The organism is Gluconobacter vitians, from assembly GCF_015244565.1.
In the GTDB taxonomy this organism is placed as follows: domain Bacteria; phylum Pseudomonadota; class Alphaproteobacteria; order Acetobacterales; family Acetobacteraceae; genus Gluconobacter; species Gluconobacter vitians.
The window spans coordinates 1-52,384 of record NZ_JABCQG010000003.1; the positions used below are offsets into that span (position 1 = coordinate 1).

A 52,384-nucleotide genomic window follows, 5' to 3' on the forward strand; every position below is an offset into this window, starting at 1 on the left:
CGCTACGCCAAGATCGGCTTTCCAAATGGCGCTGTTCGCATTGGGATAGAGACAGGTATGCGCCTCGCCACCGGACTGCCAGACGTCTCCTGTCGCATACAGTTCGGCTGCGTCATCCAGGCATCCCGGCTGCCGTTTGGTGACAGGGGCAGGCGATGCATCAGCTGGGGCTGACAGCGGATCCAGTCGCAGCGGAAAGCCTGCTTTGTCCAGCAGCTTCACCGTGGCATCCTGACTTTGCAGGAGCTGGAGACCGTTAGCGAAAATGCCGGCATCCGTCAGGCCGAAAGCTGGCTGGCTGCTCTGATCAGATGCGTAGGATCCATCAGCCCCGATCTGCGCGACAAGAAAACCATAGCTGTCTGTCAGCATGAAAGCATGGCCGGCCTGTCCGGGCAGGAGACGCGCTGTCCCGGCGCGGACTTCCCCCAGGGATGTAATCGTCTGGGCCACGGCTGCCCATCCGGCGCGGGCATAATACTGCCAGGCACCATTATGGAACCAGGCGGCATCTCCGACAGCCCAGACGGCATGTCCGTCGAGGGACGTCATGCCGGCCACGGAGACAACCCATAGATCCCCTTCTGCGCCTTGGCCGTTTGCAAGCTGTGGCGTGTTGGTCGAGGCATTCCAGTAGCCCCGATAGGTCAGGGGGACGGTACCGGACAAAGCAGCCGTGAGCAGGACTTTTGCAGCACCCGCATCTGCCGCGACACCAGCGACAGCATTCTGGGCGGACGCAGAAGTGGCCTCGACCTCCGTCTGTGTCTGCTTGACGCCTGTCAGGATCGTGGCAGCATCAGACGCCGACTGCGCGGCTGCCTGAGAGTGAACGGCCGCCGCCGCCTGAGATGCCTGCGACTGGTTGGCGCTTGTCTGGGACTGCTGCGCGCTGGCCTGTGCCTGCGCAGTGTACTGACCGAGAGCCGCACCACTCAGGGCATCATCGAGGTCTTTGGTTTGAACGACGCTTTCCGGCAGCCCCGCCGCGACGAGATCAGCCACTGTCCCGTTCTGCACAGCGCCAGAGAAAACCCCGGTAACCTTGTCAGTCGGCTGAATTTCGCTTGCCACGCTAAGAGTCGTAAGAGACTGGCCACCCGAGGCGCCCGTTGTTGTTGTTTCGCTCATGTGTGATCCAGTCTATTGCGCCAGCAGGTCGTTACCAGCAGCCGTGGTGATGCGCGTGCCATCCGGCAGCGTAAGAACATTCGGAGCCACGGCCTGATCCTGCCCCGCGAGAAGTGCATTCGAAGACAAGACAGTGATTTGAATGATTGCGGAGAGCGTACGGCCGCCGCTGGTTACTGCGGTGACTTCCACGGATTGTGGCCCCGCAGCGACCCAAGTGATCCATGCGGTCGCGATCGCTTCCGTAAAGGTGGGCTTTCCTGACCACCCGATGACCCCGCCCGATACGGCAAAGGCTGCGTTCGTTAGTGTCTCTTCGCAGCAGAGTTGCCCCGAAAAATCGACGCTGTAGTCTGCGGCGCTATTGAGGAAAGCCCCTGGCCAACAAAGCAGAACGGGGGCGGAAATACCCCGAACCCTGAAGGACGGTGGGACGTCAGCTTTCACGACCCGCTGGCATGGCGCCCAGGTCATGATGCGCTGACCGCGTAAGTGCTTCCGATCGGATACTTCCGCTCCGCGTCTGCAACAGCAGCTTGCCCACCTGTAATGGTCGGCGCCGTGCCTGCAGGGCAGACGATATTGTTCACTACATATCCGACCGGCATGCCGCCCTGTGCGGAGGTCAGATAAATGGCATATATTTCAGAAGTCATAGATCACTTCTCCTGCCGTGCCAGCGCCACCATTACTGGTACCTGTGCCGCCCGAGCCACCGCCGCCAGATTGACCGGTTATGCCCGTCGTGTTCTGGCCTGTGACCTGAACGAAGGATTTACCAAACGATGGACCGCCTGTTCCGCCCCATCCCTGACTGACGCCGGCATAGATGCCGTAACCACCGCCGGCGCCATCCTCAGCGGCATATCCAACCGCAGTTGTCACCTTGGACGTTCCGCCGACACCGCCCGCACCAACGCTGCCTTCGGTCGCATTTGCTCCACCGCTACCGCCAGTGACGCGAGCCACTTCAACGCCGGAGACATACAGGATCGTGTCGCCGCCAGATGTGCCAGATGTTCCGTTGTTGACGCCAGCAGAGCCGCCTGCGCCGACTACCCATGAAACGTTGTTGCCGGGCTGGACTGCAATGATGACTTCGATCCAGCCACCACCGCCGCCACCGCCGCCTGCCGAGACAGCGGAAGTAGAGTTTCCACCGCCAGCCCCGCCACCACCGCCCCCTGCACGCAGACGGAAACGCATCAGATAGACGCCGGCAGGAACAATCATATTCCCTGTATTTGACGTCTGGATCAGCGTGCTAGACGTCGCTTTATAAAAGCCTGCCCTGACCCACGATGATCCAGATGCGCCTGGCGTTGTGGTGTTTGCGTCTGCTGTGGATTGCCAATAGATGCCAGCCGTCGTTGCGTCCTGCACAATGCATCCGTTTGGATAGCCACCAACAGCAGTCTGATAGGCTGCATCAAACTGAGGCACGTATCCGAGGCAATACTGCCGGAGAAGGCCCGTGACGATGCGCAGGATCGCAGGATGCCGTTGAAATCTTTTCCGTCAGGAGGCGTGCCGCCTGCGACCGTTGCTGTGAAGGTATCAGCCGGAAAGCCCTGATCAAAAGACGCAGCGGTCTGGTCTGTCGTTGTCTGGGGAATGTCCCTGACAAAGGAATTAGAGGCATTACCCGCGAAGGGAATGACAATTTTGGAAGGAAAATCAGATTGTTTCATAGGATATCCCCACCGAAATCAGTGTCGACGTCGAGGTAAGGCGTGAAAATGTAACTTGTGCTCACACCGCAAGGTCGAGGAAGAATACCTGAACCAATGATCGAACGATCCACAGGTGTTGGCGTAAATCCAAATACATACGTGATCGTCATGTCTTGATTATCGGTGACGTAGCATTGGCCTTTGTCTCCGAAGAGTATCATCAGGATGGCATTCAGCCCTGTGATGGACCCGTTCCAAATATTGGCCGCAGCTTTGGCGAAGATCAGGCGCCGGAAGGCGTCATCTGTTAGGCTGAAATTTGAGCTTGCCCCGAACCCGCTATAAAAAACGCCTTCACCGAAGGTGAGGGAGTCAGGCACAGCCTCGGAGAAGCCAAAAAATCCGGTATTTGCGACTTGAAGAACGCGGCTGACACCGACAATACGGCCCCAGACGTCCAATCCCCAGCCCACTGCGGTCTGCGGATTCCAGACGCTGTCGTACCACGCATCTGTCAGCGCCCGCGGGTCTACGGCCTGGTTAAAGCCTTCGATAATCGTCCTGAGAGACGGGCTATTTGCGAATTGCGCAAGGATCGTCTCTGATACATTGAGCATGTCACACCAGTGTCAGAGTGATATTCGCAGCGGAGATCGAAGGTGCCTGATTGAGGTTCAGGTCGATCCGCTGCTCGCCAGCCGCAGATGTTGTGCCGATCGTGATGCCTTCGAGCTGAACCCAACTCGCGATATTCCCGACTGCGCAATAATACCGTGCGGCAAGGATGGTGGAGCCCTGCCGGGGCTGCGTTACCGTTCCGTCGGTGAAGGCGGCAATGAGCGCGTCCTGAATTTGCCCCAAAGCCGTTGACGGAACGGCGTTTGAATTGACGATCTGCACGTTGAAATAAATCGGCGTATCAATGGCAGTGTCGTACTTCACCGTATATTTTGGGCCATTGCCGTTATAGACGGCGGCCGGATCCTGAATGGTGATGCTATTGGAGCCGGTGTAGCCGCAGCCAGGCGATTTCCGCTGGATGATCGCGAGAGCCACGGCAGCGGGATCGACGTTGTTCCCAGTGTAGCAGACATAGAGACTGTGTGGGTCCAGCGTTATGCCGCCAGTAAGAAGCGAGGTTCCGTTCGGATTGTCCGTGACGTAGGCGTCCGTCACACCTTCGATGCTGAGGATGGCGCCAAGAACTGAGGCATTGGCACCAACACTATACTGCGCCACGCTGTTCTGGCGGCGATATTCAAAAGCTGCCCGTGTCTCGCCCTCATTGCGCGTGAGGAAAGCGATATATCCGATCGCATCCTGCATCCGGCCTGAAGCCGTTCGCGGATCAATTCCGTTGAAGACGGCAAGGATCTGGTCAAGACAATCGCCGATGATGGCCGTTTCGCTCATGGCGAGCTGGCCTTGCGGCGTCGTCAGCGCCTGATTGACGTTTCCGCCGAGAGCCGCAGTGATGTCAGCTTGGACACCCGCGAGAATGTCTGTCTCCGCAGGGGCGCTGAAACCAGCATCGGTCAGTGAGGCAGACGGGACAGACGTGGTGGCGTCAGAACTGGACACTCTGCGTCTCTCCTGTCGTGAGCGTTACGGCAATGACGCCGCCTATGGATCGGTCAGCCCGGGGGCCAATAAGTGCGCACTGCGCTGCAGACACGCCCGGCACGCCCATAGCGGCCTGTTCTGCCTGCGCCCGCAGGAGGGGGACGGAGGACAAACCGTTGAAAATGCCGCTGTCATAAGGAAGGCCAAGGCTGGTGTCGTACCAGCACTCACCGATCCATGTTCTGATTGCCGTGGCCACGTCCTGAAGAACGGAATATGGCTCCGTACAGACGGCAAGATTTCTGTTCGCATCGACGGAGAGATCCCACGTCGTGCGGTCGAGAAGTAGCGATTTCATGGAATATCCCGAGCAAAACGTTCGTCTGGGGATTTATCTGGACAGTAGTTTGTTCTGGGCCCAGGTACAAGGCTATTTTGGCGGGGTGGTATTGCTCGATCCGGACTGAACACCGCCGTGGACATGGCTTTCCAGCGAGACGGAGCCAGCCTGCACATCGCCGGTTGCCTTGATCGTGCCCGACACATTCAGATTGCAGTTCACGTCCATTTCGGACGCCTGCACCGTGACCTTGCCAGTCGTGACAATTCGGACGCCATCCGTGGTGATCTGGACGTAGTGCGCAGGGGCCTCGTTCAGGAACCCGCCCACATAGACGCAGTCCGCCATGGAGTGCTGACGGAAGCTGCCGGGAAGGGCCGGGGCGCGGGTCGCCACGACGTTCGACTGATCGCGGCCGGAAATGATGATGTAGCCGATGTCGCCCGCCACCGGGTCAACGATGACAGCGCATGTCCCGCCCTGAATGCGAAGATACGGCACACCATAGATTGTGCCATGAGGAACGGCAGTCCCATCGCTGGTCTGCTGATGGACCATCGGCGTGACATCCACCGTTCCGACGATACCGTTACCGGCGTGCACGGCAGACACCTGAACGAGGACGTTTGTTCCAAGATCAGACAGGTTGCGTCGTACGGCCGCGTCGATCGCGCTACTGTCCGTGTTCCCCTGCGTGATTCCAACGAAGGAGGATGCTGTTCCCGACATCAGTATGCCTTTGCCTGAGGGACATCTGCCCGGATGGCCGCCATCTGCGTGAACCAGGGGCCGTTCGGTAACTCGGCGGCGATGTCATGGGTGATGAGTGTTGGTTTCCAGAGGCCAGATGATGGCATCTGCGGGATACTCTGCCCCATCTGATTGTTGACCCAGCCTTCCGGGAGATACTCGCTCACAAGCTGAAACGGGACCATGTATTGCAGAGCCGGATTGAAAAAGGCCGTCACACCAATGCCGTTCTGGTTGTAAGCGGCATATCCGACGAGACCGGTTGCCTTGCTGAGCTTGACCGTAGTCTTGCTCTGCGTGCCATCATCCGATCGGCCCCAGACATGAAGCATGCCCGTGACCGTATCGATCCGATAGACGGCGTGAATGCTGTGGGCAAGCTTGTCGATCTGCTTCATGAGGTCGCCCGCCTCATAGAACGAGTTGATCGTCTGCTTCACGCCATGGTTTGCGAAAGTCAGGCCGGCCTTGGTCGCCAGTTCGCTGAAGATCGTCGCGGCTGGCGTTGGCTGGCTGTAGGACGTCGGGATCGCCGTTGTCACCTTGAGGCTCAGCGTGTCGTAAGCCAACACCTGAAAAGCCACGGATGGCGCTCCGGAAAAATCCACGAAGGCTTCCGCAATATCGCCGATGAACACGGTTGAGAGCGTCCCGCCAGCATCCCCCGCCTGCACCTGAACAGTTGCGCCAGAAAAACGCGTGTTCGTCTGGTTGTTGGCGTTCGTCATGGCCATGACCACCGAAAGCCGGTTCATCATGGCGAGCGTCATGCCCTCAACGCGGAGGGAGAGTTGTGACCCCGTGAACATCCCCGCGTTCGTTACGGTGGCCCGAACCCGCAATCCTGAAAGCGTCACCTTGTCCGCCGAGCTACCCGGTCCGATGGCCCCGGTTGGGACGGTGAAAGACACGTCAATCTGCTTCTTGGTGAAGCTCGGCTTGCGGCGCGAGGCCGTGACCGTGGTTGTTCCGCTCATTCGGCGATCCTTTCAGGCAATAAAAAAGCCGCCCCGAAGGGCGGCTCCGTAGTCAGGCGGGTTCCAGCGCCCGTTGTGTTTCTTCTGACTGCCCGTATGCCTCATACAAGGCGACGAGCGCTTTCTGCGCGGCGGCTGATAAGTGCCGTTCCGGGTTGGGTGTCCCGCAGAGCTTGTCACCCCAGAAGTTGCGGATATCGTTCTCAAGCCGCTGCGACCAACGGGCCTGTCCTGTGACGAGCAGGCACATCTTGCGCTCGAAGTCTTGTCCGTCTGCTGTGGCCAGCGCGCTCATGACATCGGCTCCGGCTTCTTGGCGAAAGGGGGCTTACCGACCTTTTCAGCCAGATTGCGAAGGCCGGTCTTGGCTTCGTTCTTGGCTTTCGTGGCCGCGATGATCTCCGCCAGTCTCCGCAGGCCTTTCTGTGTGATGCGAAATTCGTGCTTCACCATCTCTTCACCCGTGTACGGATGCTTGTAGGTCTCCGGCACGAGGCGAACGTAGCCCATCTTGAGCCCATAGTGAGCCGGGACGCGCTTCTTCCCCTGAAAGCATGACCAGCCGTGGCCATCGATATAGTCCGTCACCCATTTCTGGCCGACCTTCAGCTCCCTGCCTGCATCACGCACACCCTGCTCACCCGGAAGGCTGGCAAGGTAGTCGTGAGCTTCTGCCTTGGGGACGGCCTCACCGAGTGCCAGCTTGTGCCGCTCGACTTCCGACAGCGCTTCATCACGCTCCATCGCCATCTTCCCGGCCTCGATCAGTGCCTCGGCATAGGTCTGGGGGATGGAAGGTTTGGGGGCAGGGATCTCGCCACGCTCATAGGCGTCGAACTTCTCGATGATCTCAATTGTGATCTCCGTTGCCTCAGCCGTCTCGGACTTTGCTGTGATGAAGATCGCCTGCTTTTTGTTGAGGTAGGTTTCCGTTGCGGTTCCGCCATTAATGACCCGCTCCACTGTGAAGCGGGGTCCCATTTTGTCCAAATCTGCGCCGTAACGCTTGATCAGATTGCGGATGTTACGCGGACGGTCAAAACCCAACCGCGTCGCAAGATCTGTATCGAGGATACGCAGTTCGCCGTCGTGCATGGCGGGAGCGATTACGTTTGAGCCTTCAACGGCTTTCGTGATAACATCTGTCATTGCAGTGTTCCTTCGATCTCACTGTTGAGAGGCATCGGGGGTGGTCGCCAAACTGGCCCCTGATGCCTTTTCTGTTTTCAGAACTTCCTTCAAAATTGCCGAAAGCTCTTTGTTTGCAGAGCGATCATTCATTATCGCTCTAATTTTGAGCGCTCGAAGCAGATCGCTATCCAATCTCAGAGTTAGGGATGATGTTCGTTTCATAAAGACTCCTTTTGCACTCATGGGTGCATATAATGCTTATTATGAGTGCATATTTGAGTGCAAGACTTTTTTCTGCACTCATTCTATTTTTCTCGCATGTCCGATTCATCCACGCGCTCAATCACCATTCGGCTCGACGCAGATCTGTTCCAAGCGATCAAAGAGGTTGCCGCAGGGAACTCGCGATCAATGAACGCGGAGATTTCCGCCCGTCTTGCGACGAGCCTCAATCAAGATGCCTGGTGGATAAAAGACTCTGCGTGGCCGACGCAGGATAAGTCGGAGCAATCGCGCCCGTCTCACGCAGAACGCGTTGAACAATTGCATCAGCGGATGAGTATCATCATGAAGGAGTGGCGCGCTCTTTCGGATGGCCTTGCTGGACTGCCAGACGTGATGAAAGGAACGATCATCCGCCGTTTGAGTGAGTTGGAGCAAGAGAGAGCCAAGCTAGACAGTGAGTTGCGGCTTATTGATCCAGACTACCAGGACAATCATTGACACGACTCTTTCTGAACCCTCACGCTCATAAAATTGAGAGGGTGAAAGAGATGAAGTGGCCGAGGTTTTTTAGAAAAGAAAATAAGGGGGTTTTCCAAGTAACTATATCTCAGTCAGATATAAAAAATTCCCCTGATTATCTCGCTATATCACCGGATGGTCGGTGGAAGTTAGATGCAGTCCACGCAAAAACTTCATCTAAGTATGTCTTATCTCACAACAGTAAGTGCATTTTTTCTTACCCTCAAGATTCTTTCGGGCTGCTTTTTGAGGGGGTCTGTCTATCAAATTCTGGCGAATTTTGTTTTTTCTATACTGATTTGGCCAAAAGAAATAAGGCGACTGACACATCTACGTTGTATCTTGTCTCTGGCGACCAGGTGCGCTGCCTAACTCTTTCGGGTTTTTTTAGAACCTGCGTTATTTCAGATGATGGAAAATTATGCGCCATCACGGGCACGAATGTTGACCATAAGCGTGAAACCGCTTTGTTCTCTATAGAGAATGGGAAACAGATAGCATCCTTCATGACTGACGAATACAAGTTGCAGGATATTAAAAAAATACTCCCTGACCGAAAGAAAATAATTCTATCAGACAAGGATTTAGGCGAGTTCTGCTTTTCGTTTTCTGGTGAGATCGACGACGAAAAATTTTATATTGATGCTGAACTTCACAGAGGAAATCTCGACATTGTTTGCGCTCGTGTCGATAAGATTCTTAAATTCAAGCCGGTCATCACCGATACTGACCTCCTAGAAGAACTGCTCGTCTGCATCGACAGCGCTCATCCGACACAATTCTCTGAAGAGAAATGGAACAAAAGAACTGCCTTAGGTGCAAAGATTGCAATATTCGAGAGATTGAAGCGCCCAAACGAAGCGTATCAATGCGCGGCTGAACTGGCGAACCTTTTCCCGACTGCTGCGAATAAAAAAAAAGTGGTCTCGCTTAAAAAACGCCTCAGTTCCTCACCTCCCCAAACTTGACCCGACTCCGCTCTGCCGTGGGGTGGTGAAACGCCACCCCCTTTAAATCGTACATACAATCTGATTGACTTCTTCAGTCTATCCGTATATACAATAAGACATGAGATACGACTGGGACGAAACCAAGCGCCTGAGCAACATTGAGAAGCATGGCGTTGATTTCGTGAGCGCCGAAGGCTTCGAATGGGACGCGGCGTTCATCAGGGCCAGCCAGTCTTCGAACGAGCCGCGCCTTGTTGCGCTCGGCCCAATTGGCAACCGCCTTCATGTTCTGGTGTACAGCATCGAAACGCGGATCGTTCGGATCATCAGCCTGCGAAAGGCCAACAAACGGGAGGTATCGCTCTATGTCTCGCAAGACTAACATCATCATGCCGACTGACGAGGAAGACGCCCGGATCAATCAGGGCATTGCACTCGATAGCGATAACCCGGAACTGACCGAGGCGGACTTTCAGGCTATGAGACCGGCCGCAGAGGTCGCGCCCGCATTGGCGAAGGCGAGGCGCGTTCGTGGTCCTCAGAAGGCTGCCACGAAGCGCTCCGTCTCTCTGCGTCTAGATCAGGACGTGCTTGAGAAGTTCAAGAGCACCGGGCCCGGCTGGCAGACCCGCATCAATGAGGCTCTGCGTCGAGCCTGAGGCCGTTTGACCGGACTCCGGGGCGGCTGCTGAGGTGATCTGTCAGCAGGGGAACAAGAGATGAGCAAAGAGCCGCCGAAGCCAAAGCCTACCCAGGCATCTCGCATGAGTGCTGTCGCCGCTGCGAGGCCGCAGAAGATCGCGCATGATAGCGCGTCTGGGTCGCGCAAACAGCCTTTACCGGCCAGCGCGCCAAAGCGCCCAAAATAGCAGGACTGAAAAAGGCGTAGCGCATGCGACGATCCACGCGGCGCGAAGGTATTTCTGCACGCGGCTGATCACGGTCTCATTGTGTACGATCACGTCTTCTGCATACTCGCTGAAGGCTTTCAAATAGCCTTCCTGTGACCGTTCATCGTCGTCATGCATGACCGCATCGAACTGCGTGGGCGAGAGCATGAGTGGATGCAGGCGCGTTGAATAGAGGACGCGCGCGCAGAGGATGGCGGCCCCTATGAATCCGCACGCACCCAGAACAGAGGCTTCCTTCCGGAAACCTTTCTGAGAAAGCGCCCCAGCCACGCTGGCGGACGCGAGCGTCACCATAAAGCCAATCAGGGTGGTGGCGCGGCCTTTGGTGCGGTCGAGGCTGGCGCGCGCTTCTTTGTCTGAGGCTTCGGAGTGTCGTGCTTTTTCTTTGGCCAGCCAGAGTTCGAAATTCTCATCAGCCATTTCCAGTCTCCACAAAAGTCAGCACATATCGTGCCCCCAGTCCGTCATAGGCCGGATCGTCGCTCCCCTGCGTATCCACAAACATGAAGTCACCACCCAAGCCGAGATAGTCCGCATGCACCACCGGGTTCAGGTTCTGGCAGATGGCCCCCGCCACGACCTGCGCGTCGTTTATCCAGACATTCATGTAGAGCCCGGTTGACCGCTGATAGACGTCGAGCCGGACAAGCTGCTGGTTCAGGATGACATTCAGGGTTTGACTGGCTGTCGCCGCTAAGGGGATCTGAACGGCAGTCACAAGGCCACTCCCAGAAGAGAAGTCTGCACGGGCAGGGAAGGGGTTGTCGTCTGAACCGTTCCGTTCTGGACGGCTTCTTCGCCCTGAGGCTGGGCCGTGTTGGTATAGGCCGCCGTGCCGGTATTCCGGATCTGCTGGATCATGATCTCCGCCATGAGCATGGTCACGCCACTTCGGCTTTCGCGGCGCCAGCGGTACCCGAGGATATTGGCGTTCGTCGCCGTGAACTCAGGCGTCACCACGGAATAGAGGTTCGTGTCCGCGCAAAGACTTTCGAGCGTCGAGATGAAAGATGCCCGGACGTGCTGTCCGGTCTTGCCCGATAGATTGGGGATCAGCTTTGTGATGGCGGATAGGATCCCGTCCGATCCGGTCTCTGTTCCATCGCAGACCATGATGACCCGTGCCGAGTAGGGCATCTTCACCTTGTTGTAGGACGCGAAACCGCCTCCTACCTGATCGCTGGCCGCGATCGGAGCATCCGAGACCATGTAGCTGTTCTTGTACTCGATCCCCATCACGCGCCCAGATGTGAGAAGCTGCGTGTTCGTGGAATCGAATATCCCCCACTGCTTTGCAGCCTGATTGGTGATGTAGCTCTCCACCACGCCAGCAAGAGCGGCCGAGGCGGAAGCATCTACCCCTGCGCCGATAGACTGCCCCAGAAGGGCGGGGACACCAACGGCGACCGGAATGTCCCAGACGGATGGGAGAGCAACGTCGGCGAACGCCATCAGGCCTGTCCTTGCGCGTTGATAAGGGGAAGCGTACGCCGGAGTTCCTGGTGGAAGTCTTGCGCAAGCTGCTGAGGGTTGTCCGTGTTCGCGTGGATGTGGACGTCCCCGACATGGACCTCAGTCGTGTGTGTGACACTCCCTGAAGCACCCTGCGCCGCGATGGCCGCAGTCGCCGCGTCCGAATAGCGCGTCCCGGCCGTGCCGAACGCATCATGCCCGACTTGCCCGGTCCGCATCCAGTTCAACGCGCCGCCCGCACCCTGATTGTGAGCATAGGCGAGGATGGCATACTGACGAGACAGGGAGGCGTTCCGGAAGTCCTCGCTCTTAGAACTAAGGGTGGCCGCATTCTGTTCTGTGTAAGCCTTGAAGAACCGTTCCTGCATCGCGGGATCATGAAGGAACTGATCCTGTGTCGGAACTGCCTCATGCAGGCGTCGGGCCGCGTCCTGAATGGCACCGGCACCCATCTGATACTTCCCGGCGTACTTTCCACCCGCGCCGCCCATCTGGTCGTAGCGTGCGCCCTCAATCCCGGCCACGCTTTTGGCAAAGGCGCCGAAAGGATCAGGACCGAACGCGCCCCGCGCTCGCAGGCGATCAACAGCTGCGCTTTCGCCCTTGTTCAGACCTTCAGCATGGAGGGCAGCATAGCCGACCGCACCCCATCCGGTCAGGCGCGTGGCGAACGCCGCAAGGCGCCCAAGCGTCAAGCCGGTACCGGCCGCATCCGTCCCTTCTGCCAGATAGGGCGATAACTTGCCGCCGCCCATCCTCTCGGCTTCCGATGCCACGCCCGGCCGTTTGGCCGCGCCTTCTGATGCCGCGCCCGCACCGCCCTTGCACTCACAGCCACAAGCCGCGCTGTGAAGGGCTTCGATAGCTGCTCCGCCCATCAGCAGGGCCTTGATGCCGCGGATTGCCATAATGCCAGTTATCGCGGTCCCGACCGCACCGAGCGCCGTTCCAAGCCCGACCACGCCCAGCGTGATTTCGCCAATATGGCGAGCAAGATCCGGGTTTTCCTTTTCCCATGCCGTCAGGCGCGTCACTATGCCGTCAATGGCCGGAGTCAGATCGCCAAGGATCGCTCTGCCGAGACCTTCCGTCGTCGTGGTCAGGTCCGTCCAGTCTTTCAAAAGCTGCTGGCTGTCACGGATCTGGTCGGCAGTTGGGCCAGTATTGCGGAACTGGTCCTGCAGCTTATCAAAGGCGGCCGTCGTCTGGTCGATCAGATTGATCTCGCCTGGGCCAATGCCGAGTTGAGAGAGGAGCGTGTTTTTGACGCCCTGATCCATCCCCTGTGTGGCGCGGTTGAGCTGCTGGAGAATGTCCTGCCGGATGTGTCCATGCTGGTCTGTATAGTTCTGGACGCCGAGCTGGCCCATGATGCGCTGGAGGTTCCCGGCCTGCGACGGATCAACCAACATGCCCTGCATCGCCTGGAAGGACGCGCCGACTTCCTGAGCCGAACCGCCCACGGCCATGACAGCACGCTGCATCTGATACAGTCGGCGCGGATCCAGATTGAGGCGCTGCGCCATATAGCCGAGTTCGGCATTGGACCGGGTGATCTCGGACGTGAATGCCTTGAGCGTCCGACCTCCGGTAAAGACAGCCAACAAGGCGAGGGCTTCCGTGCGGGCACGAGAAAACCCGTCCGCCGCAGCTTTTCCGCTGTCCGCCAATGCGCTTTGCGTTTTGGTGGCGCTGCGCTCGACCTGGCCCAGACTCTTGGACGCCTGCTGTGCGCCCTTGGCGACACCTCGACCATCAAGGCCAAGCTGAATGACCAGACTGTCAATGACGTTCGGCATGCTGGCCCTAACTTTTGTTGTACGCCGTGACCATGGCTGCTTCCCACATCAGGAGCATGTCTTCGCTATCGTAGACGGTCATCAGTTCGTGGAGCGTTGCCATTCTCTCCCCGATGACCGTTGCCATAATCCGCGAGAGGTTTACGGGGCTGGCGGATTTTCGGGGCCGACTGCCCGGATCAGGGATGCCGCGAGCGGGGAACTCTGGAAGATCGCGGCCTTGAAAAAACCCACATGGAGATTGAACGCCTCCGACCGCAGGTCTGTCAGGGTCTGCGGATCCGAAATGTCCGCGTCAGTCAGATTGACGGGCATTGTCCCTTCCATTCGGACAATCTGAACGCAATTCAGAAGCCCCTCGAAAGCCTTGTCGCACGCCTCGTCGTCAATATTGGCGAAGATTGTCATGGACATGGAGGCGATACCGAGGATGCCTTCCTCCATCGCGCGCCGGACAGCCTGATCCAGCATCGCTTCCGACATCTTGTTCGTGCTCTGGATCACGGCCTTCGAAAGGTGCCGGGCCCACTTGTCCGCTGCGAAGGCAGACATGCGAGTGATGATGAACTTCTTGCCCGCGTCATCACCAGACGCGGGGCTCCATTCGACCTGCTTCATCAGATACCTGCCGGGAAGACTTTCTCCCACTGGATGGTGAAGGCCCGAGCTTCAAGGACAGTGCCGCCATTTGGGGCGACACTGCCGGTCATAAGCGCACCATTCGAAAATGTGTACTTCCGCTTGGTTGCCGGGACAGTCAGTTCGCCGCCAAGGGAGATTGCCGTCAGCGTGGACTGTTGGGCAGCGATGATCGCCTCAAAATAAATCAGCGACGGAGAGGCAGCAGAAAAGGTGAGCGTCTGATTAACCGGGCGCGGAATATAGCCACGGTTCAGGACGCCATCAATCGACATCTGGGATTCCAGCATCTCCACGGCTTCCTGCTCCCATGCCCGGTCTGTACCCCAGTTCTGGAGCGTGATCGGCGCATTGAAAAGCGAGGCGATTGTCAGCGTCATGATGCCATTGGCTGACGTAATGAAGGTATCGGCCATTACTGAACCTCAACGGAAGCAAGGTTAATGGACTGCACGGACTGGCCGTCGGTGTACCAGAACTTGCAGGGGGGAGAGGTTCGGGCCACACGGTCCGACGCGGGGGCCGTCGAAGCATTGGGCTGGAAGTACCAGCCGCGCGTCTGGAGCGTGCTGGCGATGGGTAGCCCGGCCGCATTGTTGACCTCCTGCGCCTCGGCAGTCGTCAGTTCCACGCCAGCGCGGATTGCGCCGAACGCCAGCGCCTGATTGATCGTATCCTGTGCGGCAGCCGAGATCAGCGCATCGCCCTGTGTGTTGTAGGGAATGTTTCCCGCAGAGAGCAGCAGCGTGAGCATGTCGGACTGGAAGGAGGCATTCATCCAGATCTGGTTGATGTAGCTGTCAGCCCACTTGAATTGGCCCGAGACCATGCCGCCACGCAGGAAGGTGAAGCGGCCCAGCCCGTTGGCGTGCATGCCGTAGAACGAATAGCCGTTCGCCGCGAGGACGCTGGCCGTCGTTCCATCCGTAACGGTGGCTGCGACGCTGGAGAACTGGCAGCCGAACAGGTTCTTGCGGCCGTCCGTGGCGTCGAAGTCCAGCGATGCCATCCAGCCAAGCGCCCCGGCTGCAACAAGCGGATCTTTGTAGAACACGCTGGTGCCGTCGAGGCTCTGCGCTGTCAGCCAAACGCCGAACGCCTCGGTGCTGTTTTGCGTGGTCGCCTGCGCATCCGTGTCCCAAGCAGCGTACCAGAACCGGTCAGTCTGCTCGCTCACCCAGGCGGCAATCGCCTGCTTGTCCGACAGGACCGGTTCGAAAGCCGTTGTGAAGCCTGCGAAATCCTGCGTCGCGCCGATCAGCGTGGAAAGATAACCGGGGAAGGCTGTACCGGACGTGAAGCCCGCGAAGTAGAGCTTGCTCGGTGTTTCATTCGCCCCGGTATAGCCGCCGAAGTAAACGGCTGCCATCTGCGCTTCCGTCGATGTCGCACCGAATGCGGTCGAAACGGCTGCTGCCGTCGTGTATGCGACCACAGTCCCAGCCGGAATGACTGCATTCTCGGTGATGATCAGACCATTGATGAACGCCACGCCGCCAGCCGCAGTCAGCGCGCTCGGGGTGACAGAGACCACCTGTGAAATGGGGATACCAGCCACTGGCTGTTACTCCTGCGTTGTGAGTGTGTCGGCCTCGATCGTGGTCACAGTGACCTCGGAGGCGAATTGCTGCGGGATGGTGCGCTGGTAGTTGACCTGCATTTTCAGATCGACGGACCAGGCGTCTTCGTACTGGTTCTCCGAGTTGGAGAAGCCGAGCTGGCGGGGTTCGGCCGCCATCAGGGGGGACAGGATCGGGCCGTTCGCTCGAAACCAGTCGGTGGTGTAGAAATCACGCCATAGTCCGCAGACCTGTTTGAGCGCATCGCCTGCGCCGGAACCGAAAGCTGTGACCTGTACGGCTACTTCACGCATTTCCGTGACGACACGAGATGTGTCCGTGTAGGACCAGCCGTTCGTAGCCAGCAGGCGCGTAGTGATGAGCTGCATCACGCAATACGGCCCGAGCGGGGACGGCGTTCTGTTCTGCTGGCCTTGCCGGATACGGAAAGGCGAGGGGAGAACGGTCTTGAGGTACTCACCCAGAGCCAGATAGAGCGCGCTATCCGTGGGGGTGAACGTTATTCCTGAGCTGGCGGCGTCTGGCGCGTCACCACAAGTTTGGACCATCGTCCGTATCCCCATTCTTCAAGAACCTGCGTCACCAGCCAGTCCGAGCCGTAGAAGTTCAGCACGTCGCCGCCCGTCTGAAGCGCCCGGTTCAGCCCTTTGATGCCGCCCGCGATGTAGACGGCCCTCATATCGGACTGCTGGGTGATGTTCTGAATGCGCTGGAGGTCCGACGTGCTGAGCGCCTGGACCTTGATCGTGCAGAGCAGGTCCGTCGTGCGGGGCGTGACGCTGAAGTCCGGATTGACTGTCTCCCCATCCGAGACCCGGAGGATGGCCTGAACGGGCGGGTTGACCACGTTCGTCGCGGCATTGGTGATGGCGAAGACGTTAATCACTGACGACCTCGTAGCCGACGCTGTTCAGCATGTGGCCGGTGTCGATCAGGGGCTTGTCGAAGCCCTTTGATCGGACGGTAGATGGAGCATTGGCAGGATCACCAAGATTCCGGATTTCCTCCTGGACCTGTCCGACGATCGCCTCAGCCGCTATGTCGAGGGCCTTGTCTATGTCCCCTTTTGCCTGCTTGAGAGCCGCAGCCAACAGCGCAGGCCATTGATCCCGGTTATTGGCGATGGCGTTGCGCATGAAGGGCCGCGCAGGGATGGTGACGGTATGTGCTGGAACGGTGTGTGTTGTTTCGAAATTAGACGATTTGGCTTTGACGAATCTTCCATTTTTGCGGAAAGAGCCGTCAGCAGCGACTGAGCGGTAGATATTCTGCTCGTGTTCTGGGATTTCGATCTCACCACCGAATTCGTTCTGATAAGCGATGGCTGCTACTGGCAGGCCGTCAGCATATGCTGCTCCAGGTGCGAGGCCGCTCTTATCCCGATCGCCCGACTTCTTCTTGGGATAAGTCGCCCCCTCCAAGAAGCCGATATTCATCTGCATCTGAGCAGACCTGCGAAGAACTCGCTCCAGCAGCCGGGCCATCCAGTTCTTCTGCACGCCCTGAACCTTGCCGTTCAGCGTCGCCTGAAGCCGGGCCATGCCTTTGATTGCGGTCTTTGCCATCAGGGCCAGATCCTTGCGCGTGGCGAGCGTCCGGGAACGAAGCGCATCTGCCGGAGATACGCCGTCGCCTGCCAGAACATCGCGCCGTATTGCGTCTGCATAAACCACGCCGCCGAGCCCGACTGCGCGCCCATGTCGAAGGAAACCGAGGTCGAGCCCTCGGAGGCTGAGGCAATGCGACCGACTGTGCCAGCACCATTTCCCCCGGCAGAAGCCGGCAGGTTCAGTTGCGCGATATGAGCCGTCAGGAGATTGAGCAGGCGCGCCCGTCTTCCGAGGTTCTGGACCGGACTGCGAGGCGTGTTGTTGAGGGTATCTCCAGCCTGATCGAAAAAATCCGATGCCTGCGTCTGGTTGGTGCTCGACGCCAGCGCAGGATAGAGGGCCGACCACGTCTCATAATCGAACGTGACGACGCCCGGCTGTGACGTGGCCGACCCGCTCATCAGGCTGCTACCCGGGCGCGGGCCGCTTCTTCAGCCGCAGCGAGGCCCTTGCGCTTGATTTCCTCGGGGTCGAGGGGTTCAAAGCCGGTCTTCTCGGCCTTGAACTCGTCTGCCCTGGCATTCGCGCGGGCTTCCGTCTGCTCTGCGAACACGCACCGGTTCTTCACCAGATCGCTGTCGGCATTCTGCTTCAGCCACGCATCCCAGAACGTCTTGTCGACCGTGGTGCGGCCGACCCGACCGAGTAGCACGTTGTCCTTCGGGTGGTAATCCGGTGCACGGTTTGCACCCTTGATCTCGACTTCCTTGACGTAGCCGACCGGGCTCAGATCAGGACGCTTTTCCTCGCTCAGCTTGGCGCGGCGCTCTGCGTCTCCCTCAGGGGAGAGGCGCAGACGCAGGCCATGGGGCATACGGCAAAGTACAGTGACGGTATCAGCCATGTCTTAGATCCCCACCATCTGGGCAACAGCCATGGGACGCTTCCAGATCGTGCCCCAGCCGCCACGCGACATCTTCTGGCGCGCGTTGGTGGAATACTGCTCCAGGCGGTGCATGGTCAGGCGTTCGGTAAACGCCGTCGTGACGGTCTCGACACCATCGACCTCCGGCACAAACATCTGCATGACGTTGGCACTGGTATAGCCGCCCGACATGGTGACGCCAGCTTCGGGCAGGAAGACGATCTCCATGTTCGGCCATGCCTTCTTCAGCATGTCCTCAAGGGTGATCCCAAACTGATTGGTGTAGGCCATCACCTGCGAAAGTTCAGACGGGAGGACCAACTTCAGGCGTGTCTGATTGGTGATGTTGCCCATCATCGCCTTGTTCAGCGCGGCGAACAGAGTCACGATGTCCGGATAAATCAGGTTCGGATCGCTGGTGCTGCTCCACGACGTTGCAGTTCCGGTCTTCACGGATGCCGTGATCGCAGCCGGAAGTGCCGGATCGTTCAAGGCGCCATAGTTCTCGAGACCGCTGATGCCGAACAGGTTCAGCAGGTTCTGCTGCTTTTCGAGCACAGACGCGCCAGCCGTGCGCTGCTCGGCCACCCAGTCGATGCTGCCCATACCCATCATCTCAGATTCCAGATCGCCATACTTGGCCCAGGTCTGGAAGGTGAAGGACTGGCGGTTGACCCAGTTGGCGTTTGCCGAGCTGTCGCCGGCCTGCTCGTAGTCGCCGTAGGCCACGGCATAGCCGGACGCCTCAATGACCGGGAACATGACCGTCTTGATCGCGCGGTCGCCCTTCTTCTGGGAACCGTAGATCTCTTCGGACTTGGTCGGCGTGACAAGCTGACGGATCAGCTGCGGATCGACCATCGTGTTGATGACGGCCGGGATACCACTGTTCGGGGCCGTGACCGCGCCGAAGGCCGGCGCCGCGTCATATGCGTTCCCGCGCTCGCCAACGTAATGTGTCACGCCCGGGAGGTTGATGCCCCAGTCCTGCGCAAGGCGGGGCGCGTCTTTCTGAAACGAAGCCATTTATTCGTTGCTCCCGGCAATCGGCGCAACTGCACCGGAAATAATGATGGTGGAGCCAGTCGTGCCGCCCTGGGTCACGATGAAGCCAGTTGCGACATGCCCGTCAGGCACCGTCCCGCCCGCTGCGCCTGTCGCCAGAGTGCCGTCCGTCGTGGAGGCATAGACGGCCTGACCCGGCGTTGCAGTCGTGGTCGCGACGGCGAAGTAATCGCCGCCCGTCATGAGCTGAACATTGAAGCCGCTCGGCAGCAGCATCGTGCTCTCGGCAAGATAAGCGGTAATCAAGGCCGTCTGGTCGCGAAGAACGAAGCCGGTCGGGGCTTCGGAGGCGATCGGCTTGTTCAGGACGGTCATGCCGTCAGCCTGTACCCAGCCGAACGCGCCAACCGTGACGCCAGCACCACCGGCGATGAAGCCCATAGGCCCCGGGATGGCGGAGCGGCGCGGGTTTGCCGAAGCGATGCCGCCCGGAAAGCCCTTGGCCCAGGTGTAATTGATCTTGGAAGGGAAACCCATCGGGGCCGCTCCTTACGCTTTGCGGCGAGCAGAGGCGCCCGCCAGAGGGGAATCACTGTCGATGGCGCTGTCAGCCGCGAGACGGGCCGGACGCTCGGGACGCTTGGCGTTGATCGCCATGCTGACGAGAGCGGGCAGGGCGCTTTCGTGGACGCTGGCGGCGTCCTGTCCGATCTGCTTGAGTGCGTAGCGGTAGATGTCGCCTGCGCTGTCCATGCCGATCACGTCACCGACGAGAGGCCGAACAGCCTCGCGCGCGTCCTGCGCCAACTTGTTGCGGCGGCGCTCCTTGGAGACGGCGGCCTCGATCAGGCGCGAGACAGAAGCAGCATCCATGCCCTTCTTCTCCTCGTCCTTTTTCTTGTCGTCATCGTCTTCGTCGGCGGCCTGATCGTCGTCATCGTCCTCATCGGAGGCCTTGGCGTCTTCCGCCTTCTTGGCGTCCTTGTCGTCGTCAGACTCGTCCTCGGCCTTCTTCTTGTCGTCGTCCTCGGTTTCGTCCTCATCCATGCACTTCTTGACGTCTTCCTCGGACGCATCCATGGCGAGACGGCCGGACTTGAGAGCGGCTGCAACCTTCGCCGCAGCAGACATGGGCTTGTGGGCAGCCATGCTCGTTTCCTTCATGATGTTGGGGGGCGCGCTATCGCCGATAATGGCGGTTTTCACGCGGGGCTCTTCCACCAGGGCAAGGTGGTTGAAGCGGATATTGACCATTTTCAGCGTGTAGGGCTGACCGTTGATCTCACCGTTTTCAGGGACGGTTTCATAGGCGTATCCAGCAGAAACGCACCGCTTGGACCCATCCTGAATTCGTTTGATGGCGTCGCCATCCCAGATCGCAAGCTCGCCAATCAGGTCAGGAGCCTGGAACGTGGCGTTGTTGACGCTGCCGACCGTGATCTCGCGCGGATGATCGTCCGCGCTGACGGGTTGGTGGATCTCGATCAGGGGCTTGCCGTTCATGCTCGATGCGGCTTCCCGCAAGGCATCGGCGTCCCGATACATCCAGTAGATCTCGTCCGGATTCAGTCCCAGACGCTCTGCACCATTGATCTCCCGCCCGTAATAGGGCGAGACTACAGCCGCACTGAGCACGCAACGCTCAACGTGCAGGTGCCCGTCCGCGTCGATGCGTCGCACCGACCGGTCCAGGGCCATGATTGTGTCTGTCATTTCAGGTATCAAACCCCGGAATAATCACCTGCGACGTGCAACGGCAGTTCGGTTCTTCCCCGGGGAAGATAAGTCTGCCGTCCCCATCCACGTCCGCGCCCTTGCGGATGTCATACCGAAGCCGTTTCCGGCCTGCCTCAACGTGCTTAGGGCGTGGATGCTTGCCGGCGCTTGAATGGCACCAGATCGCCTCGGTCAGCCCCAGATCAATCTGACGGGTCCGTGTGATGAAGGAAGTCGCCTTGTTGTTCTGGTCCCGTGCGATGAAGGCAGCGCGGCGTTGTGTGATGCCGTACCGCTCTTTGAGGTCTGCCGTCAGCGTGGATAGGTCGCGCCCGGCCATCGCTGATCGCTGGACCATCTGTGAGACTTCCGTCAGGTGGTGGTCCGCAATCGATTTGATAAGCGTGACGTTTTCGTTCACCGCCCCATTGATCGTGTTGGTCATGGCTTTCGACGGCCGGAACCTCACCGCAAAACCGGCCTGCTTCAGCTTGTCCATCAGAGATGTATCAGCATAGCCCTGCCAACGCTTGGATTGACGTTTCGCAATGTCGAGCGCCCGGTCATCAAACAGCCCACGCCACCGTGCGGTCAGCTTGTTCATGACCTTCTGAAGCTCGTCCGCTACGCTGTCCTGTGCGATGGTGGCTTCATGCTTCCGGTAGTTGGCCGTCAGCCAGTAGGTCAGACTGTCGTCCATTTCCCGGACGAGGCGCATCAGGTCCCGGTAATAGGCTGCCTCAAGCGCGGCACTGGCCCGGATAGGCTTGAGGGCCTTGCCGGTTGCAGATGTGCAACGGAGCTGGGTCAATCGTCACTTTCCTCACCACGCTTCAGCAGGCTTTCCATGTCAGGCATCTGCTCGGGCTCGGGCGGCTCAGGCGGAGGACCGGTCAGATCCACACCCTTGAAGATGGAGTGATCGTCGGTCGCCTCACGCTCGCGGCACTCTTCCGGCGAGACAATGCCTGCCGTGGAAAGCACAGCCATGAGGTCGGCCTTGATCTTCTCGATCTCCGCGAGCTGCTTCTCGTCCATCTGCCAGAGCGGGACGAAGTTGAAGGACAAGCTTTCGTCTATTTCACCCCAGAGATGAATCTGGACTGCTTCGAAGATACGCTGGAGAGAAGGGCGGATGTTCGCTTCCTGAAAGGCGGAAATCTCGTCGTAGAAGACACGGATTTCGCCATCGGATGAGGCGTTCAGACCGGTCGGCTGGATGCCGAACAGCTTCACAAGCGGGATGCCTGGAATGGCAGCCTGCGCTTCCATCGATTGCGCCTGCAGGGCATCCAGTCCAGATAATGGCGTGGCGATGATCGAAGCGTCCTCGCGCTCCTTGTCCACGACAATCGTGCCCTGACCTTCGGACACGTCCTGCATGTAGGCAGCACGGCCCTGCACCGAGGCCATATCCACATCGCCGTAAGGCATGGGCTGGGCGTCCATACCCGGCCCCATATCCGTCTGCATATTCCCCGTCATGTCCGTTTTCAGGACCAGCTTGGAGAAGTTGCGGACGATGGTGGCCGTGCTGTTGCGCGTGGCCAGATAGTTGTGGACGTAGGCGCGCAGCAGCTGTGTGAGCGACTGGCCTCCGAAGTTGAACGCCGGCGCCAGGATCTGGCTGACAGGGTAGGGGATCGTGGTCAGCAGGCGGGAACTGTCCACCATCGTGCCGAGAACCCACCAGTTGTCCGGCTTGTAGAAGTTTGGTGCCAGCGGGTTGTTCGCGTTGTAGCTGTTCGGTGTGGTCCAGATCGGCTCGATATTAGCAAGGCGCTCCAGTGAGCCTTTTGCCATGCCATTCTTGCCGATCACGAGCGGCTTTGACTGCGCTTCCGTGGTGAGAGCCGCGCCTTTGATGCCGATCCAGATATGGCCGAGCCCAAACGTCAGGCCGTGCAGAACATGCCGCTGCATGACCCGTCGCACATTCAGACGGTCGAACTCGCGCTCGACCTCTTGGATACGCTTCGCAGCTTCCTCGTTCTCTTCCGTGTCGCCGCCCTGCTTGTCGGATCGGAACTCGATCCATTCGCGAACGGCTTCACGCGCGATCACTTCGCACGGCTTGCGGAACTCGGCCCGCTGCGCCATCTGGGCCAGTTGAGGGTATCCGAGAAAGGCCAGACCGTCCTCGAAATAGTCACGCAGAACAGGAGCGGCGGTCGCAGCCCATCCACCCATGTCAGCGACCGCTTCGAGGCTGCCGCTGTCCATTGCGAGCGCATCAGGAGCAGAGCCGCGAACGCCTACAGGCGGCTTGTACGGGTCAAACGCCTCACGCGGATCAACCTGCATCCCTTCCGCGCCATGCCCGCGGAACGAGCGCAAGTTCAGGCGCCGATCGGAGCGTGACAGCACAGGCTCGCGCCGCTCGGGCAACGGCTTGCGCTCCCGGTTGCGGCTGAACCAGTGTTTCATCAACGTGTCCTTGATTTGTAGCCGGCGAAGGACGGCATAGATCTGCGGTTCTGGATGATGCCGTCCAGGGCGTAGCGCAGTGCATCGATCCAGTGATTCCAGGCATCCACAATGACCGGCAGCACTTCCTCAGTCTTGGGATCGACCTTGAAGGCGTATTTCCGGAACTCTTCAGCGATGCGGGGGCAGCGACGGTGGACAATGATGCGCTTGAACGCCTTCAGCCGGTCGATGCCATCTTCGACGCTTCCCGGCCACTTCTTGGCCGGCGTCATGTTGTAGCGGTAGCGGGTCGCCATGAAGCTGATGTTCTGGGGAGACGCGCAATCTGCCTTGATAGGCCAGCGCCGCGTTCCGGGGATCTCATCCAGCACGGCAGGCAGCTCATCCAGATGGATGCCCGTTCCACCTGCCTCGTAATCGACGTACAGCACCTCGTCACGGATGAAGCACCGGACAATCGCTGTTGGATCCTGCGAGAAGCCCCAGTCCAACCCGTAGAAAAACCGAGCATCCTCTGGCGTCTCGAAATCATCGATCGTGACCCGCTTACGGAAGATTACCGCGTCCGAGATGGTGACGTAATCACCCTCCCAGACGTGGTCATACTCGTCCGGTCGCGCCCTCTGATCTTCCTCACGCTCGGTTGGTAGCGTGCCATCACCGAACCACGGATTGTCCGACCAGTTGGCCCGCACAGCCGTTAGATCGGCGCGGTCAGAGCCTTCACCGCGGAAGAATTCGTCAATCGGATCATCAGAGGACGCAGGGTTCCATGATGCCCAGATTTCAGAGCCAGGCTTACGCAGTGTCGGTCGCAGCATTCGCCACGAGTAAGAGCTGATCGACTGGGCTTCCTCGATCCACGCGCGGTCAAAGCCTTCGAGTGACTTGATGCTGTCCGCTGTGTGGTTCTGCAAACCCTGAAAGACGATCAGGCCATCGCCCGGTGTCTTGATGACCTGGTCCTGAACATCGAAATGCCGGTTCAGGTTGAACTGGTTGATCTTGTCCACGATCAACTGCTTGGATGATCGCGCAATCGATTTCTGGATTTCGCGGATGCAGACCGTTCGGTGGCCCGGTATCGCCAGATGCTCTTCGACGGTCAGGCCGCCAAAGAAGTGCGACTTGCCAGACCCTCGGCCGCCATATGCGCCTTTATACCGGTTCGGCTTCAGGAGAGGCAAGAAGACGCGCGCTGTGGGGATCTCCAGCGCTTTCGTCATGCTCAATCCTTCTTGGGCACGTCCACGACTACCCGTCGAATTTCTGTAAACTCCAGCGGGCCGCCGTCAGCGCCGGTGTGTTCCTGCGTGATCTTGTCGCCGTATACCTTCGGGGCTCGCTTGCTCATCACCCATTTGAGAGCGTCAATTTTGACCCGGGCAGCAGCGGCCGTCACAGGATCTGCCGATCGCGCTTCGCTCAGGATTTCTGCCTCATAAGCATCAGCAGCGACCTCGCGCGCGCGGGCGTATTGTGTGCTGTGTTCAACATCAGCCCTGATGTATCGCCGGATTGTCGTCCAGTCCGGCATGTGAGCCATGGCAGAGATGTCGCGGATCGTATGTCCCTGCTCGATCAGGTCCAGAACCTCATCCCAGACTTCAGGAGTGATGGGAGTAGGCGGCGCTCTTTTAGGACGAGCCGGAATAACTTCCGCCTTCTTCCTCGCCATAACTACCTCACCAGATACTTGGCCACGCCTGCTTCAACGCGCCTCGCATCCATTTCGCGTTCAATCGCGCGCCGCATGCGGCAAAGAAGGGCAGGGGAAAGCGAGCCGTCTTTCGTCAGCTTGCAGGCATTGTGGAACACGAAGGGTTTGCACCGGATTAGCGCGCCATCGACCAAGCCGAGATGCAGAGTGTCAGGAAATTCGATCAGGATATCCGCGCGATGCCGGACGGTCCGCGTCGAGAGAACGGGACACAGTGCTGCGTTGCCTGATTGTATTTCCGCAATCACATGCAGCGAACCACGCCACTTCACCACATCACCAGTTGTGAGTGTGGCTTGAGCCATGGCTGATTGTCCGGGATGAAACTTGCGCTACAGGCGCAATTCTTCAGTGTTGTCCAACCGTATCAGGCGCTGGGTCCAAGTACAAGCGCTTTATTCCGCTCGATCCTGTCACGGATTTCCTTGCGAACCCCCGAATAAGCCCCGCAAAGCTGCTCCAGAACCAGCGCGCACTGCCCGGAAACGATGCGCCGCCCATGTGCTGACTTGTCGGGGACAAGCGCTTCAGCCATCGCCGAGAAAGACAACTCACGCGCCAGCATCATTTCCAGCCGGATATGGGCACAAAGCCCAAGGCGATCACGGATCATGCCAATCCGCTCGGCAGCATTTCCACGCGAAATGGCGAACGTATGGACATCGCCCTTCACGTAATCGGAGGGCAGAACGTCACTCAGGATGTCCAGATATCCGTGATTTGCGAAGACATAGTCACAGATCCACCATTTCGCGGCCGTGACTGCATCACCGTCGATATCGCCAGCCATATGCAGGGCGTTTACGGTATTCAGCTTGATCCGCTTCTTGCCCTGCCATTCATAATCCCCCTTCGCCATCCGCTCGGGCGTTGGAGAATTATCCTCTGCCTTTGCTGGAATGAATGCCGTTTTTCGGACCGTCTTCGGTGTCGAAAACTGGCGGATCGTGTCGCCGAGTCCGACGCGGGATTTCAGGGCTTCTGGCATTGCTCGATCATACCCGAACTATTGCTATCGGTACAAGCGATTTCAGAACGGCCATGGCTCATTCTCCAGTTCCCGGACCCGCTTCCTCAGATCAGCGACATCCCGCTCCCGCTCCTCCAACGTCGCCAGCGCATCGCACCAATTTCGGTTCAGAGCGAAACAGGATTCCCGCAACCGCTGCACTTCGGACCAAGGGTTCAGCCACCACGCCCCTTGAAAAATACCCATCAAACAGCCTCCCACCGCCCATATCCTGCCTGAGAAACCAGAGACCGTTCGGCCATTCCGCGCAGGTATTGCCGCAATACGGGAATGGTTCGAATATCCACGAGTGTCCGACGCATTAATCGCAGCAACGTCGCCTCAGTAACGTTCTCTCCGAATTGCTCGGCACTGAAGCGCATAGCGGTCAAGATGAACCCATCCGCCGCCTTCATGCCGCGCTCCGTCTCAGGCGACACAAGATCCTCTTGCGCGATAGTTTTCTCTGACTGGCGGAAAGCCCGCCAATCATCAGCAGTCCACACCTTGTTGCCGGTCATCCCTATCACTCCCCACTCAACCCGAGATCACCCTCGGTATTTATTGTTCCACAATTCTCGAACAAAGCCGTAGAGGCATCGCCATTGCCTCCAGACATTTTCGCCCCATCATCTATCGTCTGACATTCCACACCGCACTCAGCGGCCAACGGTGGCACCTCTCCGCGCATGTCTGCGAGCAAGGCGCGACCGTGAGTGCCGATATCGCATCCATGGCGGGCCTGAGTGGCTGCACACGCCGCCGCCCAGTTCCTCGGCTTGGCCAGTCCGGCCGCGTGTTCGCCGATGCAGTCGGGCCAGGTGTTGGATTGTTCGGTCATGGGTTAATCCCTTCACCCATTGCAGCCTTCAGCTCGCGGATCACGGCATCGGCTAGAGCCCCAGCACGAGCCAGTTCCGAAGCATCGGGCCGCTTGCGTTCCGGCTCACTCGGCTTTTCGGCCATGGCGAGGATCTCCCGCAGGCCAGTGACCTCGGACCGGATCTGCTCGGCATAGGGCCGGAGATGCGCGTGCAGTTCGCCCGGTGCCGGCCAGCGGGAACCGACGGGATAGCCGTTGCGATCAGACTGGCGTGTCCATGCAATCCGGGTTTCCGGCGTCCATGCGCCATCCGGGATGTCAGCGCAGACCTCGGCAAAAACCGCGCAGATTTCGCCAGACGGAACGGGAGCGTTCGACACCAACGTTGCGAGCTTGGCCAGCCAGGTCTTGATCCCCTCGAACGGCGGCGGGTTTGCTGCGGCTTCGGCCATGGCAAGCTGCCGACGGACCGCGGCAAGGCGATCAGGCGTCAGGTCGGACCGCCAGAGATACCCTTCGCGCTTTGCCGAGATCAGAGCCCTGAGGTCGCCGCTTGCAGGGACGTAGCCGGCAGCCTTGGCGACCGTTCCCCGGTTGAGTTTTGCGATTTCTGCCATGGTCAGTACCCCTCCAGCATCACGCCGGATTTCCATGCGGTCGCATTGTCGGCCCGTTGCTGCGCCTTGCTCGGGACGGCTGGTGGCCGCATCCCGTCCTCACGCCGAACCCAGTTCCGCCACGTCGCGTCCCAGTCGGCCTTGCAGCCCTTGGCTCCAGGCACGCCGAGCCAGTAGTCGCGGAACACCTCGGCCGTTCGGACCGGATCGACCTGGTTGGCTTCGGCGAACTGGATTTGCTCGGGGGTCGGCTGCCAGTCGGCAGGAAGGCGGGAGGCCCGTTTCGGCTTTTCCGATTTCGGTGCGGGAGCGGGCGGCGCGTCCACGCGCTCTCCCTCTGAGCGAAGCGAAGAGGAATTACCTTCTTCCTTTCTTACCTTCCTACCTTCTTCCCTTCTGTTTTCGAAATCCTCTACCGGTACGATACCAGTACGCGACTGGTCGCTGTTCTCGACCGCTTCCGTGGCTTCTGATCCTGTAGCAGTATCGTTTTTCTTGCGTTCTTCCTTGCTCAGAACGTGTACCGTTCCTGCATATTCGCGTACTTCCGGCGGCATGGGACAGAACCGATCCGGTTTCTGTGCTCGCTGCCATTTGCCGAAATTACGTACTGCTCCGAACCTTTTACCGTCCTCGTCGTATTCCAGTACGATATTGCTATTGGACAACTCTTCGAGCAGAGCGGACACATCGACATTATCAGCAGGAAAGATCCGCATCTTGAGGGTGAGGGGCTTCCACTCGAAACCGCCTCCGTCATCAGCGTGATTCCAGATCCCCATAATGAGGACACGAGCGGCCATGGACAGCGTGGCGAATGCTTCGTCCGTCCAAAGGCCTGGGTGAATGCTGCGAATGCGTGCCATCAGGCCATCACCTCCCCACGCAAAGAAATGCCCTCACGGGACAGGAAGCCGATCACGTCATCCAGACACCGGCAGACGGCGACAGGCGCACCTGTGGACTTGAGGCGCTTGTGCAGCGCCCGCTGTTCCTTTGAAACGCTGCCCGTAGGTGTCTTGATCTCGACGTAGAGCGTGCGGCCTGCGTGCGTGAACTGCATGTCCGGCACGCCAGCGATACATCCGCGTGCCTTCCGCCGCGCGCCTTCACGCTGCCCGTTGCGTCGGTTCTCATTGCTCCATGCCACGACGTCGTCAGGTAGCAGGATCTGCAAGGCGCGCCAGATGTGGGTATGGAGCCTATCCTCTTCGTTGCTCATGTCGTTACATCCCAAGCGCACGGCGGTAGACGTCGAGCAACGTTTCCTGCTCTTCCACGTCGGCGGGTTCCTGCTTCCGGATCCGGATGATCTGCTTGATGACCTTCACGTCGAAGCCCGCGGACTTGGCTTCGGAGAAGATATCCTTAATGTCGCCCTGCAGGGCCTTGCGCTCCTCTTCGAGGCGCTCCACCCGCTCGATGATAGAGCGCAGACGATCCGCGGCGATGCCGCCCACAGCGGCGTCAGAGTTGTGGCCTGTCATGTCTGTCATCGGTTCTGGCCTTTCATCGGGCGGATCGTTTCAACCACGACATATCCGAGCGCATTCAGCACTCGGTTGCGTGAGTCTGTGCGACCGTTGTTCACGGCCTGGGAAATGTCGGACTGGCTGATGCGAAGCTCGCGGGCGAGGGCATGCTGGCCGCCAGCCAGTTCGACCGCATCACTGACGATTGATTGCGCATCTGAAATCGGGCGCTCGCTCATTTCCGAAGCTCCTCACGGGCAGCATTGAGAGCCCGCTGATACCGAGCCATCTCGGCCTCCGCCCAGGCGGACCAGGAATCCCAGTCGCGCCAGAGAATGCGCAGCCACGCGAACCGGTATGACGGCGGCGGCCCCGCGTGATGGCCGAACCCAAACCGGCCTAGCTTAAGGGTGAACCAGGGCATTGTGTGTCCTCACGCGCCTTGCGGCGCTCTGCGACGAGGCGTTCAACCTCGTCCGCAATGGAGTTGCAGGAGGCCATCAGCTCAATCAGCGCCTCGATGTCGGGCGCGCTTGATCCTGAGAGCCAATTCTTCGCGGTCCGGGGCGTCTTGTTCGACGCGCGGGCCAGCATCTCTTGAGCAAACCGGTACGGCTTGAACTCGCGCGCAATGACGTCGAGCAAGGAAGCCCGTATCGGGCGGACGGCCGCGCTCATCGTGGCCCTCCTTGTGTCTGAAAAGGACCAACGTTGGTCCGTCTTGGGCCAAGCATTACGCATCTGGTTTCTCCATTCTCTGCCGTGTCACCGAGCAGAGAAGGAGCAACAGCGATGGAAGGAGACGCGCCCCAGACACCACAATTCGAGATCGATGCGGACAGGCCGCACCTTGCCGCAGACCTGTGCAGGGACGCCCAGTTGTGGGGCGTTCTGCACAGCCGGCAGCCGCAGGAGGTCAAGGACCACCTGGCGCTCAAACTGGCGATGTTGATCGGGGCGGACATCTGGGGGTGAGCCTCAGTGCATCCGACCGCCCCGACCGAACGCGAAGTCCGGAACGGGAGGAGGGTTGCCGCCGAACAGCGCACGCCACGACACATCCGAGAGCGGCGCCAGTGGCGGCCGCAGGATCGGCGGTGTGCGTTCAGCCTTCGGGTTCAGAGCGCGCTGACGTGCGGCTTTCCACTTGGAGCGAATATCCTTCGGGACCCGACGCTCCATGGCTGCAGACAGCGCCACCGTAGAGACACCCAGTCTTTCGGCGATGGCGGAAGCACTCTCTTCCCGCTCCATCATTTCAAGCAGGGTCGGCATCAGCGGCGCCCAGTCGATGCGGGTGCGAGAAGAAGCACCGCCTGTCGAGCTATCGTTTGGCGACAGACCGTTCAGGCCGTAACGACGGATGGCAGTGGCAAGGGAATTTTCAGACACACCAAAATGGTCCGCAAGTTGGGCGCGTGTCTTTCCTTCGCGGATCAGCCGTTCCAGTTCACGCAGGCGAGGCTTCCATTTGAAGCTTTCAGCCATCAGACAGCCCTCCCGGCAAAATGCGTCCGGAGAAGCGCGGCGAAGGACAGGGAGCAGAAGGCAATAGAAGCGAAATCAAGCATCGTCCCGGACTCCCTTCGCGGAAGTATCGGGCGTAGCGTCATTGCGGGGATCGGCGGCAACCGAGTCCCCGCTTGTGATCCTCTCTTGAAATGGAGAGAGCGAAATACCTATCGTGAAAGGATAGACCGTTGCCTTATCAGTCTTTCTATCTTGATGACCTAAAAATTCAGGTTGGCTCTGGCCAGGACAGTGAGATTTTTTTTGTTCATTTTTGCGCTCATTGGGAGCCAATGACGGATGTTCAGTCTCGACCTGAGTTTTCCGGCCCACCTCGGCCTGTCCCAGAGACGACATCCCGTCTTGAGCTAGTTGTGCCCATGAAAACCCTTGCAGCACAGACGCGAGATCAATGGCGCTCTTGGCTTCTGAACTACCTTCAGAACCCAGGCGGATCAGCGTCAGCAGAAGAACCCACTGACGAAAGCTGATCTGAACCGTCCTGTCCGCATCGAGGTTCTCGACGTCCGAGATGCGGGCAGTTGGGGTCCATCGGATACCGAGATACTGACGAAACTCCCCCATCACGCCACCTCCTTCCGCTTGGCGCGGGTGGAATAAATGGCATCCATCATGCGGTTGACGGTGGCGACAGTAGGGGAAGTCTTTCCGGCCTTCCATCGCTGGAACGTGCTGCGTGCCATGCCAGAGAGGGAACACACCTCTCGCATGGTCATCCCCTTGTCAGCGGCGCTTTGCTCAATCTGCTGGGGCGTCGGTAGGTTGTTCATATGAGCATGTTATGCGCATTATTGCGCAGTAGGCAAGCGCAAAAGTGCGCAGAGACGCAATACGCCTTATGTGCGAAAATGCGCATATGGTGAAGAAGCCCCAAATCCCGGACGTCCGAGAAAATCAGCGGGCGTGGATTAACCAGATCCGAAAAGATACTGGAGACTCATACGCTGCGATTGCTCGAAAAAGTCAGGTAGCACCATCAACTATCGTTCGCTTCATGAACGACGAAACAGCCACGCATAGCCTGTCGGCTACGACGGAAGCTAAGATATCGGCCGCCTACAATGGTGCCCCTGCCGCCAAGGCCCTCCTGTCACCGATCCACACAACGCAAATCGAAGTCCGGGGCGACGTGCAGGCCGGCGTATGGCGCGAGGCCATCGAATGGCCGGCCGTGGATTGGTACGCCATCACGGTACCGATCGACACGGCCTATCAGGGCTTTCACCGCTACGGACTGAAGGTCTGTGGCCAGTCCATGAACAAGGTGTTCCCGGAAGGCTCCGTGGTCGTGGTTATCAATTTCGGCGACCTGGGCCGCCTGCCTAAGACGGGTGACTTCGTGGTAGCCGTACAGCGGTGCAGCAAGACGGACCAATACGAGGCCACGGTCAAAGCTGTGCAGATCAGGGATGACGGAACAGTGATCTTATGGCCGCAGAGTTGGGACCCGGCCTTTCAGACGCCTGTGGTCCTGCCACCGCAGAATGGTGGCGATAGTGCAGGCACGCCAGACGTGATGATCCAGGCGCTTGTCGTGGGTAGCTATCAGCCGAACCCGAAGGCTTCGTTTTCGTGAACTATGTCGTTGGGAAGTGGACTTGGAAGTGAGGGTAAAAGATAATATGGCGAATGCTGAGTAGATGAAACTGACCAAGGCGCAGTTCTCAGATCTTGATATTCGAATGAATACTGACAAGCGTGTTGAGCTCATCAGTGACTGGGAAGAAGTACCTTCTTCTGCTGGGGAATGTCATAGGTCACTCTCCATTTCGTCAGGAGGAATTATTCTAACTGATAGGATTGTCCTTACCGCCTATCCCGGCAGAGGCGAGGAGGGTGCAAAGGCACACTACGCCACAGCATCAAATTATCAGGCGGCCCGCTTGGAAATCGGACGTCCCGGGCTTTATCATACGAACAAGGGCACCCGACCTACGGGGCTTCCTATTCGAGTTGCATCTCCCCATGCTCATTTATGGAGAGACAACAGGCTACGGCTACAAAATGGTAGCAACACCGCAGATCTTCCATTAGCTAACAATCTTCCAGCGACCGTCACGAATTGGGAGGAGGCTGTACGATGGTTTTTAACAGAATGCAGGGTTCTCGTCCCGGATCGGATAGCAGCTTTCGGCTTGCCCAGGGCGACAACTCTATTATGAGTACCATACTGGAGACGGTGGCGGCCGAACGTGCTCCTGTGCGCGCTGGCGACGATTATGTTTTCGCCACTGATTGTCTTTATTTTGACGCCTCGTCCGTTGCTATTCGGGTTGCGGTTAGCCCGCGCGGGGAGCGTCTTACCGTGTCCGATGATGGCAATGCCATTGATCGAGTGATCGCCATGGAGCGTCGGGTCCCGGGATATGAAAGAACAGCCAAGGCTGTTGCAGCGCGAAACGGTATTCAGGCAAATGCAGGTGTGCTTTTTGCGAATCCAAGCTGCGCGGAAGAAATTGCGGTTTATATTTCGATAGTTGCAAATGCCAGCAAGGAACTTGCAGACAGATTGAAAGACGCTTCAATAGCCAGGTCTTATCGAGACCTTACTAACGAAATGATAGGTCGCCTCGATAATTGGTTTCCAGGCATAGCAACAAGAAGAAACGCAAATATTCTCGGTGTTAGCAATAAGGTTCACTCGTTTGATCTTGAAGCTATTTTAGAAAATCAGAAAACAATTCTCATTGATGAAATTCGCCCTCGGAATGTAAATACAATTTTGGCCGCGAGTTTTGATGTAGGACGGCGTTCAGATATCGATCTATCTATGTGGGCTGTCTACGACCCCGCCATCGCCAATGATATTGGAGGCCCTAACTTGACGCTGTTAGCTTCCGTGGCGCGCACAATCTCGATTGACGAATTAACCCCAGACTTGCTTTTGAGGCGCGCCTAATCTGGGGCATTTCTTTTCCACCCGGCTCCGGCCGGGTTTCTTTTTGCTCATTGAAGAGAAAGCTGAACGTCATGGATTTCAGTCAGAAGATCGCCGATATTGGCACTGAAGCCTTGAAGGCCTATCGCTACATGTCTGGCATCAGACATGATAATGAGATCCCGGAGATTTTTCTGGGTTGCCAGATTGCCATTGGTCTTCATAAGCAATGCGGCGTCCATGCTCACGTTGAGCGCCCTTACCTGGATATTCTTCGCGAACTTGGCGGCTTGGTCGGAAGTGACGAAATTAACACCTTCGGTGGCTTACGTGCGGATGTTGCCATTTACAAAGACAGCATGCCGATTGCGATCATTGAGCTGAAAATATGCGATGAAGGCGATCGCCGAGGGGGTAAGGTTCTCGCTGATCTCGAGAAAATGAAGACGCTCTCAGAAGGACGGAAGCTCGATACCTATCTCGGTATTCTCCTAACCGACATGGATAAAGGTTTGCTCTGCGACAAGAGGCGTTCCCAGATCGAAACACTTCTTGAAGGACGCTTCAGTGGTGAAGGTGCCTTGGAAGCAGCATCAAGCAACGCTGGCTGGAACTGGCAGTTCCTCGCCGGAAAATTCTGACCCGCAGGCCATCAGAAGCAGTTTCCTTTAGCAACCAGCACCCCAGACAGGCATTGAATAATCGTCACCCGCCAATGGAGACGATTATGCCTGACGCTCGAACTGCCTGCGGTCAGCCACCAGCGCCGCCGCCAAGCCCTCCCGGACCACCGCACCCCAATCCATACCCGCCGCCAGGAGAGGGGCCGCCACCTATGCAGGAGCCGCCCCAGCCAGTCAGTTGACAGAGACCCGGTGAGAGCCGGGTTTCTTTTTATCGTGAAATTGCGCATTTTTGCGCTTGCGTTATGCGCAATAGTGCGCATATAGTCTCCCCACACCGCACGAAGCGGCGAGGGAGAACCACAATGGCGAACCTGCCTGACAATTTTCCACAGAACACATTTGAGCGCGCGCCGCCGCTACTGACCGATCCCAGTTGGCCACGCTTTCATGTCGTGACTGAAGATGATCTGCGGGAAATCCAGTCAAGGTTTCCGGGGCCTCAGCTCACAAAGCGTACGCTGTTTGAGACCTCGAATTACGTGCTGGCCGAGGCTGAGGTTGGGCTTGAGATTTATCGCAAGCGGCGGGATGGATCTTGGGTTCGTGGCGTTGAATATTCGGATACCGACTCAGACTGGAAAGCCGTTCAGCGGTGCAAAGAGTGGATGATCCGCCGCGATGACAGCGTGCTTCACAACATGGAGCCTGCATGATGTCCTGCGAGCTGAAAGAGCTGGAAGCAGCGCGATCAGAAATGCGGGAAGTCCGGGATTTCCTTAAGCGTGCGGATGTGAAGGAGGCTCTGTCCGGCCTGAACTCGGACGCTCTCTTTGAGGTCACGTTCAAAGCGGCCCGCGCCACCGTGCGCATCAACAATGTAATCGAGCACCAACTTCTCGAAACTGCCTGACCGGCAAGTAAACCACAGGAATTTCTGAAATGCGTGAAACAGCAAACGCCCGAAGTGTGTCCAAATCTCATGTTCCGTATCTGGAGATGAAGCGTCGTCAGTTCCGCAAGGCCGCTTGTGTGAGCCTGAATGCCGCGGGCCGGGCCGATATGGCAGGCGACCAGGCAGAGCATGATCTGCACTGGCAGCGCTATCTCGATGCCGCGAACCTTGCGCTCGATACCGACCGGCAGATCAAGAGCCAGACCGTTGCGGGCCTGTCCCGGATTGTGGCGCGCGTCCTGCGCAGCCCAACCATTATTGCAGGAAGGGCTTGAGACGATGAACGCAGTTACGACGACACCATCCGGCGGCTTCGCAATCGAAGGAATGCAGGGCGCCATGAAGCTGGCTCAGGCTATGGCATCGGCCAAGATGGTACCAAACCATCTGCAAGGCAGCCCAGGCGATTGCCTGATGGTGATCGAGCAGGCGATGCGCTGGCAGATGTCGCCTTTCGCCGTGGCACAGGCGACGGCGGTGGTCCGCGGCAAGATGTGCTTCGAGGGCAAGCTAGTCGCGGCGGCCATCCAGACGAGCGGCGTTCTTGATGGCCGTCTGAACTATGACTTCGAAGGAGACGGGCAGGGACGCAAGGTCATCTGTTCCGGCCTGATCCGCGGCGAGAAGAAGTCGCGCACAGTCGAGGTCCTGCTCAAGGACGCCAAGACGGACAACCAGTGGTGGACGAAAACACCAGATCAGATGCTGTCCTATCACTCAGCCCGGGTTTGGGCTCGTCGCCATACGCCTGAGGTCATGCTTGGCGTTTACGCGCCGGAAGAGTTTGACGCGCCGTCTGGCCATGTCGTGGACGTAACGCCTGATACGCAGCAGGAGCCGCGCCAGCAGATCCAGGAAGAGCGCCCGGTGGATTACGTCGCGTTCTTCACCAGTCGCCTCAAGGCCTGCTCAGACACCGGCTGCATTCTCGCCCTCGAAAAGAAGTGGGAGCAGACGCAGGCCAAGGCGCGCGATGCAGGACGCCCGATTTCTGAGGAAGTTCTGGCAGACGTCACAGACCTGTTTGCCGATCGCTATGGCGTTCTGCACGAGCAGGAGCGCCAGCAGGCCGACGCCAACGCAGAAGTTCCGGCCGAGGAGATGCCCGCATGAGCATCTTGTTCTTTGATACAGAGACAAGTGGCCTTGCGAAGCCCGGACTTCCGACCGGCCATGAAGATCAGCCGCATTGCGTCCAGCTCGCGGCCATCCTGACAGACGACCAGGGGCGGGAAGAGGCGTGCGTGAACGTCATCATCCGCCCGGATGGCTGGACGGTGCCGGAAAGTGCCGCAGCCGTCCACGGCATCACGACGGAAAAGGCTGCGCGCTACGGCATCCGCGAGCAGGTTGCGGCTGTTCTTTTCTATGACCTGACGAGCCGCGCCGACCTGCTGGTAGCGCACAACATCCAGTTTGACCGGCAGATCGTGGCGACGATGTATGCCCGCGCCAAGCGTGCAGAGTGGAAGCTGCCGGAAGCGCAGTTCTGCACGATGGAAGCCGCCGCGCCGCTGGTGAACCTGCCGCCGACGCCTCGCATGCGTGCGGCCGGGATCATCAAGCCCAAAGCGCCGAAGCTCGAAGAGTGCATCCAGCACTTCTACGGCGAGACGCTTGAGGGTGCGCATGACGCCCTGGTCGATGTCCGGGCCTGCGCTCGGATCTACTTCGAGATGAAGCGCATGGGAGAGGCGGCATGACCCCGCACCCAATCCTAACAGCCATCGATGGAGCCCTGCGCGCGCTGTCCGTGTGGTTTCACGACGGGATCACCGGTCATGGCTGGAGGATGCGGCGTGACTGACCTGCTTCCGAAATTCTGCGAGGCCCTGGCCCTCGTGATCCTGTTCCACCTTGCGGCCGGTTCGCGGCCGGGGAGTGTTTGAGATGAGTGATATGAGCCCGGTCGCTTGGGTTGATCCCACCGATATCGACCATCCATTTACCCCGTCAGGCTTTGCAATCATCGAAATCCGGAGGGAGAACGAACACAATTTCACAACCCCCCTCTATACAGCCGACCAGCTTGCCGAGGCTGTAGCAGAACGAGACCTTCTGATCCGCGACCTGCGGAAAGAATTGAATGAACGCCGATATGGCCGGAGCGCAGCGAAATGACCCAGAACACGGAACAGAAGGTGCGGACGCGGCACGAGCAGATCGCGGATCTTGTCGAAGCTCTAAGCGATGAAGTCTGGCTCCCAGATCACAAGTCTTATTGCGAAAGGATGCTTATGGAAGCCGAATCCCGAGGCACAGCGGAACAGCGCCGGAAGGATGCAGAGGGGTATTTATTCTACAATCGAGACACCGGGACAGAATATCTACCCTACCATCCTGTCGAAAGCGGAGAGTGCACGGACGCAGAAAACATTCGGGAAGCTACAAGATCCGAATTGCTTTCTGAACTTCAGGGCGCATGGGTAAGCTGGAAAGAGGATCGCGCCGAAAAGGATAAGATCGCCGCCAACGTCGCCGCGCTGGAAGCTAGGGTGAAGGAGTTGGAAGAAGCCCTAGGGAAGATTGAGTACGCATCCCGGAAAGATAGTCTGTCAGAAACAGAGCGGCTTGAAAGCGTTCGAGCCGTCGTCCGCGCCGCGCTCAAGCGCGAGGGAGACAAGGCATGAGCGGGCGGACGGATACGGAGCGACTGGATTGGCTTGAGTGTAACGGCCGGGATATTTGGCGGTATACTTCCGGCTTTCTGGTCATGACCAAAAAGGACATCAAGCCGTCAGATGGCATGAGTGGAGAAACTCTGCGCGCGGCCATCGACGCAGCCATGGACGCGGAGGAACGGGGATGAGTGAGCGCAGACTGTTCAGCACCGAGGCTGCCGCACAGTACCTGAGCCTGTCCACATCGAGCTTTCGTACTGCTGTTGCACCACACTGTCGCAAACTTCACCCAGTGCCTGGGCGGGTAGTCTGGGACCGGTTGGATCTGGATGCCTGGGCAGATGGACTGAGCGGCCGCAAACCGCAGCTTGAAACCGTGGCTCAGGGCACTACACCTAATCCGTTGGATCGCTTCCTGACTTGACCATCATCCGCCTCAAATACATCCAGAAGGTCCGGGACCGTTACGGCAGATACAGGCTGTATTTCCGTCGTCCCGGCTTTCAGTCGATCCGCCTTCCAGATCCTACGACGCCGGAGTTCTTCCAAGCCTATCAGGAAGCCCTTGCCCGCACGACCGTGCAACAGGCAGCTCCCGTTCCAAAGACATTGGCGCATCTAATCGACGCATGGATGCAGTCCGGGCGTTTCAAGGCCCTGGGCTCCAGCACCCAGACAAACTATCGTCGCCTTTTGCTTTCAATCCAGAAAGCGCCGTATGCTGACGACTATGTGGACCAGTTCCAGACAGTTCATTTACGCCGCTTCGTGGAAGAATTCGCAGACCGGCCAGCAGCTGCGAATCATCGAATCAAACTATTCCGGATGCTGTTCGAGCATGCCATCGATGATGGCTGGCGGACGGATAATCCCGCCACGCCTCTCAAGCGTCTGAAGGAAAAGCAGGATGGTGCCGAATCGTGGAGCGACGAGCACATCCGACAGTTCGAGGATCGGTGGCCTTCTGGATCCGTCCCTCGTCTGGCTCTGGCGCTCCTGCTCTATACTGGCCAGCGTCGCAGCGACGTGGTGCGCATGGGGCCACGTCATATCCGTGGCGACCTGATCGAGGTGACGCAGCAGAAGACAGGCGCGGCCTTGCTGATCCCCATTCACGCCGCGCTTCAGGTTGAGCTGTACAGGCACATGGCGACGCCCACGTTTCTGGCACGCCAGAACGGAGAGGCATTCACGGCCAATGGTTTCTATATGCGGTTCAAGGCTTGGCGGTCAGAAGCCGGACTGCCTGATGGATTGAGCCCTCATGGCCTGCGCAAGGCTGCTGCACGTCGGCTGGCAGAAGCCGGATGCTCTGCGCATCAGATCGCAGCGATCACTGGCCATGCGACACTGGCCGAGGTTCAGAGATATACCCGCGCCGTCGACCAAGAGAAGCTGGCCAGAGAGGCGATGGCGCGGATCGCTGCTGTAAAACGCATCTCCTAAAGTGTAAAACATTAGGGGAAAACGGCAGTTTTGTGCGGGTGTTTTGTTCGTATGGTGTCCGCGAGAGGATTCGAACCTCCGGCCCCAGGATTCTTACCACTTCGGTTTTCACCGCCATGCCTGAAGGCATGTTCGTGGTCTGGACTGTCTCTTCACCACAACCTCCGAGAAGGGAAGCCAAGGTGTCACCCGTACAGTCTCTACACCTTCTTTCCAGCGCGCCGGAAAGCTTGGCTCGGGATTGGCACGATCAAGACGATCAGAGCGTTCCCCGAATTTGAGCGAATCCACCATGCGGTTTCCCATCATGGCGCCCAATTCAAACCTTAGGAATCCTGTGCTCTATCCTGCTGAGCTACGCGGACGAACAGCTTAATGATATTCCGGTTACGGTAATTCTGCAACCATGCCGGTTTCCCGTGCACAGACTATGGACCATCGTCATTTGCGATGATGGCAGGATAAGGGGCCTGTAAAACAGCAGGGGCATCAGGAATAGAAAAGATGGCATGACGTGTTTATGCTATCTAAACCTTTTTCTGGTTACTCTTTCGGATGAGGCTTCTGTTGCAGCCTTGCAAGGCACCTCTTTTCCATCAAAAAGGTGATCTGTTTTCTGGTAGTACCAAATCCTGAGTAGGATCGATCGCATTCGCGCCTGGCATCCTACACAAGACCTCTTTGCAGAGGTGTTGCAGGTTTGACTGGGTTGAGAATTGCCATGATCTGCATTGCTTACGACGATACACTGAAGCGGCCCGAAGTTTCTGCCCATCTCAGGGAAAGGCGCTGAGCATGGGGGCGGCAAAGATGATGGAGAGCGCATCCCGTCACGTCCGCGAGACTGACCCCACGCTCCTGCGCCTGAAGTTAATAGGTCAGATGGAGGCGAGAACCCTTACGGGTGAGAGCGTCCTTCCGGTCGGCGGTAAAACGCGGGCCCTTCTGGCCATTCTTGCCCTTTCGGATCGAAAACCGGTCCTGCGTTCCCGTCTTGCCGAACTACTATGGAGCCAGCGTCCCGAGGATATGGCCCGCGCATCGCTCAGGCAGGAAATCCATCGCCTGCTGGATGCGCTGAGTCCACTGGGCGTGGATGTCATCGATGTCCAGCGGCATTCCCTTGCCCTGAAGCCGGCCCTGACCTCTGTCGATGCTGAAAGACTGCTGACCGCCAGCGTTCGTACAATTGACAGTATCACCCTGCCTGACGAGCAGTTGCTTGGCGAACTGGCTGGCGTGGACCCCGCACTGGATGAATGGCTCATTCAGCAAAGAGAACGGCTGTCAGCGCATCTTCAGCTCGTTTATGAAAATGCCGTTCGGGAACTGACCGATCCGGATCAGGTCGAAAACATGGCCGAGCGCCTGCTGAAGTTTGACAACCTGAACGAGATTGCCTGGCGCGCAAGGATACAGACGGCACTCCATCGTGGAGACCAGGGACGGGCAGTCGCACTGGCCGACCAGATGACCCATCTGTTTGGCGACGTTGAAGGACACGCTCTGGCTCCTGCAACCCAGGCCCTGATTGCAAGTATTTCGACGGACGGTCACGGCAGGGAAGCGGCGAACGATGTCTCCCAGGCGGCTCTGCCAGCCGGGGGGACTGATTTGCCCTACAGCGCGCCCATGCCGCGACCGGATCCAATGCTGGCCCTGCCGTTGCACTATGCCTCACGGGATCCGTCATCTGCAGAGCCGCGAAGAATTTCGCTGGTTTTTCTGTCACCATCATATTCTGACCAAACGCTCGCGGAGCAGGGGCAGGACCTGCGGGATCAGCTGGAACTCATTTTCGTTCATATGGGAACGTTTGACGTTCTCTCTGTCCCTAAGGCCTCTGAGCCTGATCCGGTTAATGCAGCGGCGGTCTATCGGGCCTGGGGTACGGATTACATCATTTCCGGGAGCCTGCGCGGAGGGGAGGGCGGTACGGACAACCGGCTCATCGTCCGCGTCCTGGATGCGCGGCGTGGTGGTGTCATCATCTGGGGAACACATTACGATTTCCCGTCCACTGGTCCGGATGCAGGAACAAACAGCCTGCTTGCACCCGCACAGGCGATGCAGTGGAGCATTTTTGTTGCTGAAGCCCGACGGATTGCCGCGCGCCCGGATTCCGAACTTTCTGCTCTGGGAATGGCGCTGAGGGCGTTCATGCTCCTCCTGCGGCACGACAGTTCTTTTTTTGGCAGGATCGGAGTTCTGCTGGAACACGCTACCGATCTTGAGGAAGAAGACGGAGCCATTGCTCTCATTGACGCGCTGCACTGCTATGTCCGCTTTCTGAACGACTGGAGTGCAGACGCGGAGGCGGTGTTTGCCCATGGTCTTCGCAGGATCCGGGCCTCAGTCTCGCTGCTGCCGGATCTTCATGCTGTCGAGGTCCTGCTTGCCGCATACCTCATGTATGATCCCGACATGCACAGCACGGCGCTCTCGGTCGCCCAGATGGCGGCTGAAGGCATCTCCCGGAACGACCGGCATTACAGGGATTCTCCTGACTATCTGATGGCTGTCATTGTGCTGGAACTGTTGCGGGGTAATGCAACGTCGGCGGCTGGCACCGTGAAGAAACTTCTTGAAAACGGCTGCCGGTCCCAGTTGCTGGAGCTGTTGCGACCGGTTTTCATGATGATCCTGCTGCTGGGCGATGACTATCAGGAAGTAATTTCCATGGGCAGGTTAATGTCCGGTCTGTACCCGGTCTGTCCGAGTTCGCTGGTTTACTATCTCATTGCGCTGGTCGAGATCGGTGATTTTCCTGACGAGGCTCAGCAGGTTCATCGACACCTGCTGCGTCTGGTCCCGGAGCTGACAATTTCAAAAATTGTCAGCAAGTTTCCCTTCGTACCAAAAGCACATCAGAAGAGGCTGGCGGATGCATTGGGCAAGGTCGGGCTCGCCAGGGGATAAGAACATCTTCCACAGGTGCTTGGCCTTGTGCCGCCGGCACGATATGAACACACAAACAGAAGTTGCCGGCTGCAGGCCTCGCCAGTCTGCATCCTTGCTTGTGACCGGCCCTGGCGCGGCCCGCAGGACCACACATGATGTCTCGCATCCAGTTGACCGTTCTTCGACCCTTTCACCGACCGACAACCCGTCTTGCTCTGGGATTTCTGGCGCTTGGCGCTCTTGCCGCCTGTGGTGGCGGACGTGATCCCAGCACCCTGACAGCGCCCCGCAATCATCTTCTGGGCGTGGATCGTGGTGCCGAAGGCGGTGCTGACGAGCTTCGTGGTGGCGTGAATGCCTATCTGTGGCGCGGGGCGATCGACACCCTGTCCTTCATGCCACTGGCCTCGGCCGATGCTGTCGGCGGCGTCATCCTGACCGACTGGTACCAGCCCTCGGCCAGCCAGAATGAGCGTTTCAAGATTGCAGCCTACGTGCTGGACCGTCGGCTGCGTTCCGATGCCCTGCGGGTTTCTGTGTTCCGTCAGGTTCTTCAGGACGGGCAGTGGGAAGACACCCCGGTCTCGGCAACCACTACCTCCGATATCACCACCCGCATCCTGACACGTGCGCGCCAACTGCGTGCTGAAAATGGCGAGCGGGACAACTGAGTCAGACATGAGCGATACCACAGCCCCCGCATTCGACTTTCAAAATCGCGAACCGTTCTGGCAGGAAGAGTGGAAGCAGCGGAACATTTTCGCAGTTCCGGATGTTCCTCCTGCCGATCGTCTGAAATACTACGTGCTGGAGATGTTCCCATATCCGTCGGGTCAGCTTCATGTCGGACACGTCCGGAACTATACGCTCGGGGATGTGGTCGCGCGGTACAAGCGGGCCCGTGGTTTCGCCGTCATGCATCCCATGGGCTGGGATGCCTTCGGTCTGCCGGCCGAAAATGCCGCCCGGGAGCGGAATGTCCATCCTGGCAAATGGACGATGGACAACATCGCCACGATGCGCGGCACGCTCCAGCGTCTCGGGTTCTCTCTGGACTGGGATCGTGAAATCGCGACCTGCCTGCCGGAATATTATGGCAAGCAGCAGAAGCTGTTCACTGACATGCTGGCGGCCGGGCTGGTCGAGCGACGGGACTCTCTCGTCAACTGGGATCCGGTCGATGAGACGGTTCTGGCAAACGAACAGGTCGTGGACGGCCGTGGCTGGCGGTCCGGAGCGCTGATCGAGAAAAAGAAGCTCTCCCAGTGGTTCCTGAAAATCACGAAATTCGCCCAGCCTCTGCTTGATGACCTCAAGACGCTGGACCGCTGGCCTGAGCGCGTCCGGACAATGCAGGAGCGCTGGATCGGGCGTTCGGAAGGCGCGCGGGTTCGTTTCGCCCTGCACCAGCCGCCCGCAGGCTATGATGAAGATCTGGACAGCGTTGAAGTCTTCACGACACGTCCGGACACGCTTTTCGGGCTGAGCTTTATTGGGATTTCGGCAGAACATCCTCTGGCGCGCAAGGTTGCGGAAACCAATCCGCAGGCCGCTGCCTTCATTGAGGAATGTCGCCGCCTCGGAACCTCGGAAGAAGCCATCGAAGCTGCCGAAAAGCGTGGTTTCGATACCGGTCTGCGTGTCGCCAATCCGCTGGATCCGGAAAAAACTGCTCCTGTCTGGATCGCCAATTTCGTCCTGATGGATTACGGCACTGGCGCCGTCTTTGGCTGCCCATGCGGTGACCAGCGCGATCTGGATTTCGCGCGCAAATATGACCTTCCAGTTCCGCAGGTCCTGCTGCCCGCCGGTCAGGATGCCGAAACCTTTACGCTGGGCAAGAAGGCCGTCTCCGGAGACGCCACTCTCTTCAATTCCGGCTTTCTGGACGGACTGGATCCCGCAACGGCCCGGACGAAAGTCATTGAGCGCCTTGAAGGTCTGGGAGCCGGCAAGGGCGTCGTGAACTGGCGCCTGCGCGACTGGGGGATTTCCCGTCAGCGGTACTGGGGTTGCCCGATCCCCATTATTCATTGCGAAACCTGTGGCCCGGTTCCTGTTCCGGATGACCAGCTGCCGGTCATTCTGCCCGAGGACGTGACATTCGACCGACCCGGCAATCCGCTGGATCATCATCCCACATGGAAGCATGTGGCCTGCCCCTGCTGTGGCAAGCCTGCCGTTCGCGAGACGGACACGTTCGACACTTTCGTTGACAGTTCCTGGTATTTCGCCCGCTTCACCAGCCCCCATGCCGAGACGCCGACGGTCCCGGCCGCGGCCAATGGCTGGCTCCCGGTCGATCAGTATATTGGCGGCATTGAGCACGCGATCCTGCATCTGCTCTATGCGCGTTTCTTCACCCGGGCGATGCACGAAACCGGGCATCTGGATGTGGACGAGCCATTCGCCGGTCTGTTTACGCAGGGCATGGTGACGCATGAGAGCTACCGGGACGACAGCGGCTGGCTGTATCCCGAAGAAGTCGAACGTCAGGGCGATCAGGTCGTACGTCGTGAGACGGGAACGCCGGTTCAGGTTGGCCGCTCGGAAAAGATGTCCAAGTCCAAACGCAACACGGTGTCTCCGGTCGACATCATCGAGCGTTATGGCGCGGATACGGCCCGCTGGTTCGTGCTGTCCGACAGCCCGCCTGAGAGGGACATGGAGTGGACGGCGTCAGGGGTCGCAGCGGCCGCCCGTTTCGGTCAGCGCCTGCACCGCCTTGTCTCGGCCGTGGCTGCCCGGGATGCGGCCGATAGCGTACATGGAGCTGCCGGGGATGACCTGCGGCGTGTGACGCACCGGACCATTGTGGCAGTCGGCGAAGCGCTTGAAGCTTTCACACCGAATGTTGCCGTGGCACGTCTGCATGAGCTGACATCGGCACTGGCTGAGGCTGAACGCATCGAAGGCGCTGGCATTGCCGCCGCCCGTCGTGAGGCGGCACGTGTGCTGTGTCTGCTGACCGCGCCGATGATGCCCCATCTTGCGGAAGACATGATGGCGGTTCTGGAGCCGGGCAGTGCGCTGGTCGTGGAACGTCCTTGGCCGGAAGCCGAAGAAAAATGGCTGGCCGTGCAGAGTGTGACGATCGGTGTGCAGATCCTCGGCAAGCTGCGCGGGACCATCGAGGTTCTGCCCAATGCGCCCAAGGAAGACGTGCTGGCCGCAGCGAAGAGCGAGCCAAACGTAGCCCGTCTGCTGGAAGGAAAGCGGCTGGTAAAGGAAATCCATGTTCCGAACCGGATCGTCAATTTCGTGGTGGCCGGCTGATGTCTGACCGGCGCAGCATCTTTCTTCTCACGGCCTGTCTTTTTCTGGGAGGGTGCGGTTTTTCCCCCCTCTACGGGAAGCTGACGCCGAAAACCGACATGTCGGAAGAGTTGGCCCAGATCTATGTGGACAACATTCCAGGCCGGTATGGTCAGCTGCTGCGTCTGGCTCTTCAGAAGGATCTGGCAGGCGCCGGGCCGGAGGATCCTCATAAATACATGCTGAAAGTCTCTTCCGGCATGAATGAGGAAGCGGTCGATATCCATGAGGATAACACCTCCGGTCGTACGCGAAGCACGGGCTCGGCCCACTGGGTTCTTATTACGGTAGAGCAGAATCCCCGCATGCTGGCGCAGGGCGATGCAACGACGCTGGATGGTTTCAACACCACGTTCGAGCAGTATTTCGCCCAGACCCTGAATGATGAAACCCTTCAGGCGCGTGTCTCGGATACCCTGGCCCAGACGGTAACCCAGCAGGTCGCAATCTGGTTCCGCAACCACAACATGCCCGAGAAGGCCGCGCCTGACGAACTGCCGCGTTATCTGAATACGGATCGCATGCCCGATGATAACGGGAATGCAGCGACCGATCGGACTGGTGTGGACGGCTTCCCGGCTTCCGCAACGGGCCGTCTGTCCCGGGGTACGTCCAGCGCGACCCCGCAGTAAGTGAAGTCTGCCACGTGAAGATTGACGCACGGAGTATCGGGCGCACTCTGGCCGATGCCGGTTCCTGGCGGGCAATCGTGCTTCACGGCGATGACACCGGTCTTATCCGTGAACGGGCCGCACAAGCCGTCAGGCTGGTGGCTGGAACGCTCGATGATCCGTTTCAGGTCGCACAACTTGACCGGGAAACGCAGGACCGGCTTGAAGAGGAAGCTACGGCGCTCTCCCTGATTGGCGGGCGACGCGTCGTCTGGGTGCGGGATGGACAGGACAGCATAGCGCCACTGTTCAAGCGGGTGCTGGAGACCGCAACAGACGCTCTGATCGTTATCGAAGCACCGGGAATTACGGCGCGTTCGAAGCTGCGTGCGCTGGCCGAAGCCCACAAACAGGTCGCATCCATTGCCTGCTATCCCGAAGAGGGGCGGGCATTATCCCAGACCGTGACGGATGCACTCGGTCAGGCTGGTGTGACAATCGATCGTGATGCGCTGGTCTGGCTGCTGGGTGTGCTCGGCGCTGATCGCAGTGGTGTGCGGGGCGAAATCGAAAAGCTTGTCCTCTATGCGGGTGAGGGCGGTCGTCTTGATCTGCAGGCGGTTCAGGACTGCGTGGGAGATGCCGGTGGCAATTCCCTGGAAGATGCTGCCTTTTCCGCCCTGTGCGGAAATCGCATGATGGCCGATCAGGCGCTTGAACGTGCTTTGGCCGATGGAGCCAATCCCGTGGCTGTCGCACGGACGGTTCTGGGCGTTCTGGTCCGGCTCCAGAAAGTCGCGCAGAGCGTGCAGGAGGGCCACGGGCGGGCTGAAGCCATGAAAGCTCTGAAGCCGCCCGTGTTCTTCAAACGCACGGCTGCTTTTGGTCAGGCATTAGACCGCTGGTCTCCTGCCGCACTGGCCATGGCAGCGCAGGAAACGCAGGCTTTTGAACTGGCCTGCAAGCAGAGCGCATCGCCGGATATGGCGTTGTGCAGACGTCACATCGCGTCCCTCTGTACGGTCAGGAAAGTCTGATCAGACCGATGCCTGGCTGCGAAGCCGAGTTTTTATGGCAACTTCCTGTTCCGCGAGACTGTTTCCTTTCCGTCAGAAATCAATGATCCGCAGCGCTGGCCCGGATGGACCGGTTTGCGGAGAACGGAAAAGGACAGGTCCATGACTGAACGGAATTCCGATGATTCCCGTCGCAATGTTATGAAAGGCGCTGCTCTGGGGCTGGCAGCCGCCGTGGCAGCGGGAAGCAGGGCCAGAGCTGCCGATTCCTCCATGTCTGCCGAGAACGGAGCGCCTCCGCTCTCTGATCCTGCCAAGCGCTACACCGACGGCCCCTTTCAGGCCCAGCCGCAGCCATGGCCCGGTCTTGCTTCCAGAATGTCCCCGCGCCCCGATCACGGTGAAACCTCCTACCGGGGCTCCGGTCGCATGGCGGGCCGCAAGGCGCTTGTGACCGGGGGCGATTCCGGTCTGGGACGTGCCGCGGCCATCGCCATTGCCCGCGAAGGGGCGGATGTCGCCATCTCCTATCTTCCGGCCGAGGAAGAGGATGCGAAGGAAGTCATGGATCTCATCCGGAGCGCCGGCCGCAAGGCGGTGGCATTGCCCGGCGATATCCGCTCGGAGAAATTCTGTCAGAAGCTGGTGGCCAATGCGGCGCGCGAACTGGGCGGTCTGGACTGTCTGATCAACTGCGCAGGCCGGCAGCATTACCACGAGAGCATCCTCGATCTGACGACAGAGGATTTCGACTGGACGCTGAAAACCAATCTCTATGCGCTTTTCTGGATCATCAAGGCAGCCATTCCGCACATGCCGCCGGGCAGTTCGATCGTGAATACGAGTTCGACCAATGCTTATAATCCTTCCGAAATCCTGGTGGATTACAGCATCACCAAGGCAGGCATTGCAGATCTGACGAAGAGCCTCGCCAAGCAGCTTGTCCCTAAGGGCATCCGCGTCAATGCGGTCGCACCCGGACCGTTCTGGACGGCCCTGCAGGTCAGCGGTGGCCAGCCCATGTCCGCGGTCGAGAAGTTCGGCTCGACCGTCCCGCTCAAGCGCCCTGGCCAGCCTGCCGAGATCGCACCGCTCTATGTGCAGCTTGCCAGCACGGACGGCAGCTACCTGACCGGACAGATCTTCGGAGCCACCGGCGGAACCGGCATTCCGGGCTAACAGTCATCGAGAACACAAAAAAAGCGGAGGGCCGAAGCCTTCCGCTTTTTTGTGGCTGATCAGAAACGTGCCGAGACGTCCAGATAGTAATACCCGCCATTCATGCCGAGCTGTGATGTGCTCATGTAGTACTTGGGAACGCCAAGATAGCGGTTCCCTTCAGGCACGACTGACGGGAACTTGGCGAAGATGTTGTTGCCACCAATCGTGGCGCTCCATTTCGGCGTGATGTTGTACGTAACGGACGCATTCGTGGTCCATTTCGGCACATTCTGGAACTGGAGAAAGTGGCTCGTGGAGTAGGTATACGGCCCCGTATAATAGGTCAGCTGGGACGTCGTCTCGCCGTAACGGATTTCGTGCACGGAGACGGCCCACTTGTTATGGGCCGAACGCCAGGTTCCACCGAAGATGATCTTGCTGCGTGGATAGGCCGTGGTGATGTAGGCGATATTCTGGGCATTCAGCAGGGGGGCGCCGGTCATGCTGTTGGTCTGATGGCGCAGGCGCGTGCGGTTCAGGTTGATGGCGACATCCCAGTCCGCATGACCATAACGGCCGAAATCGGTCGGGTAGTTCGCCGTCAGGTCGAGGCCCTGCGTCCGGGTATTGGCGACATTGGCAAACCAGTGCGTGGCAAGCTGGCTGCCTGTCCAGTTTCCAGAACCAGGGGGCAGATTGTAATTGTCAGCCTGAAGCGCCTGGTAAGCCTGTGATCCATAGATCGTTCCACCCGGCATGATGCGGTCGCGCAGATCGATCTGATACACGTCGACGGTGACGTGCAGTTTCTTGATCGGCTCCACGATGATGCCGCCTTCAGCACTCGTGGAAGATTCCGGCTTCAGGGCCGAGGCACCATTGGCGAGAGCGCCAGCAGAGCTTGCAGCGATGATGCCGCTTGCAGCCGTCGGAGAGACGGACAGGGCAGAATAATGTTCCTGCGCCAGCGTCGGCGCATGGAAGCCGTTGCTGAACGTACCGCGGATGGCAAAGCGTGGGCTGAAATCGTAACGGGTCGAGACCTTGCCGGTCTTGGTATTGCCGACATCCGTATAATGCTCGACACGCCCGGCCAGATCGAGCTGCCAGTGCTTCATCAGATTCGTGGAAATATCGAGATAGCCTGCCGCAACATCACGGGACCACTTGCCGGCATTGGCCGGGTTGGTGCCGGGGAAGCCGTCCGAGCTGGAATAGGTGTAACTGGCCGGAGAGCCGGTGCCGATTGCATAGGCCTCATAGCGATAGGATGCACCGCCCGCGACGTTGATGGCGTAGGGCCAGAAGGACGTGCGGAACTTGCGGCTGAGGTCGACGCTGTTTGTCCACTGCGTATCGTTATAGGCCTGTGCGGCGAAGGATGTCGGGGTCTGACCCGTAGCCGCATAGAGACCCACATTCGTCGTGCTCTGGGCGTTGACGGCGTCGTAGTCCCGGCCAAAGACCGACGACACGTCCCAGTGCCAGCCCGCCAGCGTTCCCCTGAAGCCTGCGGTCAGCTCGTAATCGTTCTCGTTCAGCTCTTCGATCGGCGCGTAGCCATAAGGATAGATTGCTGAATAGCCGGGATATTTCGCGAGCGAGGAGGGCAGTCGGTAGTTCTGGTACGATTCCGCGTGCCGATGCGCATAGGTCGCGCTGGCATAGGCCTGCACGTTGTCGGTGATGTCATAGCCCGCGTTGATGGCAACACTCTCACGCGTCTGCTCCGGCTGGCCCAGAAGCTGGTTGACATAAGTATTGGTCCGGTTGTCGGCACCAGAACGGACCGTGTGATCCTGATGCACGAAATCGCCACCGATATGCACGAAGCCACGATTGTTCAGGTTCGCGCCACCGTCGATGAACACGCCCTGCTGGAAACCGTCGCCTTCGCTCGTAATACCGGTGTTCGAGCGCATGGTCAGACCATGATTCTGTTTTTTCAGGATGATGTTGACCACGCCCGCAATAGCGTCCGAACCGTACTGGGCCGAAGCGCCATCTCGCAGGACTTCGATATGGTCGATCATGGACATGGGGATCATGTCGATATCGACAGGCGTCGAACCCTGTGACGGGCCGGCATCGGCATAGATGTTGGCCGTGGTATGACGGCGCTTGCCATCCACGAGCACCAGCGTCTCGTTGGGATTGAGGCCGCGGAGCGAAATGCTGTCGGTCAGGGCGCCTGCATCGAAACCGCCAGTCGGTACGGTCAGGGACGGGAGCAGCAGTGCCAGAGAATCCCGGAGGGTAGGCTGGCCAGTCCCTGTCAGCTGGCGATTTGTGACGATATCAACCGGAGCGATCGAATCACGGGCCTTCTTGCCGAATTCGCGCGTTCCCGTCACAACCACAGCCTCGCTGCCCCCCGAAACCTCGAGTGTGGGCCTTGCGACCTGTCTGGGTGCCGCTTTCGTCGTCTTCTTGGCAACCGGTGTTGTATGGGCCTGTTTGTGCTGAACCGGAACGGACTGCGTGGTCGCAGCCCGGCTTTCGTCCGTCATCAGGACAAACGCAGAGCCAAGGAGAGAAGTCCCCAGAAGGGTCAGGTGACGAAGAGAAAGCTGGGTCAGCACTTTTACCACGCGATAAGTTAGTAGTTTATACGAAATACAAAATTGTTTCGTATTTGCGGAAGGTCAACACAATTTTCCGCTTCCGGAAAGATTTCGATCACATTTTGTCAGGGCTGTGGCGTTCCTTACACGGATCGGGCGTTATGGAAACGGTTTGTCTTGTAAATGGATTACGGGAGCTTGTGCATGAAGCGACGTCATTTCCTGCGGGCCGCTTCGGCAGCCCCAGCCTCTCTTGCCGTTTCGGCAGCCCTGCCAGCCGCTCAGGCGCATGCCGCCGGAAATGAAGACAATGGAACAGGCCCTCTGGGAGACCTCGACATTGTTGCCGAGTTCGACGGTCCGGGCCCCTCGGGGATCGTGGTGCTTCCGGATGGCAGAACGTTTGTCGGTTTTCCCCGTCATGCTGTCGATCACAAGGGGGCCACGCTTGGGGAGCTCGTGGATGGAAAGGTCGTACCTTATCCCTCCGCTGCCATGAGCCTGCCTGCAAACGTTCCGGCAGACTGTCTTGTCTCTGTTCATGGGATGACGATGGATCGTCAGGGCCGTCTCTGGGTCATTGATGACGGTAAGCGGGCCGGACATCCTCTGCAGCCGGGCGCGGCGAAAATCGTCTGTATCGACCCGGCGACGAACCGGGTCGCCCACAAGATCATTCTCAAGGCGCCCGTGCTTCTGCCGGACAGTCACATGAACGACCTGCGGGTTTCCCTCTCGCATGGCGCGCAGGGAACGGTCTTCGTAACGGACTCATCCTTCGGGACGAAACCCGGGCTTGTGATCGTCGATGTGGCCACCCAGCAGGCGCGCCGGGTTCTGACAACGCATCCCGCCATCCTGCCGGAGACCGGCTTTCTGGCGATCGTGGAAGGGGAACCGCGCCGCTACATCCCCGCTCACCCGCAACTCGTATCCGGCGGGGTCGACGGCATTGCCCTGACAAAAGACGAAAAGCGTCTGTATTTCGCACCCCTGACCAGTCGGCGGCTCTACAGCCTGCCGGTGGATCTTCTGGCGGATCCGGCATCAGACGATGCGGTTCTGGCCCCCGCGATCCGCGACGAGGGCGAGAAGGGGGTCGCGGACGGTCTGGCTCTGGATGATCAGGACCGGCTTTATACGACGAATTACGAACATGACTGCATCCTGCGGCGCGATCAGGACGGCTCGTTCAAAATGATGCTCCGTGATCCCCGGGCTCTGTCTCCGGACGGGATCTTTGCGACAGCGGATCATGTCTATTGCACGTTCGGGCAGTGGAACCGCCTCGCATCATTCAACGAGGGGACCGATCGCAGGGTCACACCCTATCTTCTGATCCGCTTTCCGATCGAACGGCCGCAGCCTTACAACGCCCTGCCGCAGGGGCAGAAAACCTGACCCCGGATACGAAAAAGCCCCGATGGAGTCATCCACCGGGGCTTTCTGCAGCTTCTTTGTAGAAGTTTTGCTTCAGGCCGTCGTAGAGGGCGCCTGACCGTCCGGCGTGTGCTTATCCACGGCGGCGGGAAGAAGCTGTGCCAGTGCCGGCAGGATCGTGTTGGCGGGCAGACCCGTCTTGCTGACGATCATCTGGATCTGCTGATCCGTCAGGAGGCTGCGCAGTTCATCCGCCGTGATGGGCAGGTTCTCGCCATTACCGATCCAGGAATGGATCTTGTCCGTCAGGCCAGCGCTCTGGGCCTGACTGATGAGCATGTTCAGGCCATCTCCCTTGAGGAAATCGCCAATGCTGCCGCCAAACTTTTCGCCCAGCTGTCCACCAATGGCGCCGACAGCCTGGTTCATGAGGTTTCCGAGAAAGCCGCTCATCC

At 58.8% G+C, this 52,384-nt stretch carries 70 protein-coding genes and 1 pseudogene (1 of these 71 cut by a window edge); 25 read left to right on the forward strand and 46 right to left on the reverse strand.

Features of this window, described 5'->3' with window-relative positions:
* The 13 genes from HKD24_RS02805 to HKD24_RS02865 form a co-directional block, all read right to left on the reverse strand.
* Positions 1-1,131 (reverse strand): hypothetical protein (locus tag HKD24_RS02805; protein ID WP_194258926.1); only part of this gene is annotated, 1,131 nt, incomplete at its 3' end.
* Positions 1,132-1,143: 12 nt separating this feature from the next.
* Positions 1,144-1,605, reverse strand: a complete 462-nt coding sequence (locus HKD24_RS02810) for a hypothetical protein (RefSeq protein ID WP_194258927.1) — start codon at positions 1,603-1,605, stop codon at positions 1,144-1,146.
* Positions 1,602-1,787 (reverse strand): hypothetical protein, encoded by a 186-nt coding sequence (locus HKD24_RS02815; protein ID WP_194258928.1) that lies wholly within the window; start codon positions 1,785-1,787, stop codon positions 1,602-1,604. The genes HKD24_RS02810 and HKD24_RS02815 overlap by 4 nt, the downstream gene beginning before the upstream one ends.
* Complete coding sequence (locus tag HKD24_RS02820; protein WP_194258929.1) at positions 1,777-2,364, reverse strand: glycine-rich domain-containing protein; 588 nt, start codon at positions 2,362-2,364, stop codon at positions 1,777-1,779. Before HKD24_RS02820 ends, HKD24_RS02815 begins: the two co-directional genes overlap by 11 nt.
* A 23-nt stretch (positions 2,365-2,387) precedes the next feature.
* Entirely contained in the window at positions 2,388-2,822 is a 435-nt protein-coding gene (locus HKD24_RS02825) for a hypothetical protein (RefSeq protein ID WP_194258930.1), read from the reverse strand.
* Positions 2,819-3,421 carry a DUF2612 domain-containing protein gene (locus HKD24_RS02830; RefSeq protein WP_194258931.1) on the reverse strand — a complete coding sequence of 201 codons (603 nt, stop codon included), beginning with the start codon at positions 3,419-3,421 and terminating at the stop codon, positions 2,819-2,821. The genes HKD24_RS02825 and HKD24_RS02830 overlap by 4 nt, the downstream gene beginning before the upstream one ends.
* Before the next feature lies 1 nt (position 3,422).
* Positions 3,423-4,385, reverse strand: coding sequence for a hypothetical protein (locus tag HKD24_RS02835; protein ID WP_194258932.1), 963 nt, complete (start codon positions 4,383-4,385; stop codon positions 3,423-3,425).
* Positions 4,372-4,725, reverse strand: coding sequence for a hypothetical protein (locus HKD24_RS02840; protein ID WP_194258933.1), 354 nt, complete (start codon positions 4,723-4,725; stop codon positions 4,372-4,374). Before HKD24_RS02840 ends, HKD24_RS02835 begins: the two co-directional genes overlap by 14 nt.
* Positions 4,726-4,797: 72 nt before the next feature.
* Positions 4,798-5,436, reverse strand: a complete 639-nt coding sequence (locus HKD24_RS02845; RefSeq protein WP_194258934.1) for a Gp138 family membrane-puncturing spike protein — start codon at positions 5,434-5,436, stop codon at positions 4,798-4,800.
* Complete coding sequence (locus HKD24_RS02850; RefSeq protein WP_194258935.1) at positions 5,436-6,434, reverse strand: baseplate hub protein; 999 nt, start codon at positions 6,432-6,434, stop codon at positions 5,436-5,438. The genes HKD24_RS02845 and HKD24_RS02850 overlap by 1 nt, the downstream gene beginning before the upstream one ends.
* A 52-nt stretch (positions 6,435-6,486) precedes the next feature.
* Entirely contained in the window at positions 6,487-6,729 is a 243-nt protein-coding gene (locus tag HKD24_RS02855) for a hypothetical protein (protein ID WP_194258936.1), read from the reverse strand.
* On the reverse strand, positions 6,726-7,583 hold the full coding sequence (locus HKD24_RS02860; RefSeq protein WP_194258937.1) for a phage antirepressor KilAC domain-containing protein: 858 nt from the start codon (positions 7,581-7,583) through the stop codon (positions 6,726-6,728). Before HKD24_RS02860 ends, HKD24_RS02855 begins: the two co-directional genes overlap by 4 nt.
* Positions 7,584-7,601: 18 nt before the next feature.
* Positions 7,602-7,787, reverse strand: coding sequence for a FitA-like ribbon-helix-helix domain-containing protein (locus HKD24_RS02865; RefSeq protein WP_194258938.1), 186 nt, complete (start codon positions 7,785-7,787; stop codon positions 7,602-7,604).
* 57 nt (positions 7,788-7,844) lie between these two features.
* Here HKD24_RS02865 and HKD24_RS02870 point away from each other — a divergent pair, with 57 nt between their 5' ends.
* The 4 genes from HKD24_RS02870 to HKD24_RS02885 all read left to right on the forward strand — a co-directional run bounded on the left by HKD24_RS02870 (position 7,845) and on the right by HKD24_RS02885 (position 9,918).
* Complete coding sequence (locus HKD24_RS02870) at positions 7,845-8,288, forward strand: Arc family DNA-binding protein (RefSeq protein WP_194258939.1); 444 nt, start codon at positions 7,845-7,847, stop codon at positions 8,286-8,288.
* Positions 8,285-9,277: a hypothetical protein gene (locus tag HKD24_RS02875; protein WP_194258940.1), complete on the forward strand. Its 993-nt coding sequence runs from the start codon at positions 8,285-8,287 to the stop codon at positions 9,275-9,277. The genes HKD24_RS02870 and HKD24_RS02875 overlap by 4 nt, the downstream gene beginning before the upstream one ends.
* 100 nt (positions 9,278-9,377) lie before the next feature.
* Positions 9,378-9,641 carry a BrnT family toxin gene (locus HKD24_RS02880; RefSeq protein WP_194258941.1) on the forward strand — a complete coding sequence of 88 codons (264 nt, stop codon included), beginning with the start codon at positions 9,378-9,380 and terminating at the stop codon, positions 9,639-9,641.
* A complete protein-coding gene (locus HKD24_RS02885; RefSeq protein ID WP_228124129.1) occupies positions 9,625-9,918 on the forward strand; it encodes a BrnA antitoxin family protein in 294 nt (97 codons plus the stop codon). Before HKD24_RS02880 ends, HKD24_RS02885 begins: the two co-directional genes overlap by 17 nt.
* A 177-nt stretch (positions 9,919-10,095) precedes the next feature.
* Here the strand turns inward: HKD24_RS02885 and HKD24_RS02890 are convergent, their stop codons facing one another.
* From HKD24_RS02890 to HKD24_RS03025, 28 genes are all read right to left on the reverse strand, one after another.
* Positions 10,096-10,590, reverse strand: a complete 495-nt coding sequence (locus tag HKD24_RS02890; RefSeq protein ID WP_194258942.1) for a hypothetical protein — start codon at positions 10,588-10,590, stop codon at positions 10,096-10,098.
* Positions 10,583-10,888, reverse strand: coding sequence for a phage baseplate plug family protein (locus HKD24_RS02895; RefSeq protein ID WP_194258943.1), 306 nt, complete (start codon positions 10,886-10,888; stop codon positions 10,583-10,585). Before HKD24_RS02895 ends, HKD24_RS02890 begins: the two co-directional genes overlap by 8 nt.
* Complete coding sequence (locus HKD24_RS02900; RefSeq protein ID WP_194258944.1) at positions 10,885-11,622, reverse strand: hypothetical protein; 738 nt, start codon at positions 11,620-11,622, stop codon at positions 10,885-10,887. Before HKD24_RS02900 ends, HKD24_RS02895 begins: the two co-directional genes overlap by 4 nt.
* Positions 11,622-13,442 carry a phage tail tape measure protein gene (locus tag HKD24_RS02905; protein WP_194258945.1) on the reverse strand — a complete coding sequence of 607 codons (1,821 nt, stop codon included), beginning with the start codon at positions 13,440-13,442 and terminating at the stop codon, positions 11,622-11,624. The genes HKD24_RS02900 and HKD24_RS02905 overlap by 1 nt, the downstream gene beginning before the upstream one ends.
* Before the next feature lie 141 nt (positions 13,443-13,583).
* Positions 13,584-14,060: a phage tail assembly chaperone gene (locus HKD24_RS02910; RefSeq protein ID WP_194258946.1), complete on the reverse strand. Its 477-nt coding sequence runs from the start codon at positions 14,058-14,060 to the stop codon at positions 13,584-13,586.
* Positions 14,060-14,497: a phage tail fiber protein gene (locus HKD24_RS02915; RefSeq protein ID WP_194258947.1), complete on the reverse strand. Its 438-nt coding sequence runs from the start codon at positions 14,495-14,497 to the stop codon at positions 14,060-14,062. The genes HKD24_RS02910 and HKD24_RS02915 overlap by 1 nt, the downstream gene beginning before the upstream one ends.
* Positions 14,497-15,639: a DUF3383 family protein gene (locus tag HKD24_RS02920; RefSeq protein WP_194258948.1), complete on the reverse strand. Its 1,143-nt coding sequence runs from the start codon at positions 15,637-15,639 to the stop codon at positions 14,497-14,499. The genes HKD24_RS02915 and HKD24_RS02920 overlap by 1 nt, the downstream gene beginning before the upstream one ends.
* Positions 15,640-15,645: 6 nt before the next feature.
* Positions 15,646-16,209 (reverse strand): phage neck terminator protein, encoded by a 564-nt coding sequence (locus HKD24_RS02925; protein WP_194258949.1) that lies wholly within the window; start codon positions 16,207-16,209, stop codon positions 15,646-15,648.
* Positions 16,161-16,547, reverse strand: coding sequence for a hypothetical protein (locus tag HKD24_RS02930; protein WP_194258950.1), 387 nt, complete (start codon positions 16,545-16,547; stop codon positions 16,161-16,163). Before HKD24_RS02930 ends, HKD24_RS02925 begins: the two co-directional genes overlap by 49 nt.
* Positions 16,540-17,226: a hypothetical protein gene (locus tag HKD24_RS02935; RefSeq protein ID WP_194258951.1), complete on the reverse strand. Its 687-nt coding sequence runs from the start codon at positions 17,224-17,226 to the stop codon at positions 16,540-16,542. The genes HKD24_RS02930 and HKD24_RS02935 overlap by 8 nt, the downstream gene beginning before the upstream one ends.
* Complete coding sequence (locus tag HKD24_RS02940) at positions 17,226-17,672, reverse strand: DUF4054 domain-containing protein (RefSeq protein ID WP_194258952.1); 447 nt, start codon at positions 17,670-17,672, stop codon at positions 17,226-17,228. The genes HKD24_RS02935 and HKD24_RS02940 overlap by 1 nt, the downstream gene beginning before the upstream one ends.
* Positions 17,672-18,115 (reverse strand): hypothetical protein, encoded by a 444-nt coding sequence (locus tag HKD24_RS02945; RefSeq protein WP_194258953.1) that lies wholly within the window; start codon positions 18,113-18,115, stop codon positions 17,672-17,674. The genes HKD24_RS02940 and HKD24_RS02945 overlap by 1 nt, the downstream gene beginning before the upstream one ends.
* Before the next feature lie 3 nt (positions 18,116-18,118).
* Positions 18,119-19,162 (reverse strand): DUF2184 domain-containing protein, encoded by a 1,044-nt coding sequence (locus HKD24_RS02950; RefSeq protein WP_194258954.1) that lies wholly within the window; start codon positions 19,160-19,162, stop codon positions 18,119-18,121.
* Positions 19,163-19,678, reverse strand: coding sequence for a structural cement protein Gp24 (locus HKD24_RS02955; RefSeq protein ID WP_194258955.1), 516 nt, complete (start codon positions 19,676-19,678; stop codon positions 19,163-19,165).
* A gap of 12 nt (positions 19,679-19,690) precedes the next feature.
* Positions 19,691-20,854: a DUF2213 domain-containing protein gene (locus tag HKD24_RS02960; protein WP_194258956.1), complete on the reverse strand. Its 1,164-nt coding sequence runs from the start codon at positions 20,852-20,854 to the stop codon at positions 19,691-19,693.
* 1 nt (position 20,855) lies between these two features.
* Complete coding sequence (locus HKD24_RS02965; RefSeq protein WP_228124130.1) at positions 20,856-21,668, reverse strand: phage head morphogenesis protein; 813 nt, start codon at positions 21,666-21,668, stop codon at positions 20,856-20,858.
* On the reverse strand, positions 21,665-23,284 hold the full coding sequence (locus HKD24_RS02970; protein ID WP_194258957.1) for a phage portal protein: 1,620 nt from the start codon (positions 23,282-23,284) through the stop codon (positions 21,665-21,667). The genes HKD24_RS02965 and HKD24_RS02970 overlap by 4 nt, the downstream gene beginning before the upstream one ends.
* The gene (locus HKD24_RS02975; protein WP_194258958.1) at positions 23,284-24,513 is read right to left on the reverse strand and encodes a PBSX family phage terminase large subunit; all 1,230 of its coding nucleotides are present in this window, start codon (positions 24,511-24,513) and stop codon (positions 23,284-23,286) included. Before HKD24_RS02975 ends, HKD24_RS02970 begins: the two co-directional genes overlap by 1 nt.
* Positions 24,514-24,515: 2 nt before the next feature.
* Positions 24,516-24,965 (reverse strand): terminase small subunit-like protein, encoded by a 450-nt coding sequence (locus HKD24_RS02980; RefSeq protein WP_194258959.1) that lies wholly within the window; start codon positions 24,963-24,965, stop codon positions 24,516-24,518.
* A gap of 2 nt (positions 24,966-24,967) precedes the next feature.
* Positions 24,968-25,312, reverse strand: coding sequence for a hypothetical protein (locus tag HKD24_RS02985; protein ID WP_194258960.1), 345 nt, complete (start codon positions 25,310-25,312; stop codon positions 24,968-24,970).
* Between the two features lie 62 nt (positions 25,313-25,374).
* Positions 25,375-25,995, reverse strand: a complete 621-nt coding sequence (locus HKD24_RS02990; protein WP_194258961.1) for a hypothetical protein — start codon at positions 25,993-25,995, stop codon at positions 25,375-25,377.
* Between the two features lie 227 nt (positions 25,996-26,222).
* On the reverse strand, positions 26,223-26,537 hold the full coding sequence (locus HKD24_RS02995) for a hypothetical protein (protein ID WP_194258962.1): 315 nt from the start codon (positions 26,535-26,537) through the stop codon (positions 26,223-26,225).
* A 316-nt stretch (positions 26,538-26,853) separates the two neighbouring features.
* Positions 26,854-27,456 (reverse strand): hypothetical protein, encoded by a 603-nt coding sequence (locus HKD24_RS03000; protein ID WP_194258963.1) that lies wholly within the window; start codon positions 27,454-27,456, stop codon positions 26,854-26,856.
* Positions 27,457-27,458: 2 nt separating this feature from the next.
* Positions 27,459-28,322 carry a hypothetical protein gene (locus HKD24_RS03005; protein ID WP_194258964.1) on the reverse strand — a complete coding sequence of 288 codons (864 nt, stop codon included), beginning with the start codon at positions 28,320-28,322 and terminating at the stop codon, positions 27,459-27,461.
* Positions 28,322-28,678 carry a VRR-NUC domain-containing protein gene (locus tag HKD24_RS03010; protein WP_194258965.1) on the reverse strand — a complete coding sequence of 119 codons (357 nt, stop codon included), beginning with the start codon at positions 28,676-28,678 and terminating at the stop codon, positions 28,322-28,324. The genes HKD24_RS03005 and HKD24_RS03010 overlap by 1 nt, the downstream gene beginning before the upstream one ends.
* Positions 28,679-28,682: 4 nt before the next feature.
* Positions 28,683-28,952, reverse strand: coding sequence for a DUF2312 domain-containing protein (locus HKD24_RS03015; RefSeq protein WP_194258966.1), 270 nt, complete (start codon positions 28,950-28,952; stop codon positions 28,683-28,685).
* Entirely contained in the window at positions 28,949-29,167 is a 219-nt protein-coding gene (locus HKD24_RS03020; RefSeq protein ID WP_194258967.1) for a helix-turn-helix domain-containing protein, read from the reverse strand. The genes HKD24_RS03015 and HKD24_RS03020 overlap by 4 nt, the downstream gene beginning before the upstream one ends.
* Positions 29,168-29,327: 160 nt before the next feature.
* Entirely contained in the window at positions 29,328-29,606 is a 279-nt protein-coding gene (locus HKD24_RS03025; RefSeq protein WP_194258968.1) for a helix-turn-helix domain-containing protein, read from the reverse strand.
* A 114-nt stretch (positions 29,607-29,720) separates the two neighbouring features.
* Between HKD24_RS03025 and HKD24_RS03030 the strand changes: the two genes are divergently transcribed.
* Positions 29,721-29,903, forward strand: coding sequence for a hypothetical protein (locus HKD24_RS03030; protein ID WP_194258969.1), 183 nt, complete (start codon positions 29,721-29,723; stop codon positions 29,901-29,903).
* A gap of 3 nt (positions 29,904-29,906) precedes the next feature.
* Here the strand turns inward: HKD24_RS03030 and HKD24_RS03035 are convergent, their stop codons facing one another.
* The 3 genes from HKD24_RS03035 to HKD24_RS03045 all read right to left on the reverse strand — a co-directional run bounded on the left by HKD24_RS03035 (position 29,907) and on the right by HKD24_RS03045 (position 31,228).
* Positions 29,907-30,416 carry a hypothetical protein gene (locus tag HKD24_RS03035; RefSeq protein ID WP_194258970.1) on the reverse strand — a complete coding sequence of 170 codons (510 nt, stop codon included), beginning with the start codon at positions 30,414-30,416 and terminating at the stop codon, positions 29,907-29,909.
* A 75-nt stretch (positions 30,417-30,491) separates the two neighbouring features.
* A complete protein-coding gene (locus HKD24_RS03040) occupies positions 30,492-31,025 on the reverse strand; it encodes a hypothetical protein (protein WP_194258971.1) in 534 nt (177 codons plus the stop codon).
* Entirely contained in the window at positions 31,022-31,228 is a 207-nt protein-coding gene (locus HKD24_RS03045) for a helix-turn-helix domain-containing protein (protein ID WP_407646346.1), read from the reverse strand. The genes HKD24_RS03040 and HKD24_RS03045 overlap by 4 nt, the downstream gene beginning before the upstream one ends.
* Before the next feature lie 224 nt (positions 31,229-31,452).
* Here HKD24_RS03045 and HKD24_RS03050 point away from each other — a divergent pair, with 224 nt between their 5' ends.
* The 19 genes from HKD24_RS03050 (at position 31,453) to HKD24_RS03140 (ending at position 48,003) form a co-directional block, all read left to right on the forward strand.
* Positions 31,453-32,034 carry a LexA family protein gene (locus tag HKD24_RS03050; protein WP_194258973.1) on the forward strand — a complete coding sequence of 194 codons (582 nt, stop codon included), beginning with the start codon at positions 31,453-31,455 and terminating at the stop codon, positions 32,032-32,034.
* A gap of 504 nt (positions 32,035-32,538) precedes the next feature.
* Entirely contained in the window at positions 32,539-33,357 is an 819-nt protein-coding gene (locus tag HKD24_RS03055; RefSeq protein ID WP_194258974.1) for a hypothetical protein, read from the forward strand.
* A gap of 71 nt (positions 33,358-33,428) precedes the next feature.
* Positions 33,429-33,977 carry a hypothetical protein gene (locus tag HKD24_RS03060; RefSeq protein ID WP_194258975.1) on the forward strand — a complete coding sequence of 183 codons (549 nt, stop codon included), beginning with the start codon at positions 33,429-33,431 and terminating at the stop codon, positions 33,975-33,977.
* 347 nt (positions 33,978-34,324) lie between these two features.
* The gene (locus HKD24_RS03065; protein ID WP_194258976.1) at positions 34,325-34,675 is read left to right on the forward strand and encodes a hypothetical protein; all 351 of its coding nucleotides are present in this window, start codon (positions 34,325-34,327) and stop codon (positions 34,673-34,675) included.
* Entirely contained in the window at positions 34,672-34,872 is a 201-nt protein-coding gene (locus HKD24_RS03070) for a hypothetical protein (RefSeq protein ID WP_194258977.1), read from the forward strand. Before HKD24_RS03065 ends, HKD24_RS03070 begins: the two co-directional genes overlap by 4 nt.
* 29 nt (positions 34,873-34,901) lie before the next feature.
* On the forward strand, positions 34,902-35,189 hold the full coding sequence (locus tag HKD24_RS03075) for a hypothetical protein (protein WP_194258978.1): 288 nt from the start codon (positions 34,902-34,904) through the stop codon (positions 35,187-35,189).
* Between the two features lie 4 nt (positions 35,190-35,193).
* The gene (locus HKD24_RS03080; RefSeq protein ID WP_194258979.1) at positions 35,194-36,027 is read left to right on the forward strand and encodes a recombinase RecT; all 834 of its coding nucleotides are present in this window, start codon (positions 35,194-35,196) and stop codon (positions 36,025-36,027) included.
* Positions 36,024-36,617: a 3'-5' exonuclease gene (locus HKD24_RS03085; RefSeq protein WP_194258980.1), complete on the forward strand. Its 594-nt coding sequence runs from the start codon at positions 36,024-36,026 to the stop codon at positions 36,615-36,617. Before HKD24_RS03080 ends, HKD24_RS03085 begins: the two co-directional genes overlap by 4 nt.
* Before the next feature lie 187 nt (positions 36,618-36,804).
* Positions 36,805-37,035: a hypothetical protein gene (locus tag HKD24_RS03090; RefSeq protein ID WP_194258981.1), complete on the forward strand. Its 231-nt coding sequence runs from the start codon at positions 36,805-36,807 to the stop codon at positions 37,033-37,035.
* Entirely contained in the window at positions 37,032-37,544 is a 513-nt protein-coding gene (locus HKD24_RS03095) for a hypothetical protein (RefSeq protein WP_194258982.1), read from the forward strand. Before HKD24_RS03090 ends, HKD24_RS03095 begins: the two co-directional genes overlap by 4 nt.
* The gene (locus tag HKD24_RS03100; protein WP_194258983.1) at positions 37,541-37,723 is read left to right on the forward strand and encodes a hypothetical protein; all 183 of its coding nucleotides are present in this window, start codon (positions 37,541-37,543) and stop codon (positions 37,721-37,723) included. The genes HKD24_RS03095 and HKD24_RS03100 overlap by 4 nt, the downstream gene beginning before the upstream one ends.
* Positions 37,720-37,959 carry a hypothetical protein gene (locus HKD24_RS03105; protein ID WP_194258984.1) on the forward strand — a complete coding sequence of 80 codons (240 nt, stop codon included), beginning with the start codon at positions 37,720-37,722 and terminating at the stop codon, positions 37,957-37,959. The genes HKD24_RS03100 and HKD24_RS03105 overlap by 4 nt, the downstream gene beginning before the upstream one ends.
* Positions 37,956-38,981, forward strand: coding sequence for a tyrosine-type recombinase/integrase (locus tag HKD24_RS03110; protein ID WP_228124131.1), 1,026 nt, complete (start codon positions 37,956-37,958; stop codon positions 38,979-38,981). The genes HKD24_RS03105 and HKD24_RS03110 overlap by 4 nt, the downstream gene beginning before the upstream one ends.
* A gap of 795 nt (positions 38,982-39,776) precedes the next feature.
* Positions 39,777-41,900: an AfsR/SARP family transcriptional regulator gene (locus tag HKD24_RS03115; protein ID WP_194258985.1), complete on the forward strand. Its 2,124-nt coding sequence runs from the start codon at positions 39,777-39,779 to the stop codon at positions 41,898-41,900.
* Between the two features lie 134 nt (positions 41,901-42,034).
* Complete coding sequence (locus HKD24_RS03120; protein ID WP_228124132.1) at positions 42,035-42,553, forward strand: DUF3576 domain-containing protein; 519 nt, start codon at positions 42,035-42,037, stop codon at positions 42,551-42,553.
* 7 nt (positions 42,554-42,560) lie between these two features.
* The gene (gene leuS / locus HKD24_RS03125) at positions 42,561-45,158 is read left to right on the forward strand and encodes a leucine--tRNA ligase (RefSeq protein ID WP_194258986.1); all 2,598 of its coding nucleotides are present in this window, start codon (positions 42,561-42,563) and stop codon (positions 45,156-45,158) included.
* On the forward strand, positions 45,158-45,829 hold the full coding sequence (locus HKD24_RS03130) for a hypothetical protein (RefSeq protein WP_194258987.1): 672 nt from the start codon (positions 45,158-45,160) through the stop codon (positions 45,827-45,829). Before leuS ends, HKD24_RS03130 begins: the two co-directional genes overlap by 1 nt.
* Positions 45,830-45,843: 14 nt before the next feature.
* Positions 45,844-46,845, forward strand: coding sequence for a DNA polymerase III subunit delta (gene holA, locus HKD24_RS03135; protein WP_194258988.1), 1,002 nt, complete (start codon positions 45,844-45,846; stop codon positions 46,843-46,845).
* Positions 46,846-46,986: 141 nt separating this feature from the next.
* The gene (locus tag HKD24_RS03140; protein ID WP_322783269.1) at positions 46,987-48,003 is read left to right on the forward strand and encodes an SDR family oxidoreductase; all 1,017 of its coding nucleotides are present in this window, start codon (positions 46,987-46,989) and stop codon (positions 48,001-48,003) included.
* Between the two features lie 59 nt (positions 48,004-48,062).
* Here the strand turns inward: HKD24_RS03140 and HKD24_RS03145 are convergent, their stop codons facing one another.
* Complete coding sequence (locus HKD24_RS03145; RefSeq protein WP_228124147.1) at positions 48,063-50,495, reverse strand: TonB-dependent receptor plug domain-containing protein; 2,433 nt, start codon at positions 50,493-50,495, stop codon at positions 48,063-48,065.
* A 258-nt stretch (positions 50,496-50,753) separates the two neighbouring features.
* On the opposite strand from HKD24_RS03145, the gene HKD24_RS03150 reads away from it, so the two are divergent.
* On the forward strand, positions 50,754-51,950 hold the full coding sequence (locus HKD24_RS03150; RefSeq protein ID WP_194258990.1) for an SMP-30/gluconolactonase/LRE family protein: 1,197 nt from the start codon (positions 50,754-50,756) through the stop codon (positions 51,948-51,950).
* A 72-nt stretch (positions 51,951-52,022) separates the two neighbouring features.
* Here HKD24_RS03150 and HKD24_RS03155 read toward each other — a convergent pair.
* Positions 52,023-52,384: pseudogene (locus tag HKD24_RS03155) on the reverse strand (YidB family protein) (its annotated part continues 22 nt past the right edge of the window); the annotation flags it as partial.

Excerpts from the sequence above, each read along its gene's own strand:
- HKD24_RS02810 (WP_194258927.1), bottom strand. The coding sequence starts at position 1,605 with ATGACCTGGGCGCCATGCCAGCGGGTCGTGAAAGCTGACGTCCCACCG.
- HKD24_RS02815 (WP_194258928.1), bottom strand. The coding sequence starts at position 1,787 with ATGACTTCTGAAATATATGCCATTTATCTGACCTCCGCACAGGGCGGC.
- HKD24_RS02820 (WP_194258929.1), bottom strand. The coding sequence starts at position 2,364 with ATGATTGTTCCTGCCGGCGTCTATCTGATGCGTTTCCGTCTGCGTGCA.
- HKD24_RS02825 (WP_194258930.1), bottom strand. The coding sequence starts at position 2,822 with ATGAAACAATCTGATTTTCCTTCCAAAATTGTCATTCCCTTCGCGGGT.
- HKD24_RS02830 (WP_194258931.1), bottom strand. The coding sequence starts at position 3,421 with ATGCTCAATGTATCAGAGACGATCCTTGCGCAATTCGCAAATAGCCCG.
- HKD24_RS02840 (WP_194258933.1), bottom strand. The coding sequence starts at position 4,725 with ATGAAATCGCTACTTCTCGACCGCACGACGTGGGATCTCTCCGTCGAT.
- HKD24_RS02845 (WP_194258934.1), bottom strand. The coding sequence starts at position 5,436 with ATGTCGGGAACAGCATCCTCCTTCGTTGGAATCACGCAGGGGAACACG.
- HKD24_RS02850 (WP_194258935.1), bottom strand. The coding sequence starts at position 6,434 with ATGAGCGGAACAACCACGGTCACGGCCTCGCGCCGCAAGCCGAGCTTC.
- HKD24_RS02855 (WP_194258936.1), bottom strand. The coding sequence starts at position 6,729 with ATGAGCGCGCTGGCCACAGCAGACGGACAAGACTTCGAGCGCAAGATG.
- HKD24_RS02860 (WP_194258937.1), bottom strand. The coding sequence starts at position 7,583 with ATGACAGATGTTATCACGAAAGCCGTTGAAGGCTCAAACGTAATCGCT.
- HKD24_RS02865 (WP_194258938.1), bottom strand. The coding sequence starts at position 7,787 with ATGAAACGAACATCATCCCTAACTCTGAGATTGGATAGCGATCTGCTT.
- HKD24_RS02880 (WP_194258941.1), top strand. The coding sequence starts at position 9,378 with ATGAGATACGACTGGGACGAAACCAAGCGCCTGAGCAACATTGAGAAG.
- HKD24_RS02885 (WP_228124129.1), top strand. The coding sequence starts at position 9,625 with ATGTCTCGCAAGACTAACATCATCATGCCGACTGACGAGGAAGACGCC.
- HKD24_RS02890 (WP_194258942.1), bottom strand. The coding sequence starts at position 10,590 with ATGGCTGATGAGAATTTCGAACTCTGGCTGGCCAAAGAAAAAGCACGA.
- HKD24_RS02900 (WP_194258944.1), bottom strand. The coding sequence starts at position 11,622 with ATGGCGTTCGCCGACGTTGCTCTCCCATCCGTCTGGGACATTCCGGTC.
- HKD24_RS02905 (WP_194258945.1), bottom strand. The coding sequence starts at position 13,442 with ATGCCGAACGTCATTGACAGTCTGGTCATTCAGCTTGGCCTTGATGGT.
- HKD24_RS02910 (WP_194258946.1), bottom strand. The coding sequence starts at position 14,060 with ATGAAGCAGGTCGAATGGAGCCCCGCGTCTGGTGATGACGCGGGCAAG.
- HKD24_RS02915 (WP_194258947.1), bottom strand. The coding sequence starts at position 14,497 with ATGGCCGATACCTTCATTACGTCAGCCAATGGCATCATGACGCTGACA.
- HKD24_RS02925 (WP_194258949.1), bottom strand. The coding sequence starts at position 16,209 with ATGGTCCAAACTTGTGGTGACGCGCCAGACGCCGCCAGCTCAGGAATA.
- HKD24_RS02935 (WP_194258951.1), bottom strand. The coding sequence starts at position 17,226 with ATGGCAAAGACCGCAATCAAAGGCATGGCCCGGCTTCAGGCGACGCTG.
- HKD24_RS02940 (WP_194258952.1), bottom strand. The coding sequence starts at position 17,672 with ATGAGCGGGTCGGCCACGTCACAGCCGGGCGTCGTCACGTTCGATTAT.
- HKD24_RS02945 (WP_194258953.1), bottom strand. The coding sequence starts at position 18,115 with ATGGCTGATACCGTCACTGTACTTTGCCGTATGCCCCATGGCCTGCGT.
- HKD24_RS02950 (WP_194258954.1), bottom strand. The coding sequence starts at position 19,162 with ATGGCTTCGTTTCAGAAAGACGCGCCCCGCCTTGCGCAGGACTGGGGC.
- HKD24_RS02955 (WP_194258955.1), bottom strand. The coding sequence starts at position 19,678 with ATGGGTTTCCCTTCCAAGATCAATTACACCTGGGCCAAGGGCTTTCCG.
- HKD24_RS02960 (WP_194258956.1), bottom strand. The coding sequence starts at position 20,854 with ATGACAGACACAATCATGGCCCTGGACCGGTCGGTGCGACGCATCGAC.
- HKD24_RS02970 (WP_194258957.1), bottom strand. The coding sequence starts at position 23,284 with ATGAAACACTGGTTCAGCCGCAACCGGGAGCGCAAGCCGTTGCCCGAG.
- HKD24_RS02975 (WP_194258958.1), bottom strand. The coding sequence starts at position 24,513 with ATGACGAAAGCGCTGGAGATCCCCACAGCGCGCGTCTTCTTGCCTCTC.
- HKD24_RS02980 (WP_194258959.1), bottom strand. The coding sequence starts at position 24,965 with ATGGCGAGGAAGAAGGCGGAAGTTATTCCGGCTCGTCCTAAAAGAGCG.
- HKD24_RS02985 (WP_194258960.1), bottom strand. The coding sequence starts at position 25,312 with ATGGCTCAAGCCACACTCACAACTGGTGATGTGGTGAAGTGGCGTGGT.
- HKD24_RS02990 (WP_194258961.1), bottom strand. The coding sequence starts at position 25,995 with ATGCCAGAAGCCCTGAAATCCCGCGTCGGACTCGGCGACACGATCCGC.
- HKD24_RS02995 (WP_194258962.1), bottom strand. The coding sequence starts at position 26,537 with ATGACCGGCAACAAGGTGTGGACTGCTGATGATTGGCGGGCTTTCCGC.
- HKD24_RS03000 (WP_194258963.1), bottom strand. The coding sequence starts at position 27,456 with ATGGCAGAAATCGCAAAACTCAACCGGGGAACGGTCGCCAAGGCTGCC.
- HKD24_RS03005 (WP_194258964.1), bottom strand. The coding sequence starts at position 28,322 with ATGGCACGCATTCGCAGCATTCACCCAGGCCTTTGGACGGACGAAGCA.
- HKD24_RS03010 (WP_194258965.1), bottom strand. The coding sequence starts at position 28,678 with ATGAGCAACGAAGAGGATAGGCTCCATACCCACATCTGGCGCGCCTTG.
- HKD24_RS03015 (WP_194258966.1), bottom strand. The coding sequence starts at position 28,952 with ATGACAGACATGACAGGCCACAACTCTGACGCCGCTGTGGGCGGCATC.
- HKD24_RS03020 (WP_194258967.1), bottom strand. The coding sequence starts at position 29,167 with ATGAGCGAGCGCCCGATTTCAGATGCGCAATCAATCGTCAGTGATGCG.
- HKD24_RS03025 (WP_194258968.1), bottom strand. The coding sequence starts at position 29,606 with ATGAGCGCGGCCGTCCGCCCGATACGGGCTTCCTTGCTCGACGTCATT.
- HKD24_RS03030 (WP_194258969.1), top strand. The coding sequence starts at position 29,721 with ATGGAAGGAGACGCGCCCCAGACACCACAATTCGAGATCGATGCGGAC.
- HKD24_RS03035 (WP_194258970.1), bottom strand. The coding sequence starts at position 30,416 with ATGGCTGAAAGCTTCAAATGGAAGCCTCGCCTGCGTGAACTGGAACGG.
- HKD24_RS03045 (WP_407646346.1), bottom strand. The coding sequence starts at position 31,228 with ATGAACAACCTACCGACGCCCCAGCAGATTGAGCAAAGCGCCGCTGAC.
- HKD24_RS03050 (WP_194258973.1), top strand. The coding sequence starts at position 31,453 with ATGAACGACGAAACAGCCACGCATAGCCTGTCGGCTACGACGGAAGCT.
- HKD24_RS03055 (WP_194258974.1), top strand. The coding sequence starts at position 32,539 with ATGGTTTTTAACAGAATGCAGGGTTCTCGTCCCGGATCGGATAGCAGC.
- HKD24_RS03060 (WP_194258975.1), top strand. The coding sequence starts at position 33,429 with ATGGATTTCAGTCAGAAGATCGCCGATATTGGCACTGAAGCCTTGAAG.
- HKD24_RS03065 (WP_194258976.1), top strand. The coding sequence starts at position 34,325 with ATGGCGAACCTGCCTGACAATTTTCCACAGAACACATTTGAGCGCGCG.
- HKD24_RS03070 (WP_194258977.1), top strand. The coding sequence starts at position 34,672 with ATGATGTCCTGCGAGCTGAAAGAGCTGGAAGCAGCGCGATCAGAAATG.
- HKD24_RS03075 (WP_194258978.1), top strand. The coding sequence starts at position 34,902 with ATGCGTGAAACAGCAAACGCCCGAAGTGTGTCCAAATCTCATGTTCCG.
- HKD24_RS03080 (WP_194258979.1), top strand. The coding sequence starts at position 35,194 with ATGAACGCAGTTACGACGACACCATCCGGCGGCTTCGCAATCGAAGGA.
- HKD24_RS03085 (WP_194258980.1), top strand. The coding sequence starts at position 36,024 with ATGAGCATCTTGTTCTTTGATACAGAGACAAGTGGCCTTGCGAAGCCC.
- HKD24_RS03090 (WP_194258981.1), top strand. The coding sequence starts at position 36,805 with ATGAGTGATATGAGCCCGGTCGCTTGGGTTGATCCCACCGATATCGAC.
- HKD24_RS03095 (WP_194258982.1), top strand. The coding sequence starts at position 37,032 with ATGACCCAGAACACGGAACAGAAGGTGCGGACGCGGCACGAGCAGATC.
- HKD24_RS03100 (WP_194258983.1), top strand. The coding sequence starts at position 37,541 with ATGAGCGGGCGGACGGATACGGAGCGACTGGATTGGCTTGAGTGTAAC.
- HKD24_RS03105 (WP_194258984.1), top strand. The coding sequence starts at position 37,720 with ATGAGTGAGCGCAGACTGTTCAGCACCGAGGCTGCCGCACAGTACCTG.
- HKD24_RS03115 (WP_194258985.1), top strand. The coding sequence starts at position 39,777 with ATGGGGGCGGCAAAGATGATGGAGAGCGCATCCCGTCACGTCCGCGAG.
- HKD24_RS03120 (WP_228124132.1), top strand. The coding sequence starts at position 42,035 with ATGATGTCTCGCATCCAGTTGACCGTTCTTCGACCCTTTCACCGACCG.
- leuS (WP_194258986.1), top strand. The coding sequence starts at position 42,561 with ATGAGCGATACCACAGCCCCCGCATTCGACTTTCAAAATCGCGAACCG.
- HKD24_RS03130 (WP_194258987.1), top strand. The coding sequence starts at position 45,158 with ATGTCTGACCGGCGCAGCATCTTTCTTCTCACGGCCTGTCTTTTTCTG.
- HKD24_RS03140 (WP_322783269.1), top strand. The coding sequence starts at position 46,987 with ATGACTGAACGGAATTCCGATGATTCCCGTCGCAATGTTATGAAAGGC.
- HKD24_RS03145 (WP_228124147.1), bottom strand. The coding sequence starts at position 50,495 with ATGACGGACGAAAGCCGGGCTGCGACCACGCAGTCCGTTCCGGTTCAG.
- HKD24_RS03150 (WP_194258990.1), top strand. The coding sequence starts at position 50,754 with ATGAAGCGACGTCATTTCCTGCGGGCCGCTTCGGCAGCCCCAGCCTCT.